Genomic DNA, 56,230 nt, shown 5'->3' on the forward strand with positions numbered 1-56,230 from the left:
ACCAAGGTCAAGACCGTCACCGCCCGCTGGCCCGAAGGCGAGGTCGAGGATTCGGCCTTCGTCATTCCCACCATGAAGTAGGAGAGGCGGCGGCGATGCGTGGACCGGTTCTAGCCTTCGCCGCCGGCCTGATGGGGCTGATCCTGACCGCGACGTCGCCCGCCTTTGCCCAGACCCTGGACGCCGCCGAGATGGCGGCCGTCGGCCAGTACGGCGACAAGGCCGCGCCCCTGACGGTGTTCGAACGCGACGGCGTCCTGCGCCTGGACGGCCAGGGCCGCAAGGACGCGGCGCTGACGCCTCTGGGCCGTGGCCGCTACGGCGTCACGGGCGGCGGCGAATTGATGCTGGAACCGGTCGCCGTGCGCCTGGACGGAATGCGCCTGCCGCGCCACGACTTCGGGGCCGAGGTCGAGGCCAAGATCCGCGCGGCGGTGCGGGCCGATCCAGCCGCCCTGCGCGCCCGGGCCCTGGCCGCCACGCCGCCGGTCGAGACCGCCGAGCACAAGCCCGCCGACCTCGTCGACCTGACCACCCTGGACCCGGCCATCCGCCTGGACATCCGCTATGCCGGCCACGACAACTTCATGGGCCTGGCGCTCTACGAGCGCACGGCGGCCTATCTCCAGCGCCCCGCCGCCCAGGCCCTGGCCCGCGCCGCCAAGACCCTGGAGGCCCAGGGTTACGGCCTCCTGATCCACGACGCTTACCGCCCTTGGTTCGTGACCTGGATGTTCTGGGAGGCGACCCCGCCCGAGGACCACATGTTCGTCGCCGACCCCGCCAAGGGCTCGCGACACAATCGCGGCTGCGCGGTGGACCTGACCCTCTACGACCTGAAGACCGGCAAGCCCGTCGAGATGCCCAGCCGCTACGACGAGATGTCGGGCCGCTCCTATGCCGACTTCATCGGCGGCACGACGAAGCAGCGGGCGCTGCGGGCCATCCTGCGCGAGGCCATGGTCTCCCAGGGCTTCGAGGTCTATCCCGAGGAATGGTGGCACTTCGACTACGGCGATTGGCGCGCCTACGGCATCGGGACCAAGACCTTCACCGAGCTGGCGCGGTGAGGCCGATCAGCGCCAGGGCGTCGGTGGTGGCCGCGCCGAACTTGGTGTTGTCGAACACGCACCAGGTCTCCGCCCGGTGAGCCTCCTCCGCCAGCCGCGTCGCCAGATTGGCGATCGCCGCCGGCGGGTAGGCGCTTTCATAGATCACCGGCGAGCCATGCAGGCGACGATAGACCAGGCCCGGCCAACCGCCGGGCTTCGCCGCCTCCGGGACCACGGCCGGATCGGCGGCGACCCGAGCGATTTGGAAGGCGTCCAGCATGGCGTCGGCTTGCGGCGTGAACCAGGTCGCATGGCGCGGCTCCAGCACGCTGGCCGCCGATGTCGCCTGTCGCCATCCGGCCAGGAAGCGCTCCACCACGCCGGCGTCGAACCTCAGGCTGGGCGGCAGCTGGATCAGCAGCGGCCCCAGTTTCCCGCTCAGCCCGCCGCATTCGTGGAGGAACCGCGCCAACGGTTCGGCCACCTCGCTCAGCCGCCGCTCGTGGGTGATCGTCCGGGGAGCCTTCACCGCGAACCGGAAGCCCGCCGGCGTCGAGGCCGCCCAGCGCTCGTAGGTCTTGCGCTGATGCGGCCGGTAGAAGGACGAGTTGATCTCGACACAGTCGAACACCGCCGCGTAGCGCTCCAGGCCCGAACCCTCGGCGGGGAAGTCGGTCAGGGTGCGCGGAAAGCTCCAGCCGGCCGTGCCGATGCGGATGTCATGAGCCATGGAGCAGGAGCGCTCGAACGCTCCGGCGGTTCAGCTTCGAGGCCGCCACGCCAGGATGTCGGCGCTGCGCTCGACGCCCACCCGGCCGCAGGAGTCCTTCAGGGCGCAGGCCCCGCAGCGCGGCGCATGATGGCTGCACAGGAGCTGGCCCAGGCCCTTCATCAGCCAGTGCAGCTCGTACAGGTCCTCGGCCGTCCAGCTGTCGGGGACCAGGTCCATCAGGGCGCGATAGGCGTGGGCGGTGTCGTAGCTCGCCGGGATCAGGCCGTAGCGGGCGGCGACGCGGTGGACATGGGTGTCGACCACCAGGGCCCGCATGTTCAGCGGGCTGAAGTTCAGCACCGAGGCGGCGACCTTGACGCCGACGCCCGGCAGGCCCTGCAGCCACCAGCGGGCGCTGTCCAGCTCCAGCTCGGCCAGGTGGTCCAGCGACAGCGTCCAGCCGCTGCGCACCTGGATCAGCCGCAGGGCGTGGGGCAGATGGCGGGCCTTGTCCTCGGGGAAGGTGACTTCCTTGATCAGTTCCAGCACCTCGGCGTCCGGCGTTTCGGCCAGTTCTTCCCAGGTGGCGAAGCGTTCCTTCAGGCGGTGGTAGACGGCCCAGGACACCGCGTCCTTGGTCCGCCCGCTGATCGCCGACTTCACCAGTTGCGACACCGGGTCCAGCCGCTTGGTCGGCCGTTGGGGGCCAAACGTCTTGAGCAGGCCGTCGCGCAGGGCTTCCAGCGGCGAGGTCGAAAGATCGAGGGAGAGCTGCATGGCGATTCTCGCTGCGAACAGAACGAGAACATAGTGAACGCGAAGGGGCTTGTCGAGTTATCCCCAGCTTGTTTCGAAACGATGGTTTCCGGTCAGCGCCGGGCGCGGCCCCACAGCGCCGTGACCCGACGGCGCAAGCGGTCGAAGGCCACGCGCATCGGCGTCGGGGCTGGAGCGGGGGCGGGGCGCTCCTCGGCGGGCAGCTCGACGCGGGCGAAGCGGGCGATCAGGTCGCGCAGCTCCGGCTCCTGCACGGCCAGGGCCGCCTCGACCGGGCTCATCCATTGCAGGGTGCGCTGGCCCTTCTCGGGCCAGGTGGCGTGCTCGCCGGTGACTTCCAGCGGATAGACGTCGACCACCACGGGCTTGGCCGCGCCGCTCTTGAGCCGCTTGAGATAGGGGTATTCGCCGATGGGCGTGTCGACGATGCGGCCGTCGAGGCCGGCCTCCTCATAGGCTTCCTGGGCGGCGGCCTGATGGTCCAGCTTGCCTTTCATCTGCCAGCCCTTGGGGATCACCCAGCGGCGGGTCTCGCGCGACGAGACCAGCAGGATTTCCAGGACGCGATCAGGACCGGCCGAGCGCCAGGGCAGGGCGGCGACCTGGCGTCGCCGCTCGTTGGACTTTCGTCCCCCCTGCTTGCCCTCCGACTTGTCGGTCACTTCATCCAGAACCCGAGATAGTAGAACGCCGCCCCGACCAGACCGGCCGCGGGCAGGGTGACGATCCAGGCGGTCACGATGCTCTTGGCCACGCCCCAACGGACGGCCGAAACCCGGCGCGAGGCGCCGACGCCGACAATAGCGCCCGTGATCGTGTGAGTCGTCGAGACCGGAATGCCCAGATGGGTGAAGAAGAACAAAGTGATCGCCCCGCCCGTCTCCGCGCAGAAGCCCTGCATCGGGGTGAGGCGGGTGATCTTGCTGCCCATGGTGTGAACGATGCGCCAGCCGCCGAACAGCGTGCCCAGCGCCATGGCCGTCTGGCACGAGATCACCACCCAGAAGGGGATGTGGCCGGGTTGGCCGCTCAGGCCATGGGCGAACAGCAGGGCGGCGATGATGCCCATGGTCTTCTGGGCGTCGTTGCCGCCGTGGCCCAGCGAATAGGCGGCGGCCGAGACGAACTGCAGCTTGCGGAAGATCCGGTCGGCGAAGAACGGCGAGGACTTCAGGAAGGTCCACGAGACGATCAGCACCAGCAGCAGGGCCAGCAGGAAACCCAGGGTGGGCGAGACCACGATGGCCGCGGCCGTCTTGCCCAGGCCCGTCCACTGCACCGCGCCGAAGCCGCCGACCTTGGCGGCGCTGGCGCCGACCAGGCCGCCGATCAGGGCGTGCGAGCTGGACGAGGGGATGCCCGCCCACCAGGTGATCACGTTCCAGCTGATGGCCCCCATCAGGGCGCCGAAGATCAGGCGGTCGGTGATGACGTGCGGGTCGATGATCCCCGCGCCCACCATCTTGGCCACGCTGGTGCCGAAGAAGATGAAGGCGATGAAGTTGAAGAACGCCGCCCACAGCACCGCCCACTTGGCCGACAGCACCCGCGTGGAGACGATGGTGGCGATCGAGTTGGCCGCGTCGTGCAGGCCGTTCAGGAAGTCGAACGCCAGGGCGACGACGACCAGAAAGCCCAGGATGAGAAGCGTCGGGTCCACTAGACCTGCTCGACCACGATGCCGCTGATGCGGTTGGCGACGTCCTCGAAGCGGTCGACCACCTTTTCCAGGTGGCTGTAGATGTCGACGCCGACGATGAAGGTCATCGGGTCGCCATCGCGGTTGGCCAGGAACAGCGCCTTGCGGCCCTGGTCGTACATCTGGTCGGCCTGTTCCTCGATCTGGGTCACCTTGACGGCCAGCTCGGTCAGGCGGTGGGCGTTCTTGCGCATGTCGGGCAGCAGGGCCACGGCCTGCACCGTCAGCTCGGCGGCCTGGACGATGATCGCGGCCATCTCGCGCATCTGCGGCTCGAAGGTCTTGACCTCGAACAGGCTGACCACCTTGGCGGTCTTGCGCATCTGGTCGATGGCGTCGTCCAGCGAGGTGGTCAGGTCCTGGATGTCGCTGCGGTCGAACGGGGTGATGAAGCTGCGGCGCACGGCGCCCATCACCTGGCGGGTGATCTCGTCGGCCTCTTCCTCGTGCTGGTAGACGCGGGCGCTGGCGGCCTCGACGCCGTCGCCGCCTTCCATCAGGTCTTGCAGCGCCTTGGCGCCGGCCACCAGGGTGGCGGCATGCTGCGCGAACAGCTCGAAGAAGCGGTCTTCCTTGGGCATGACGGCCCGGAACAAGCCCAGCATGGTCGCTTCATCCTCTGTTCGAAGCGGTGGAGATCCCGCGCGCCCTCCGTATACGGAGACAACGCCGGCGAGGGCGGACCGGAACCATGGAAGCCGTCCGGCTTCAAGTCTTATGTGACAGTTTTATAACGACGCAGGGCCTCTGGCCGGGTCCTCCCGGGTTTGGCACTCTATCGCCAAGGCGATGCGCGGGGTGGTGCGATGGCGGTCAGGCTGACGGTGAACGGGCAGGTCCACACGGTGGACGTCGAGACCGACACGCCTCTGCTCTGGGTGCTGCGCGACGTGCTGGGCCTGGTCGGGACCAAGTACGGCTGCGGCGTGGCCCAGTGCGGGGCCTGCACCGTGCATCTGGACGGCGTGCCGGTGCGCTCGTGCGTCACCTCCCTGGCCCGCGTGGGCGCCAAGGCCGTGACCACGATCGAGGGGATCGCCGCCAATCCGGTCGGGGCCAAGGTGCAGGAAGCCTGGACGGCCATCGATGTGCCGCAGTGCGGCTACTGTCAGGCGGGTCAGATCATGTCGGCCACGGCGCTGCTGACCGCCGAGCCCAAGCCGTCGGACGACGAGATCGACGCGGCCATGAACGGCAACCTCTGCCGCTGCGCGACCTACATCCGCATCCGCAAGGCCATCAAGGCCGCCTCCGGCCAACTGGGGGCGTCGGCATGAACGCGATCCTGCCCATCGCGCCGTCGCGACGGCTGTTTCTCAAGACCGGCGCGGCGGCCGGCGGGGGCCTGCTGCTGTCGTTCGAGCTGCCGGGCCAAGGCCGCGCCCAGACGGCCGGCGTGCTCAGCGCCTATGTCCGCATCGCGCCGGACGGGACGGTGACCATCGCCGCCAAGGTTCCGGAGGTGGGGCAGGGGATCAAGACCGCGCTGCCGATGATCATCGCCGAGGAGCTGGACGTCGACTGGACGTCGGTGCGGATCGAGCAGGCCATCGCCGACAGCAAGACCTACGGCCGCCAGGTGGCCGGCGGCAGCCAGGCGATGAACCTGGAATGGGAGCCGATGCGCCGGGTGGGGGCGACCGGGCGGGCGATGCTGATCGCCGCCGCCGCCGCCCGCTGGAACCTTCCGTCCACGGATCTGGAGACCGAGCCGGGCTTCGTGGTCCACAAGGCCTCCAACCGCCGGCTGGCCTATGGCGAGCTGGCCGGAGCGGCGGCCGCCCTGACCGCGCCCGATCCGGCGAGCCTGACGCTGAAGGATCCCAAGGCCTTCCGGATCATCGGCAAGCCCCTGACGTCCTACGACACCCCGGCTATCGTCTCGGGCCAGCCGCTGTTCGGCATCGACATGCGCCTGCCGGGGATGCTGTACGCCACCTTCCTGAAGGCGCCGGTGTTCACAGCCAAGGTGGCCCAGGTCGACCTCGCGCCGGCCAAGGCGGTCAAGGGCGTGCGCGACGCCTTCGTGGTCGAGGGCGGGACAGCCTTCAACGGCCTGGTTTCGGGCGTGGCGGTGGTGGGCGACACCTGGTGGGCGGCGCGCAAGGGGCGCAACGCCCTGGAGGTCACCTGGGCCGAGCACCCGACCAGCGGCCAGGGCAGCGAGGGCTTCGCGGCCAAGGCCGCCGAACTGGCCAAGCAGCCGCCGCATCGCAACCTGCGCACCGACGGCGACGTGGCCGGGGCGCTGAAGGGCGCGGCCAAGGTGGTCAGGGCGTCCTACGCCTATCCGTTCATCGCCCACGCCCCGCTGGAGCCGCAGAACTGCACGGCCTCCTTCAAGGACGGCAAGGTCGAGATCTGGGCGCCGACCCAGAACCCCGAAGGCGGCCGGGGGCTGGTCGCCGCCGCCCTGGGCATTCCCGCCGAGGCCGTGACCATCCATCTGGTGCGCTGCGGCGGCGGTTTCGGCCGCCGGCTGATGAACGACTACATGGTCGAGGCCGCCTGGATCTCGAAGACCGTGGGCGCGCCGGTCAAGCTGCTGTGGACCCGCGAAGACGACATGCAGCACGACTTCTATCGGCCGGCGGGCTTCCACAACTTCACCGCCGGGCTGGACGCCAAGGGTGACCTGGTGGCCTGGCGCGACCACTTCGTGACCTTCGGCCAGGGCGAGACCTTCGCCGGCAGTTCGGGGATGAACGCCACCCAGTTCCCGTGCCGCGCCGTGGCCAACTATGCGCTCGACGTCTCGGTCATGCCGCTGGGCGTGCCCACCGGCCCGCTGCGGGCGCCGGGCAACAACGCCTTCGGCTTCGTGATCCAGGGCTTCATCGACGAGTTGGCGCAGGCCGGCGGACAGGATCCGGTGGCGTTCCGCCGCCGTCTGCTGGGCGAGCCGCGCCTGCTGGGCGAACCGGGCCAGGGCGACAGCTTCGACACCGGCCGGATGCGCGGGGTGCTCGACCTCGTGGCCGAGAAGTCCGGCTGGGGCCGCAAGACGCCCAAGGGCGTGGGGCTGGGTGTGGCCTGCCACTACAGCCACCTGGGCTATGTGGCGGTGGTCATGGAGGTCGAGGTCGCGCGGGGTAAGGTCAAGGTCCGCAAGGCCTGGGCGGCGGTCGATGTCGGCCGCCAGATCGTCAATCCCAACGGCGCCGAGCAGCAGGTCCAGGGCTCGATCCTGGACGCCATTGGCAGCACCATGGGCCAGGCGATCACCATCGAGAACGGCGCGGCGGTGCAGAGCAATTTCGGCGACTTTCCGCTGCTGCGCTTCGCCGACGCGCCCGATGTCGAGGTGCATTTCCGCATCACCGACAACAAGCCCACGGGCCTGGGCGAGCCGGCCCTGCCGCCGGCGCCGGCGGCCCTGGTCAACGCGATCTTCGCCGCCACCGGCAAGCGCATCCGAACCCTGCCGGTGGGCGATCAATTGGCCTAAGCTGAGCAAGCGCGGCAAAGCGTCCCAGCGACGATCTTCAGGCTCGGTTCACCACGTCCGGCGGGGTGAATTTAACCTTGTCGGACCATGGTGGTTTCCGAACGGGGACCAGCGTCATGGGACAGCACGTCGAAACCTTGGTGATCGGGGCCGGGCCGGCCGGTCTGAGCGCCGCCTACGCCCTGGCCAAGGCCGGCCGCGAGGTCGCCGTGCTGGAGACGGATCCCGACCAGGTCGGCGGCTCCAGCCGCACCATCGATCACAACGGCTTCAAGATCGAGACGAACGGCGGCGCCTATGTCTCGACCTCGTCCCAGGTGCTGGACCTGTGGGCCGAGCTGGCGCCCGACGGCTTCGTCGACCAGCCGAGCGCGGCGCGCATCTATCACCGCGACCGCTTCTACGCCTATCCGCTGAAGTCTCTGGAGACCTTCGCGCATCTGGGTCTGCGCGGCGGCGCCGCGGCCTTGGTCTCGCGAGGCCTGGCCAAGCTGGCGCCGATCAAGTCGCCCCGCACCTTCGCCGACGAGATCCGCAACCGCTTCGGCGCCCAGCTGTCGGCGCGGCTGTTCAAGCCGTTCGTCGAGAAGGTGTCGGGCCTGATCAGCGACCAGACCCCGGCCGGACGCGGCGCGGCCAGGCCGTCGGCCAGCCTGCGCTATCCGCGCCAAGGCGCCGGCGCCCTGTGGCGGACCTGCGCCGACCGCATCGTCGCCCTGGGCGGCGAGGTCAGCCTGGGTCGTCGCGTGGAAACCCTGAAGTTCGACGCCGCCGCCAAGCTGTGGACGGTGACGGTGCTGCGCGCCGACGGCGCCCACGAGGTCCGCACCGCCGACCACGTGGTCTCGACCGCGCCGCTGCGCGATCTGGTCGGCATGCTCAAGCCCACTCCGATCAGCCTGTTTCACGCCGGCGAGCTGATGTATCGCGACCAGATCACGGTCGCCCTGGTCGGCCAGGCCCGCAAGCCGCTGCGCGAGGCCAGCATCGATGTCCACGACACTGACCTGCAGGTCGGCCGCGTGCAGAACTACCGCGCCCGCTCTTCGGCCCTGGCGCCCGAGGGCGCCGACTGCCTGGGGCTGGAATATTTCTGCTTCGAGGGCGACGGCCTGTGGTCGGCCAGCGACGCCGACCTGGTGGCCCTGGCCTGGCGCGAGGCCGCCGTCATGGGGCTGATGGACCCCACCGCCCTGCGCGACGCCCGGGTCGTTCGCCAGCGCAAGGTGCTGCCGATCATCGACGAGGACTGCGCCGAGCACTTGGCGATGATCCGCTTGGACCTGAAGATGCAGTTCCCGAGCCTGCACCTGGCCGGCCGCAACGGCCTGCACCGCGACGGCGAGCGCGACCACGCTCCGCTCAGCGGCCTGCTGACCGCCGAGAACATCTTGGCCGGCGAAGCCGCCCACGACGTCTGGGGCGTCCAGGCGACCCGCAAGGCGGCTTAAGCCGCCAGACGTCCGCGTCGCGAGGCCTCGGCCGACGGACTGGCCGCGCGAAGGGCCCGCGGCTCCTTCAGCGACCGCGCCGTCCGGCACAGCAGGTGCGTGAAAGCGTCCGCCAGACCGATGACGGCGATCACCGTCACCAGGCTCGACATCAGCAGTATGGCGATCGTCGGCGTCATGGGCTTCCCATCCGCGAGGATTTGTCCGAGTTTTCGGCTTAACCGTCGAATCGTGCGACCGGTTCCCCCGTAACGGAAATGGGCGGACCCGGAGCGGCGGGCGTGGGCGGTTTTCGCCTCCGAGCTTGACAACGTTGTCACCGTTGGGGTGGATGTCGCGTCCCGCAACGTCGGACAGGGGAGTAACGAACATGGCAGGTATGGGTGCGGCGCAGGCTCCGAATTCCGGAGCGGCGTCCAAGTCGGGGCAGGGTCTGGCCTTGGCCGTCGTCTACGTCACGGCGCTGTTTTTCATCTGGGCTCTGGTCACCAACCTCCTGGATCCGCTGCTGAAGACCATGAAGACGGTCTTCACGCTGACGCCGGTGGAAGCCAACCTGACGGGCTTCGCCTTCTTCATCGCCTATTTCGTGATGTCGATGCCCTCGGCGGCGTTCCTCTCGAAATTCGGCTACGCCAAGTCGGTGATGGTCGGCCTGGGCGGCATCGTCGCCGGCTGTTTCATCGCCATCGCCGCGGCCAAGCTGCACACCTTCGCCCTGGTGCTGACCGCCCTGTTCGTGATGGCCTCGGGCATTACCCTGCTGCAGGTCGCCGCCAACCCGCTGATCGCCTCGATGGGTAAGCCCGAGGACAGCTCGTTCCGGTTGAACCTGTCCCAGGCCTTCAACTCGCTGGGCGCGGCCTGCGGCCTGTGGTTCGGCGCCAACTTCCTGCTCAAGGGCGACATCTTCAAGAAGGACGTCGTGGTCACCGACGCCCTGCGCGAACAGGCCCTGGGCTTCGTCTCCAACGTCTATCTGGCCATCGGGATCGGCCTGGCCCTGTTCATCCTGGCCATCTTCCTGGTGCGCAAGAAGATCACCGCCGCCTCGCCGGCGACGGGCGCCCTGGTCAACCCGTTCTCGGCCCTGGCCTCCAAGTGGGCCAATCTCGGCGCCATCGGCATCTTCCTCTATGTCGGCGCCGAGGTGGCGATCTCGCTGAACCTGCTGCTGTTCATCGAGCAGACCCACATCCTGAACATCCCCGCCGAGCAGGCCGGCAAGCTGACCACCTTCTACATGGTGTTCGCCATGATCGGCCGTTTCGCCGGTTCGGCCCTGCTGAAGGCGGTGAAGGACTACTTCCTGCTGACCGGCGTGGCGGTGGGCGCGATCATCCTGTGCCTGGTGGTGATCTTCACCAAGGACATGACCCCCACGGCCCACACCGGCACGCTGAACCTGATCCTGGCCCAGGCCCCGCTGACCAGCGGCCTGATCCCGGCCTTCGCGGCGCTGCTGATCGGCCTGTTCAACTCGATCATGTTCCCGACCATCTTCACCCTGACCCTGCAGCGCTCGTCGGCCCCGGCCTCGGCGACGTCGGGCCTGCTGTGCCTGGCCATCGCCGGCGGCGCGATCCTGCCGCTGATCTTCGCCACGATCGAGCAGGCGACCGGCTCCAAGTCGCTGGGCTTCATCGCCCCGCTGGTCTGCTACCTCTACGTCCTGTGGTTCTCGTTCTCGGCCCGCAAGGCTCCGGTGCACGAGATCCAGGAAGGCGCGGTGGCCGGCGGCCACTAGACCCGATCCTTCCGAAAAACGGGAAAGGCCCGGGCGTTCGCGCCCGGGCCTTTTTCATGTCCGCTCTTCAGGTGAGATCGACTCGCGAATACTGTTTGTCGGGAATCCGACTTATTCTGGAGTACTTGAGAAGGGAGTCGAGTTGTGAGGAACGCTCCTCGAACTGAAGTGTTTGTGATCCGCCGACTTCGGCGACCAAGCATTCAGGGAGAGACACCATGGCGACCTCCGCCAAGAGCCCGTCCAAGGCCCCGTCTAAAGCAAAGTCCGCCAAGCCTCGTCGCACGCGCCGCACCGGCCGCCGCGACCCGCTGGCCATCAGCTTGCTCAAGAAGGACCATCGCGAGGTCGAGGGCCTGTTCGACGAGTACGAACAGCTGGAGGGCGACGCCGACAAGCTGGCGCTGTTCAACAAGATCGCCCTGGCCCTGAAGGTCCACACCCAGATCGAGGAGGAGATCCTCTATCCGGAGGAACGCGGCGAGGTCGAGGACGACCTGCTGGACGAGGCCTATGTCGAGCACGACGGGGCCAAGAAGCTGATCGCCGAGATCGAGGCGATGCGGCCGGGCGACGAATATTACGACGCCAAGGTCAAGGTGCTGGGCGAGTACATCAAGCACCACGTCAAGGAAGAGGAACAGCCGGGCGGCATTTTCGCCCAGGCCAAGAAGGGCGACGAGGACCTCGACGCCATGGGCGAGCGCCTGAAGATCCGCAAGGACGAACTGATGGCCGAACTGGGCGGCGCGCAGCCGAACTGACTGAAACTGGCGGGAGGCGCCGAGCCTCCCCCTTTTCCGGAGGATCCATGGCGGAGGCGCTAGATCCGATCCTGCCGTCGGACGTCGACGACCTGGCCCGGGCGGTCCTGGAGATCGCCTGCGCGCGCGAGATGAGCCTGGCCACGGCGGAGAGCTGCACCGGCGGCCTGCTGGCCTCGCTGCTGACCGATATACCCGGCTGCTCGCACATCTTCGACCGGGCCTTCGTGGCCTATACCGACCAGGCCAAGATCGACATGCTGGGCGTGCCGCCGGCGTTCCTGGCGAACGGCGGGGCGGTGTCGCAGCCGACCGCGATCGCCATGGCCGACGGCGCCATCCAGCGTTCGGCAGCGGACGTGGCGGTGGCGATCACGGGCTGGACCGAAGAGGTCGGCGACCCGACCCGGCCCGGCGGCCTCGTCCATTTCGCCTGCGCCCGGCGCGGCGGCTACACCCATCATCGCCAAGTGCGGTTCAACGATATCGGCCGTGGCCCGCTGCGCATCGAATGCCTGCGCGTGGCGCTGAAGATGTTCCACCAGGCCCTCAAGCTCTGACCAAGAAAAAGCGCCTCCGGCTGGGCCGAAGGCGCTGTTTCGTACGGCCTGTGGCCGAGCGTCAGAGCGCTCGGCGACCGGTGAAGGCGTGGTAGATCGCCAGCACCACCACGGCGCCGATCACGGCAACCAGAAGGCTGTAGAGGTTCAGTCCCGAGACGCCCGCGGCGCCGAACTGGTTGAACAGGAAGCCGCCGACCACGGCGCCGACGATCCCGAGCACCAGGTCCACCACCAGGCTGCCGCCGCTGCGGCTGACGAGTTTGCTGGCGATGAAGCCAGCCACGAGGCCGAGCACGACCCACGCAAGAATAGACATGTACGCCTCCTTGGCATCAAAAGGCGTGCAAGCCGCGCGCCGATGCCAATAAAGGCCGTCGCCAAGACTTTCGTTCCGACACGCTTGCGTGTTCGTCGAAGTCCCGCGCGCCAAGACTTTCAAGGGTCTGAAGCGTTGCTTTCGGGCGAGCCTAGCGCGGCTTTCCGATGCGCGCCTGGACGGCGTCCACCAGCTTCTGGGCCGGGCCGCGACCCAGCAGGATGAAGACGCCCGAGCCGATGACGGCGCCGATGAGGAAGGACAGGCTCATGGGGAATCCCGGATACTGAAAGCTGAGGGGGCGAGCCTCTTCTTACGGCCTCCGGGAGGGCGTTGACCATGTGACACGCCGACGCCGGGCACGGTCTTTTCGCGTCCGGCCGTTTCGCGCGCAGCGGGAGGTGGTCGGTGGCGCCGGTCAGGGCGCCTTGGCCGCGGGCGGCGGCGGGGCGGTGGTCGAGGCCACGCGCCAGACGACGTTGCCGACATCGTCGGCCACCAGCAGGGCGCCGGACTTGTCGACCGTCACGCCCACCGGCCGACCCAGGGCCTGGCCCTTGGGATCGAGGAAGCCGGTCAGGAACGGCTCGGCCGGACCGGACGGCATGCCATTGGCGAAGGGCACGAAGGCCACGCGGTAGCCGTTGACGGGCTTCCTGTTCCACGACCCGTGCTGACCCACGAAGGCTCCGCCCCGGTAGCGGGCAGGGAAGGCGGCGGCGTCGTAGAAGGTCAGGCCCAGCGAAGCGGTGTGGGCGCCCAGGGCGTAGTCGGGCTTGATGGCCTTGGCCACCAGGTCGGGGCGCTGGGGCTTCACCCGCGTGTCGATGGTCTGGCCGTAATAGCTGTAGGGCCAGCCGTAGAAGCCGCCGTCCTTGACCGAGGTCATGTAGTCGGGGACCAGGTCGTTGCCGATCTCGTCGCGTTCGTTGACGCTGGTCCACAGCGCGCCGCTCTGAGGCTGCCAGCCCATGCCGTTGGGATTGCGCAGGCCCGAGGCGAAGACGCGGCTGGCGCCGGTGGCCGGATCGATTTCCAGGATCGCCGCGCGCCGCTCCTCGGCGGCCATGCCGTTCTCGCCGACATTGCTGTTGGAGCCGACGGTCACATAGAGCTTCGAGCCGTCCGGACTGGCGATGACGTTCTTGGTCCAGTGGTGGTTGATCGGCCCCGCCGGCAGGTCGGCGATCTTGCGCGGGGCGGCGGTGATCTTGGTCTGGCCCGTCTGGTAGGGGAAGGCCAGCAGGGCGTCGCTGTCGGCCACGTAGAGGGTGTCGCCGACCAGGGCCATGCCGAACGGCGAGTTCAGGCCCGACAGGAAGACGCTGCGCGCCTCCAGCGTCCCGTCGTTGTCGGCGTCGCGCACCAGGGTGATGCGGTTGGCCGAGGGAACGGTCGCGCCGGCCCGGCCCATGATGATCTTCTCGACGAAGCCCTTGAAGCCCTTGCTGTCGTCCGGCTTGGGCGGGGCGTTGGTCTCGGCGATCAGCACGTCGCCGTTGGGCAGGACGTAGAGCCAGCGCGGATGGTCCAGGCCCCGGACCAAGGCGGTGGCCACGAAGCCCGGCGCGGCGTCCGGCGTCTGGCCGTCGGCCCAGCCCACGGCGGGCGCGATCTTGATGACCGGCAGAGCCTGCTTCTTCGCGGCGGGCAGGGCGGGATCGGTTCCGTAGCCCTGTTCTGGCGGCAGGGCGGGCCCCGCGCCGCAGGCCGACAGCAGCAGGGCGGCGGGCCCGAGAAGCGTCAGGGCGTGATGGGCTTTGGGCATGGCGGGCGTCCGTCCCTCTGTCGTGTCGAGGCTTAACGCGAGACTGCCCCTTCAGGTCCGGCGACGCCAGGGTTCAGCGTGCGGGGGCGTGCTCGTCCAGCCAGCGGCGGAAGAAGCCGGGATCGGGCAGGCCGGCCTGGTTGGCGACGACCTTGCCGTCCTTGAACAGGAACAGGGCCGGAATGCCGCGCACGCCGTAGGTTTGGGCCAGGGCGGGTTCGGCGTCGACATCGATCTTCACGAAGCGGGCGCGGGGCTCCAGTTCGGCGGCCGCGCGGGCATAGATAGGGGCGATGGCCTTGCAGGGGCCGCACCAGGCCGCCCAGAAGTCGGCGACGACCGGGATCTGGCTGTTGGCGGCGTGCTTGCGGAAGCGCGGCGTGGTCAGGTCCACGGGCTGGCCCGTGAACAGGGGCTGGCCGCAGCGCCCGCACTTGGCCGCCTTGGCGTCGCGCTCGGCCGGCAGGCGGTTGGTGGCGTCGCAGTGCGGGCAGACGATGTTCACGGTTTCGGTCATGGCCTGATCTCAACGGCGCGGCGGGGCTTCGGTTCTATCGCGCGGCGACCTCGGACGCGGCTAGAAGGAAAGCGCCCACACCGTACAGCTGGGTGTCGTCGGCCTCGACGTGGTCGGGCGCGTAGCCGATCTGCTGCACCCAGCCCAGCTTGCCGTCCGGTTTGACCGCGCCGGCCAGGGCGGACCAGCCCTTGGCGACGGCCGTCTCGTACGTCTGTCCCTTCAGGAGGTCGTGGTTGAGGCCCCAGGCCAGGCCGTAGACGAAGAAGCCCGTGCCGCTGGTCTCGGGCGGGGCGTGTTCGGGCGCCAGCAGGGAAGGGGCCCAGCAGCCGTCGGGCTTCTGCAGCGCAACCAGCCTGTCGGACATCCGGCGGAACAGGGCCTCGTAGCGCGGGCGCGACGGATGATCGGCGGGCAGGGTCCTCAGGATGTCGACGATCCCGGCATAGACCCAGCCGTTGCCGCGGCTCCAGAAGATCTTGCGGCCCTGGTCGTCGCGACGGTCGAAATAGCGGCTGTCGCGGTAGAAGAGGCCTTCCTGCTGGTCGAACAGATAGTCGGTCGTCGCCCAGAACTCCTTGTCGCCATAGGCGGCGTAGCGGGGATCGCCGGTGGCGCGGCTGAGGCCCGTCCAGGTCGCCGGACCCATGAACAGGGCGTCGCTCCAGCACCAGCGGGCCTGGCAGGGCTGGTCCTCGGCGCCGTCGATGAAGGTCATGTCGGCGTGGGGCGGATCGGCCAGTATGGCGTCGAAGCGGGCCTTCAGGGGCGCGATCTGGGCCGGGTCGTGGTCCTTGCCGTAGAGCCACAGCCAGGTCTGGCCCACCACGTGGTCGTCGGCGTGCAGCGGGCGGGCGCCCAGGTTCCAGCCTTCCTTGACGCCGTGGGCGCGGGCGGCCTGGACCAGGTCGGCGTCGCCGGTCCGGTCGGCGAAGGCGGCCAGGCCGACGAACAGCGCGCCCTGCACCCAGCCGCGCGGATCGGCGGTCTTGGGATGGGCGTGGACGTAGTCGAACCTGTCCATATGGGCAAACTGCCAGGCCGCGACCCGGCGGCCCAGCGTCACGGCCTGGGCGGCGGCGGGCGTGGCCACGACCGGGGCGGGAGGGTCGGGGCGGGCCTCGGTTCCCTCTCCGGCGGCCAGGGTCAGCACGGCAAGGGCGATGAACAGGCTGGCGCGCATGGCTACGACTCCCCGGAGTGCGCGACTGTGCCGCCACGTCATCGGGCAGTGCTAGGTCGGTTTGCCGGCTGGTCAAGCCACTAGATGAATGTGTAGCGGTATCAGGATGATAGGTCTGGCCAAAATTATCTTTTGTACGATTTATGGTCAGGCCAATTTGCTTGCGTCGAGGTGGAACGGCGCTATGGTGAGGTCCGACGAACCTCGTCGGCCTACGCGGTGAACTTGTCCTTCAACCGCACCTCCTCCCGGGGCCGGCCGGCGACGGGCGGCTGGAGCCTTCCCTCCAGCCGCCCATCCAAATTCCCGAATCGCTAGATGAGCGAGCGGCGCGCCAGTTCGCTGCGGCGGGCGGCGACTTCGCTGCGGGCCTGCTGCATGGCGTCGATCTCGGTGGCGGTCAGCAGGTTGTCGATCACCCGGCCCAGGTGCTCGCGCATGGCGTTGCGGGCTTCCTTGGGGTCGCGGGCCTTGAGGGCGCTGAGGATTTCCTGGTGGTCGTCGATCAGCGGGCGCACGCCCACCTGGCGGCCGCGCTCCAGCATGGCGCGGCACAGGGGCGACTTGTAGCGCAGGTCCCACAGGTTCTCGATCACGGAGACGAGGGCGGCGTTGCGGGTGGCGCGAGCGATGGTGACATGGAACCGGCGGTCGGCCAGGTCGCCGCGCACGTCGTGTTCGTTCTCCGCGACCATGTCGTCGAGGATCTTTTCCAGGTCGATCAGTTCCTGGTCGGTGATGGTGGTGGCGGCCAGGGCGCAGGACTCGCCCTCGATCAGCCGGCGAGCCTCGGTCAGCTCGAAGGCGCCGATGTCGAGCTCGGGGGCGGGGGCCTCGGCCGGCGCGGCCTCGGTGACATACACGCCCGAACCGTGGCGGGCCTCGACCAGGCCGCGAATTTCCAGGGCGATCATCGCCTCGCGCACGGTGGGGCGGCTGACCTTGTAGTCCTCGGCCAGGTCGCGCTCGGACGGCAGGCGGTGGCCAGGCTGGTAGGCGCCGTCGCGAATGGATTGAGCGATCGCGTTGGCGACCTGCTGGTAGAGCTTGCGAGTTTCTGCGGTCGACGTGGTCATGCGACTTTCCCGCCCGGCGCGCGTGCCGGGCCCGCGCCAGCCTAGAGCAAGGCCGCGAAAGACGCCACGCCGGTTCGCTCTGGCGCAATTGTAATATCTTGTCTATGGATTGGTCAGGCCACTTAAGAGATTCAGGTAGACCAGATTTCCATGCTCAAGATTGTCGACGCCAAGGTGATCGTCACCTGCCCGGGGCGCAACTTCGTCACCCTGAAGATCACCACCTCGGACGGCGTCACCGGGGTGGGCGACGCCACGCTGAATGGCCGCGAGTTGGCGGTGGTCAGCTATCTGCGCGACCACATGATCCCCTGCCTGATCGGCCGCGACGCTCATCGCATCGAGGACATCTGGCAGTTCTTCTATCGCGGCTCGTACTGGCGCGGCGGCCCGGTGGGCATGAGCGCCCTGGCGGCCGTCGACATGGCGCTGTGGGACATCAAGGGCAAGGTCGCGGGCCTGCCGGTCTACCAGCTGCTGGGCGGCGCCTGCCGCGAGGGCGTCACCGTCTACGGTCACGCCAACGGCGAGACCATCGCCGACACCATCGCCGAGGCCCAGAAGTACAAGGCCCTGGGCTACAAGGCCATCCGCCTGCAGACCGGCGTGCCGGGCCTGGCCAGCACCTACGGGGTGTCGGGCGACAAGATGTTCTACGAGCCGGCCGATGCGGATCTTCCCACCGAGAACGTCTGGTCGACGGCCAAGTACCTCAAGCACGCGCCCAAGCTGTTCGAGGCCGCGCGCGAGGCCCTGGGCGACGACGTCCATCTGCTGCACGACGTCCACCATCGCCTGACGCCCATCGAGGCCGCGCGCCTGGGCAAGGATCTGGAGCCCTACCGCCTGTTCTGGCTGGAGGACGCCGTACCCGCCGAGAACCAGGCCGGCTTCCGCCTGATCCGCCAGCACACCACCACGCCCCTGGCCGTGGGCGAGATCTTCAGCCACGTCTGGGACGCCAACATCCTGATCCAGGAACAGCTGATCGACTATCTGCGGGCCACGGTGCTGCACGCCGGCGGGATCACCAACCTGAAGAAGATCGCCGCCTTCGCCGACCTGCACCATGTGCGCACCGGCTGCCACGGGGCTACCGACCTGTCGCCGGTGACCATGGCCGCGGCCCTGCACTTCGACCTGTCGATCCCGAACTTCGGCCTGCAGGAATATATGCGCCACACGCCGGAGACCGACGCGGTGTTCCCGCACGCCTACAGCTTCGGCGACGGCATGCTGCATCCGGGCGAGGCGCCGGGGCTGGGCGTCGACATCGACGAGACCCTGGCCGAGCAATATCCCTACAAGCGCGCCTACCTGCCGGTGAACCGGCTGGAGGACGGGACGATGTACAACTGGTGATCCGGGACGTTCGGCCACCTTCACATTGACATGACCAATATGTAGATTGGCTTGACAATATTGGTGGCGTCGCTAGCAGGTGGTCGAACCAATAACGATCGCCGCGCGTTTCGGCGGCGACGGGCGGGGAAACCATGTCGTCCAAGTCCATGCCGCGTCGCGCCGGCGCCTTCGTCCTGGCGGCCGCCCTGTTGGCCGCCGCCGCCCCGGCTCCCGCCGCCCAGCCTGACCCCGGCGGGCGCGGGCGGCTCTACCGCACGGTCGCGCCGATGAACCGGACGGTCGAGACCCGCCTGCTGCCGCAGATGGCTGTGCTGCTCGACAAGCTGATGGTCGAGAAGCGCGACATGACCCTGGACGGGGTGCGGGTGTTCGACGCCGACGACAAGTTCCTGCCCGGCAAGGTGGCCATCGGCCTGGCCTATCTGCTGGTCGACACGCCGCGCGACGATCCCAGGTTCCAGACCTATCTGGCGGGCTATCGGCAGATCGCCGACATGACGGTCGACGACACCAACAACACCTGGGGCATCTACTACTACTGCCAGGCCCTGCACATGCTGCAGGAGGCTGGCCTGCTGGAGCAGGCGGTCTCGCCCCAGACCCTGGTCAAGCTGCGGGCCAAGCTCGATTGGCGAAAGTTCGTCCGCGCCGACGACCTGACCCTGATCGACCTGCCCAACAACTATTACGGTGTGGCCTTCAGCGTGGCGCGGCTGCGCTACCAGCTGGGCTGGGAGGACGCCTCGGCCAGCGAGGCGCTGCTGGAGCGCACGCTGGACCACTATCGCAAGTATTCGGGCGAGTACGGTTTCGCCGACGAAACCGACGGCGACGGGCGGTTCGACCGCTACAGCGTGCTGCTGATCGGCGAGATCAGCCACCGCCTGATCGAGGCCGACATGCCCGCCACGCCGGAGGTGAGAGGCTGGCTGCGCAAGTCCGTCGACCTGATGCTGCCGCGCCTGAACCTGCGCGGCGAAGGCTTCGAATACGGCCGCAGCATCGGAACCTACGGCGAGACGGCGTTCCTGGAAGTGCTGACGGCGGCGGCCAAGCTGGACGTGCTGACGCCCGAGGAAAAGAGAATGGCCTACGCCTTCTCCTCGCGCGTCACCGCCCGCTACATGGACTTCTGGTTCGACCCGAAGATGGGATCAGTGAACCTGTGGGAGGGCGGCCGGCGCACCGACGCCTATCGCGGCAAGCACCGGATCCTGGGCGAGAACCTCAGCCTGGCCCGCCAGCACATCTATACCAGCGCGATCTGGAACGAGCTCGGCTTCAAGGACAAGGCGCCCGACCCCGGCTACGCGGCCTGGCTGGGCAAGCTGCCCAAACGGCGGACGACCTGGTTCGCGCGGGGTGAAAACGACCGGCTTGTGGTGACACTTCGGGACAAGGGGCGCGTGATCGGCCTGCCGATCATCAACGGCGGCAAGAGCCAGCACGAGAACACGCCCTACTATCCGATCCCGTTCTCGCCCGGGATGCTGGCGGGCGTGGCCGACGGCGAGTTCCCGCAACTGCTGCCGCGCGTCACCCTGGCCGACGGATCGAAACTGACGCCGCTGGCCTATGCCCGCAACGTCAAGGTGACCGAGCAGGGCGCCCTGACCATCGTCACCTACGAACAGGACCGGCTCGACAGGCTGGGAACCGACGCCCCGATCGCGGACGACCGCCTGAGTGTTAAGACGACCTACGTCCTGGAACCCGGCAAAATCAGCCGCACGGACGTCTTCATGCCCAAGACGGGGCAAGAGCTGAAGGCTATAGACCTGTCGTTCGCCTCGTTTTCGGCCGGGCCGGCCACCAAGGGCGGGGCCACCACCTACCGCCAGGGCGACGTAACGGGCTTCAAGGTGAGCGGGTTGGACTGCAAGTCACGTCCGCTGGACGACGAGAAAGCCTATCGGACGCCGACCGGCGCGTTCCAGAGTCTGGTGGAGTGCGCTGGCGGCGCGCGGACATTGTCGGAACCGCTGACGGTGAGCTGGACGCTGAGCTACCGCTAGACCTACTTCACCCGCGTCAGGATCAGGGTCTGGTCCGGCGGTCCGGGCTTGCCGTCGATGTCCTGCTCGACCAGCAGGGTGTCGGGATCGGTGCGGGTCACCTTCATCGACTGGTGGCGCGAGCCGCCGTCGCCGTGGGTGGTGACGGTCACCGCGCTCTGGCCGACGCGTTGAACGCTGATGTTCACCAGGTTCAGATTGACCACGGCCTGGGTCGGCTGGCCGTCCAGCACGGCGTGGGCGAACTGCAGGGCCGCGACGCCGGCTTCGTCCACCTCGACCAGGGTCCAGGCCAGGGTCTTGCCGTCGTCGATGGTGACGTCCAGCTCGCCGCTCAGCGGCGGCGGGCCGGTCAGGGCCTCGTTGAACTTGGAGCGCGGCAGGTCGATGGCCCAGCGGCCGGAAACGCCCATGGGGCCGCTGAACGTCTGGGCGTTCGCGGCCAGGGGCAGGGCGGTCGTCAGCACGGCGGCGCCGACCAGGGCGGTGAGGGCGCGAGCGGTCTTGCTCATGAGGTCGGCTCCGGGAACGGGCCCGGAAAGCCGGGCGGACGCAGGGTAACTTGGTCCCGCACGTCCGCCCGATCAAGGAGTCGGCCCAGGCGCTTGCGCGCCAAGCCCTTAGAACGGCGAGAATTTCTCGACCAGCGCCTGGCCGCCCGGGGTCTTCTGGACGCGGCTGATGTCGCCGCGGCCGCCGTAGCTGATGCGGGCTTCGGCGATCTGGGTGTGCTTGATGGTGTTGGCCGAGGAGATGTCCTCGGGGCGCACCATGCCGGCCACGGTCAGCTGGCGCACTTCGTTGTTGGTTTTCACTTCCTGGGTGCCCTGAATGATCAGGTTACCGTTGGGCAGCACACCCGCGACGATGGCGGCGATGGTCAGGCTGATCTTTTCCGAGCGGTTCACCGAACCGGCGCCGGCGTTGGACGTGCCCGACTTGGTGTTGATCATGTTGGACGGATCGAAGCCGCCCGGCAGAACTTTTCCGAGGCTGGATTCCAGGCCCAGGAAGTTGGGCACGCCCAGCGAGCTGTTCGAGGCGCGCGACGTGGCCGTCTGATCCTTGGTCGTGGCGCTGTCGTCGATGTCGATCATCACGGTCAGGATGTCGCCGACCTTGCTGGCGCGCTGGTCGTTGAAGAAGGTGCGCGCGCCCGTCCGCCACAGCGAGTTGGCCGAGGCGGCCTGGGGCTGGGGCGCGAATTGCTGGGTCATCGGCGCCAGTTGGGCGGGATAGCCGACGGGGGCCAGTTGCGGCCCCTTCACGGCTTCCGAAACGGTCGAGCAGGCGGCGAGCGGGGCGAGCAGCAGGAGGGCGGCGAGGGCGGGGCGCATGATGTGTGACCTTCTCAGCGAGCGGCGTAGCGCAGGGTGTTACGGCTGGCCTTCAGGCGCATCGCCTGCGGGCCGACGGCGGTCGAGCCGGGTCCGGTGACCACGGTCTCGATGATCTTCTTGCTGGCGGTGTTCTGGACCATCAGGCTTTCACCGATGGCCGCCGCCGACATGGCCTTGCCCTGCAAGGTGAGGGCCACGCCGTCGTCCTCGTAGGTGACTGCGACGATATCGCCCGCCTTGATGACCTGCGGGGTCGAGACGTCGCGCAGGCTGGCGGCCGCGCCTTGGCGCAGCGGGCGTTTGACGGTCATGCCGATCACGTCGTCGGCGTCGCGCGGGGCGTCCGAGGGGGCGGCGGCCATCTTCACCCAGACCAGATCTTCCGGCTGGACCATCTCGCCGGTCGACAGGCTGCGGGCGTAGGCAAGAACTTCCACGTTGCCGCGCGGGGCGCCGGCCAGGGCCGGGCCGGAGCCCGCGCCCTGGCGCACGATGATGCGGCGAACGCCCATGGCGTTGTCCCAGTCCAGGCCCGCGCGACGGGCGGCGATCTGCACCGCGCCGGCGTCGAGCACGGCCGAGGGACCCACGCGGGTGGCGATCACCATGTCCGAGGCCGCGCCGGCTCCGTCGAACAGCTCGCCCAGGGTGATCTTGCCGTCGGCGTCGGTGGTGTCGGCGCGCAGCGATACGGCCTGTCCGGCCAGGGCCGGGGTGGCGATCAGCAGGGCGGCGATGGAGACAGCGAACAGTTTCATGAGCTTACGACCGCAGGTTCGAGGTGGCCTGGAGCATCTGGTCGGCCGTGGTGATGACCTTGGAGTTCATCTCGTAGGCGCGCTGGGCGACGATCAGGGCGGTGATTTCGCTGACCGAGTCCACGTTCGAGGCTTCGGTGTAGTTCTGCAGCAGGGTGCCGAAGCCAGGCTGGCCGGGGGCGGCGATGTTGGCCGCGCCCGAGGCCGCGGTTTCCATGAACATGTTGTCGCCGATGGCCTCGAGGCCGCCTTCGTTCATGAAGTTGGCCAGTTCCAGCTGACCCACGGTCTGGGGCGTGGGGTTGCCTTCCATCTTCACCTGCACCAGGCCGGTCTTGCTGATGGTGGTGGCGACGGCGTTCTGCGGGATCGTGATGCCCGGCTGGACGGTGTAGCCGTCCTCGGTGACGATCTGGCCCTGGTCGTTGGTCGAGAAGTTGCCGGCGCGGGTATAGGCCGTCTCGCCCGAGGGCAGCAGAATCTGCAGGAAGCCCTTGCCCTGGATGGCCACGTCGAACTCGTTGTTCGTCATGGTGGGCGTGCCCTGCTCGTGGATGCGGTAGACCGAGCCGGCCTTCACACCGCCGCCGATCTGCACGCCGGTCGGGACCACGTTGCCGTCGCCCGACGACTGCGAGCCGGCCCGTTCGATCGTCTGATAGATCAGGTCCTGGAACTCGGCCCGTTGGCGCTTGAAGCCCACGGTGTTCATGTTGGCGATGTTGTTCGAGATGACTTCGACGTTCAGCTGTTGAGCCGACATGCCGGTCGCGGCGGTGCGGAGCGCTTGCATCGTGGGTTATCCTTACTGCGGCTTGCCCAGGCGCTCGACGGCGCTCCGGGACAGTTCCGAGGTTTGATCCATCATCTTGGCCACGCTCTCGTAGGCGCGGTTGACCTCGATCAGCTTGGTGATCTGGGTGATCGACTGGACGTTGGAGGCTTCCAGCATGCCCTGATGGACCTTGGCGTCCGGGGCGGCCTGGGGCGTGTCGTTGGTGGTGTTGCGATAGAGGTTGTCGCCGTCCTTGCGGAAGGCGGCCAGGTCGGTGGGGCGCACCACGCCGATCTTGCCGGCGCGCTCGGCGCCCTGGCTGACCGTGCCGTCCTTGGCGATGGTGACCGGGCCCTTCAGCGGGTCCAGCAGGATCTCGCCGCCGCCGTCGTCCAGCACGGGCTGGCCGTTCTGGGTGACCAGCTTGCCGTCCGGGCTCATGGTGAAGCGGCCGTCGCGGGTGTAGCGCTCGCCGCCGGCCGTCGAGACCTTGAAGAAGCCCTGGCCTTCCAGGGCCACGTCGAAGTCGCCGCCGGTCTGGGTCAGGGCGCCTTGGCCGAAGTCGCGGGCCACGCCGTCGTCCAGCACGAACTTGACGGGGTTCGTGCCACCGGCGGTGCGGGCCGGCTTGGCCGGTTCCGTGCGGACCATCAGCTCCTCGACCTTGAAACCGGTCGTGTTGGCGTTGGCGATGTTGTTCGCGACGATGTCGAGTTCGCGGCGCAGGGTCATCTGCCGCGAAAGTCCGACGTAAAGTGCGTTGTCCATGACCGGTTACCGAGACGGCTGGCGCGACAAATGCGCCGCATCCCTGCAAGCAACCCTCGTGCCAACTTAAAAAGTTCAGCAATTTCAACAAAAAGGAAGGTTAACGCGCCCTCGGCGGCGGAGTCTGCCGGGCAGATTCAGCCTGCGGCGAAATGGCCTCTAAAAGACATCGTTAACCATGCTCCCCGCATGAGTAGATCCATAGATTCCAAGGAACCGCGCGCGTGGCCAAGAAACCTGCCCAGGAAGCTCCCGCCCCCGAAGGCGAAGAGGGCGCTGCCGAGGGCGAAGCTCCCGCCAAGAAGAAGCCGCCGATGATGATCATCATCGCGGCGGCCGCCGCCGTCGTGCTGGTCGGCGGCGGTGTGACCGCGTTCCTGCTTCTGAAGCCCAAGCCCGACGCTCATGCCGAGGCGGGCCACGAAAAGCCGAAGAAGGAAAAGAAAAAGGAAAAGAAGGAAGAGAAGGGCGGTCATGGCGGTGGCGGCGAGGGCGCGGCTCCCGCGGCCGGCGCGCCGGTGATCAAGGAAGGCCCCGACGGCGTGGTGTTCTACACCCTGCCCGACATCGTGGTGAACATGCAGGCCGCCGACGGCCGTTCCACCTTCCTGAAGCTGAAGCTCACCTTCGAGCTGCCCGACGAGGAGACGGCCGACACCCTGACGCCGAACCTCCCGCGTCTGCAGGATATGTTCCAGACCTTCCTGCGCGAACTGCGTCCGGAAGACCTCAACGGCAGCCAGGGCAGCTATCAGCTGCGCGCCGAGCTGCTGCGCCGCGTTAATCTGGTCGCCGCGCCTTCCCACGTGAACGCGGTGCTGATCGAGGAGATGCTGATCAACTAGCTTCGGCTGGTTGAGGCGAACCATCATGGCGGACGAAATCGACGATCAGGCCGCGATGGCCCAATGGGCCTCGGAGAACCCGCCGAACGACTTCGGCGGCGACGCCGGCGGCGGCAACGAGTTCGGCGACTTCAGCGGCGGCATGGGCGGCTGGGACGACGGCGGCGGCGACGGCATGGGCGCCGAGCGCATCCTGAACCAGGACGAGATCGACAGCCTGCTGGGCTTCGACATGTCCGGCGACGGCAACGACGACCGCACCGGCATCCGCGCCATCATCAACTCGGCCCTGGTCTCGTACGAGCGCCTGCCGATGCTGGAAATCGTCTTCGACCGCCTGGTGCGGTTGATGACGACGTCGCTGCGGAACTTCACGTCCGACAACGTCGAGGTCAGCCTCGATAACATCAGCTCGATCCGCTTCGGCGACTATCTGAACTCGATCCCGCTGCCGGCCATCCTGGCGGTGTTCCGGGCCGAGGAGCTGGACAACTACGGCCTGCTGACGGTCGACTCCAACCTGATCTATTCGATCGTCGACGTGCTGCTGGGCGGCCGTCGCGGCACCGCGGCCATGCGCATCGAGGGCCGTCCCTACACCACCATCGAGCGGGTGCTGGTGCAGCGGATGGTCGAGGTGGTGCTGCACGACGCCAAGGCCGCCTTCGAGCCCCTGCATCCGGTGTCGTTCAGCCTGGACCGCCTGGAGACCAATCCGCGCTTCGCCGCGATCGCCCGGCCGGCCAACGCCGCGATTCTTGTGAAGCTTCGGATCGACATGGAAGACCGCGGCGGCAGAATCGAGCTTCTGCTGCCCTATGCGACCCTTGAGCCCATCCGGAAGATGCTGCTGCAGCAGTTCATGGGCGAGAAGTTCGGCCGCGACAACATCTGGGAAGGCCACTTGGCCACCGAACTCTGGACCACCCAGATGGAGGTGCGCGCCGTGCTCGACGAGCAGCAACTGCCGTTGAGCCGTGTGCTGAACCTCCAGGTCGGCGACACCCTGATGCTGAACGCCACCACCGACAGCCTGGTCGAACTGCGCGCGGGTTCGATCCCGCTGACGCGCGGCCGCATGGGCCGTCGCAACCACTCGATCGCCGTGCGGGCCGAGGCCCCCCTGACCTCGGCGGCCAAGAAGGCGGTTCAGAAGCTGAAATGAGCGTGACGGCCATCGCCCTCAACGGTTTCCTGGCGGTGCTGCTCCTGGTGGCGCTGGGGGTCGGCTGGCGCCTGGAGCGCCGGCTGAAGGCCTTGCGCGACAGCCACGAGGGCTTCGCCAAGGCCGTGGGCGACCTGGACCGCGCCGCCATGCGCGCCGAACAGGGCCTGGCCGACCTGCGCGCCGCCACCGACGAGGCCGCCGACACCCTGGCCGACCGCATCGCCCAGGCGAAGGCCCTGGCCGCCCAGCTGGACGAGCGCCTGAACCGTCCGATCGTGACGCCTCCGCCCGTCTCGCAAGGTCGGGCCGCTGTCGAGCAGCGCCTGGCCGCCGAGCCGCGCCCGGCTCCGGAGCCGCGTCCGATCCGCGCACCCGAGCCGGAGCTTCCGCCCGAAACCCCGCGCCGCCTGCGGGCCGAGGACTTCGAGAAGCTGCTGGAGCGCGAATCCCGCATCCCCCGCGACGCCCCGCCGCCTTCCGCCGCGCGGCCTTCCGCGTCAAAGGAAACCGCGCGTTCACGAGCGCGGATTGATGATGACCTGTTCGAGGGCCCGGAAGATCCGCCGCGCCCCGGCTCGACCTTTAGAGGCCGTCGATGAAAAACGTTCCGCGCATCCTGCCGCTGGTGGGTGTCGCCGTGGTCGGCGTGCTCGCCGTCAACGCCCTGGCCGGCGCGAAATCCGTTCCGAACATGCTGAGCGGCGCCAAGGCCTTCGCCGAGGGCGTGGCCAAGCCTGACGCGAAGGACGGCGCCAAGGACGGCGAGAAGGCTCCCTCGGCCGCCGACGCCGGCAAGGACGCCGCCAGCAACGCCGCGCCGTCGCGCATCTGCGCGCCCTCGGCCACCGATCTGGCCAAGGAAGCCGGCCTGTCGCCGGCCGAGCTGCGCGTGCTGCAGAGCCTGGGCCAGCGTCGCGGCCAGTTGGACCAGCGCGAGCAGGACATCGACGTCCAGCTGCAGCTGCTGGCCGCCGCCGAGGCCAAGCTCGACGCCAAGATGAAGGCCCTGAACGGCATGAAGGGCGAGATCCAGGGCCTGCTGGGGCAGGCCGACGCCCAGAAGCAGGCCGAGACCGACCGCCTGGTCCTGGTCTATTCGGCCATGAAGCCCAAGGACGCCGCCGCCCGCATGAGCATGCTGGACGACAGCGTGCGCCTGCCGATCGCCGCCAAGATGAAGGAGCGCACGCTCTCGATGGTGCTGGCCAACATGTCCCCCACCGACGCCAAGATCCTGACCGAGCGCCTGGCCAACCGCACCTCGGCCGAGGCCATCGCCAAGGGCAAGGCCGCCCTGGCCGCTACCGATCCGGCCGCCGCCGGCGCCGCCGCGCCCAACGCTCAAGCCGCCGCCGCCGCCACGCCGCTGGCCGGCGCGGGCGCCAAGCCCGCCGCCAAGAAGGCCGGCTAGGACAGGAGACGGGCAGGGGGCATGAAACGGGGGGAGACTCTGAGATCGGCCATCGCGGCGATCTGCATCCTCGGGGTCGCGACCCCGTCGGCAGCGATCTCGGCTGCGCCGCATCACGCCTCCAAGCCTGCCCACAAGCCCGCGCCGCGCAAGGCCGCGCCCGCCGCCGCCCGTCCAGCCGCTCCGGGCGGACTGCAGATCCGCGTCGCCCAGGCCCCCGACTTCACCCGGCTTGAATTCCCTGGCTCGCGCGGCATGCAGGCGCGCCGCGAGGGCAACGCCGTGGTCCTGCGCTTCACGCGCGACGCCAATCCCAATCTCTCTGGCCTGAACGTCGGTCCGCCGCGCCTGGTCAAGGGCGCCCAGGCCCGCCACGTCGGCGGCGTTCTGGAGCTGGTGGTGGCGCTGACCGACGACGCCGACTTCCGGGCCGGCAACGCCGACGGCGACGACTTCGTCAACCTGTTCGTCCGCCAGCAGCCGACGACGGCCCCGGCTCCGGTGGCCATGGTCGCGCCCCAGCGGCCCAATCCGATGCCCGCCGGCGGCGTGGTGCCGGTCAAGTATTCCAAGGTTTCGGGCCAGATCCAGCTGAGCTTCGACTGGGCCAATCCGGCTGGCGCGGCCGTGTTCCGGCGCGGCGAGGCGGTGTGGGTGGTGTTCGACACCCCCGCGCGCCTCGACATCGGCAAGCTGCCGCCCAGCACCCAGCAGTACCGCAACATCCAGGCCTTCAAGGGCCCAGACTACACCGCCCTGCGGATCAGCACGCCCCAGGGCGCGCCGTTCTACGCGGACGGGGTGGGCTCCAACTGGACCATCGCCCTGGGGGCGGGGAACCAGGACTCGCCGGACCTGATCCGCGTCGCCCGCGACGACAACGCCAGCCCCGCCACCCTGACCGCCACCGTGGCCGGCACGACCAAGACCATTTGGGTGGCCGACCCGGCGGTGGGCGACCGCATGGCCGTGGCCACGGCCTTGGCGCCGTCCAAGGGCCTGCCGTCGCGCCGCGACTATGTCGAGATGGCGCTGCTGCAGTCGGCCACGGGCCTGGCGGCGGAGAGCTATTCGGGCGACCTGCAGATGAGCGCCGCCGGCGACATCGTCCGCATCGGTCGGCCCAAGGGCTTGATGCTGTCGTCGGCCTCAAGCGGGCAGGGGCAGGCCGATGTCGCCGGCGCGCCCCAGGCCATGGCCATGCCGGCCCTGATCGATCCCGCCAACTGGTCCAAGACCGGCACCGGCGGCTTCATGGCCCGCTACGACGCCCTGCTGGGCGCCATCCCCGCCGCCGCCGGCCCCGACGGCAAGGGCGACGATACGGCCGCCCGCATGGCCCTGGCCCGTTTCCTGGTCGGCTCCAACCTGTCCTATGAAGCCATCGGCGTGCTCAACGCCGCCGGCCGCGCTCACCAGACCCTGATGGGCAACGGTGAGTTCCGTGGCCTGCGGGGCGTGGCCAAGGTGCTGGCCCATCGCTACGCCGAGGCCGAGACCGACTTCGCCTCGCCGGTGCTGGCCGACGATCCCTCGGCCGCCCTGTGGCGCGGCTACGTGGCCGCCAAGACCGGCCAGTGGACCGACGCCAACCAGCACTTCGCCGACGGCCAGCGCGCTCTGAACATGTTCCCGGCCCTGTGGCAGGCCCGCTTCCTGGGCGCCCAGGCCGAGGCCTCGGTCGGCGTCGGCGCGCCCGAGACCGCCATCCGCCTGATCAACCAGGCGCTCAAGCTGCCCAACATTCCGGTCGAGGACCAGCTGGAGCTGCGCCTGACCCTGGCCAAGGCTTTCGAAGCCAAGGGCGACAGCCGCGCCCTGCCGGTGTTCCAGGCCATCGCCCGCTGCGGCATCGACCGCCTGGCCGCCCCGGCGACCCTGCACGCCATCCAGATCCGCCTGGCCAAGAACCAGATCACGCCCGACGTCGCCGCCAAGGGCCTGGATCAGCTGCGCTACCGCTGGCGCGGCGACAGCGTCGAGCTGGACACCATCCGGGCCCTGGGCCAGCTGCAGATCAGGCAGGGCCGCTATCGCGAGGCGCTGGAGGTGCTGCACTCGGCCGGCAACGTCCAGTCGGGCACGCCCCAGGCCGTGGCCCTGCGCAACGACCTCAACACCGCCTTCCGCACCCTGTTCCTGGACGGCCTGGCCGATGGCATGCAGCCGATCCAGGCGGTGGGCCTGTTCTACGACTTCCAGGACCTGACCCCCATCGGCGCCGACGGCGACCAGATGGTCCGCAACCTGGTGCGCCGCCTGGTCGACGTCGACCTGCTGGACGAGGCCGCCAAGCTGCTGAAATACCAGGTCGACAACCGCCTGAACGGCGTGCCCAAGGCCCAGGTCGCCACGGACCTGGCCTGGATCTACCTGATGGACCGCAAGCCCGAGAGCGCGCTGGACACCATCAACGACACCCGCACCACCATCCTGCCGCCGGCCCTGAACGCCGAGCGCCGCCTGGCCACCGCCCGCGCCCTGATGGGTCTGGGCCGCTACGACGCCGCCCTGGAAGTGATCGAGAGCGACAAGGGCCGCGACGCCGAGGACATCCGCGCCGAGATCGCCTGGAAGCAGCACACCTGGCCGCTGGCCGGCACGATGTACGAGCGCTCGCTGGCCGACCGCTGGAAGACGCCGGGCGTGCTGAGCCCTGCCGACGAGTCCAAGCTGCTGCGCTCGGCCGTGGCCTACAGCCTGGCCGACGACGACGCTTCGCTGGCCCGTCTGCGCCAGCGGTTCGGCGGCTTCATCGACGGCGCCCGCAATCCCGACGGCCTGCGCGTGGCCCTGGCCGGCGCCGACCCTGGCAGCCTGTCCAGCAGCGACTTCAGCAAGGTCACCGCCGACAACGAGGCCTTCAACGGCTGGGTGGCCAAGATGAAGGACCGCTTCCGGGCCCAGGCGAGCAACTAGGGCTCGGTGATTCTCGCCCGCGGGGGCGATTTTTCCTTCCAGACCTGCCTAAGCGGTCGCCATTGGCTTGGCGGCCGCGTTTTGCGTGTCCAGCCGGTGAACCTTCGCCCGGGAAAAGCGATTGGTCTTATGGCGGCCCAGCCCCAAACGCCTTAGTTAGACGCCGCGCGCGCGGTCCGGTCGGGACGTCGACAAGAGGCGCCTGACGGGCCCGCTTGCATTGCTCCGACGGGCGTGTCATGACAACGTTGTCATAGGGTGGATACATTGGCCAAAGAGACAAACACCGATCAAGCGGGTCGGGAAGTGCTGGTCCTGCTGGGTGGCGCGGGCGACCTGGCCCTGCGTATGTTGTTGCCTTCCTTGTATTTTCTCGAGGTCGACCGCCTGCTGCCGCACGATCTGCGGATCATCGGCCTGGCCCGTCACGACCACGACGCCGACAGCTACCGCAAGCTGGTCCGCGAGCAGCTGGGCAAGCGCGCCACCGTCGAGGAGGCGGCCTGGAATCGCCTGGCCGCGCGCCTGGATTACCTGTCGGTCGACATCACCCAGGAGGCCGGCGCCAAGGCCCTGGCCGACAAGATCGGCAAGTACGGCGACCTGGTGGTCTATTTCGCCCTGTCGCCCAGCCTCTACGGCTCGGTCTGCGGCGCCCTGCAGGCCGCCGGCCTGACCGGTCCTCGCACGCGCCTCGTGCTGGAAAAGCCGATCGGCAAGGACTTCCAGAGCTCGTGCGTGATCAACGGCGCCGTGGGCGCGGTGGTCGACGAGAGCCAGATTTTCCGCATCGACCACTATCTGGGCAAGGAAACGGTCCAGAACCTGACCGCCCTGCGCTTCGGCAACGTGCTGTTCGAGCCCCTGTGGGACAACAAGCACATCGACCACGTGCAGATCACCATCGCCGAGACCGAGAAGGTCGGCGAGCGCTGGCCCTATTACGACGAGTACGGCGCCCTGCGCGACATGCTGCAGAACCACCTGCTGCAGCTGCTGTGCCTGGTCGCCATGGAGGCTCCGTCGGGCTTCGATCCGGACGCGGTGCGCGACGAGAAGGTCAAGGTGCTGCGGTCGCTGCGCCCCTTCACCAAGGCCAATGTCGCCCACGACACCGTGCGCGGCCAGTACGTGGCCGGCGTGGTCGAGGGCACGGCCCGCGAAGGCTATCTGGAAGAGGTCGGCAAGGGCTCCAAGACCGAGACCTTCGTGGCCATGAAGGTCGATATCGACAACTGGCGCTGGGCCGGCGTGCCGTTCTTCCTGCGCACCGGCAAGAACCTGCCCGACCGCCGCACCCAGATCGTCGTGCAGTTCAAGCCCGTGCCGCACAACATCTTCGGTCCCGCCGCCCAGGCCGAGACCAAGTCCAATCGCCTGGTCATCGACCTGCAACCGGACGAGGACATCTCGCTGACCGTGATGACCAAGCGTCCGGGCCTGTCGGAGGAGGGGATGCGCCTGCAGTCCCTGCCGCTGTCCCTGGCCATGAGCGCCCCGGGCAGCCGTCGCCGCATCGCCTACGAAAAGCTACTGTTGGACGTGTTCCGCGGCGACCGCACCCTGTTCGTGCGTCGCGATGAGGTCGAGCACGCCTGGCGGTTCGTGGACGGCGTCTCGGCCGCCTGGGCCGAGGCCCAGATCGAGCCGGCGCCCTATGCCGCCGGCACCTGGGGGCCGCACGGCTCCAGCGCCCTGATCGCGCCGCAGGGCCGGGCCTGGAACGAGTAGCTTGACCGCCATGACCCTCCCCAAGATCGAAGCCTTCCCGACGCGCGAGGCGCTCTACGACGCCGCCGCCTCGGTGCTGGCTTCGGCCCTGATCGACGGCGTGGCCAAGCGCGGCCAGGCCGGCTTCGCGGCGACCGGCGGCTCCACCCCGGCCCCGGTCTACGACCGCCTGGCGACCATGACCGTGCCCTGGGACAGGGTCGTGGTCACCCTGACCGACGAGCGGTTCGTGCCGCCGACCGATCCCAGCAGCAACGAGGGCTTGGTCCGTCGTCACCTGCTGGTCGGCGGAGCTGCGAAGGCGACGTTCGCGCCGCTCTATTTCGAGGGCGTGGGCCAGGACGAAGTCGCGGCCAAGGCCGAGCCGGGCGTCGCCCAGGCCCTGCCGTTCGGCGTGGTGGTGCTGGGCGTGGGTCCGGACGGCCACTTCGCCTCGCTGTTCCCGGGCAATCCTAAGCTGGCCGAGGGCTTGGACCCCGCCAGCCCACGCACGGTGATCGCCGTGCCGCCGGGCCAGCCGGCCCCGGACCTGCCCCGGATCAGCCTGACCTTCCAGGCGTTGATTCAATCGTCGCTGATCGTCCTGCTGGTCACCGGCGCGGCGAAGAAGGCCCTGCTGGAAGGTCCGGTCGATCCGAGCCTGCCCGTCGCGGCCATCCTGAACCAGGACCGCGCCCCGGTCCGCATCCTGTGGGCGGAGTAGCCTTATGGCCTTGAACCCTGTCATCGCCGAGGTCACCGCCCGGATCGTCGAACGCAGCCGCGACACGCGCTCGGCCTATCTGGCCAATCTGGACGCCGCCGCAGCCGCCCAGCCGGGCCGCGCCAAGCTTTCCTGCGCCAACTGGGCCCACGCCTTCGCCGCCTCGCCGGCGGTCGACAAGGTCCGCGCGCTCGACCCGAACGCCCCCAACCTGGGCATCGTCTCGGCCTATAACGACATGCTGTCGGCCCACCAGCCGTTGGAAGAGTATCCGGCGATCATCAAGGAAGCCGCGCGCGAGGTCGGGGCCACGGCCCAGTTCGCCGGCGGCGTGCCCGCCATGTGCGACGGCGTCACCCAGGGCCGTCCGGGCATGGAGCTGTCGCTGTTCTCGCGCGACGTGATCGCCATGGCCACGGGCATCGCCCTGACTCACGACGCCTTCGACGGCGCGCTCTATCTGGGCGTCTGCGACAAGATCGTGCCGGGCCTGGTGATCGGCGCCCTGACCTTCAGCCACCTGCCGGCGATGTTCGTGCCGGCGGGCCCGATGACCTCGGGCCTGCCCAATTCGGAAAAGGCCCGCATCCGCGCCCTCTACGCCGAGGGCAAGGTCGGCCGCGAGGAACTGCTGGCCGCCGAGAGCGCCAGCTATCACGGCCCGGGCACCTGCACCTTCTACGGCACGGCCAACACCAACCAGATGCTGATGGAGCTGATGGGCCTGCACCTGCCGGGCTCGGCCTTCGTGCATCCCAACACCCCGCTGCGCACGGCCCTGGTCAAGGAAGCCGCCAAGCGCGTGGCCGCCATCACCCACAAGGGCAACGACTGGATCCCGGTCGGGCGGATGATCGACGAGAAGGCCGTGGTCAACGGCGTGGTCGGCCTGATGGCCACCGGCGGTTCGACCAACCTGGCCCTGCACATCGTGGCCATGGCCCACGCGGCCGGCATCATCCTGACCCTGGAAGACCTGGACGACATTTCCAAGGCCACCCCGCTGCTGGCCAAGGTCTATCCGAACGGCTCGGCCGACGTGAACCAGTTCCACGCCGCCGGCGGCATCCACTTCGTGGTCAAGGAACTGCTGAAGGCGGGCCTGGCGCACGAGGACGTGCTGACCGTCGTCGGCCACGGCCTGTCGCGCTACACTCAGGAGCCGATCCTGGTCGATGGCGAGCTGGCCTGGCGCGAAGGCGCCGACGAGTCGCTGAACCTGGACATCCTGCGCCCGGCTTCGAGCCCCTTCAGCCAGGAAGGCGGCCTGCGCCTGCTGACCGGCAACCTGGGTCGCGGCGTGATCAAGATCTCGGCCGTGAAGCCCGAGCACCAGGTCATCACGGCCCCGGCCGCGGTGTTCCAGGAACAGGAAGATTTCATCGCCGCCTTCAAGCGCGGCGAGCTGGATCGTGACGTCGTGGTGGTGGTGCGCTTCCAGGGCCCGTCGGCCAACGGCATGCCCGAACTGCACAACCTGTCGCCGTCGATCTCGGTGCTGCTGGATCGCGGCCACAAGGTGGCCCTGGTCACCGACGGCCGGATGTCCGGCGCCTCGGGCAAGACGCCGGCGGCCATCCACCTGACGCCGGAGGCGGCCAAGGGCGGCCCGCTGGCCTATGTCCAGGACGGCGACGTCATCTCCTTGAACGCCCAGACGGGCGAACTGAAAATCCTGGTGGACGAGGCGACCCTGCGCGCCCGCACGCCGGCACAAGTCCCGGCGTCCAAGCCGGGCTTCGGACGGGAACTCTTCGGTCTGATGCGTGCGGGAGTCGGCGCGTCCGACCACGGCGCCTCGGTGCTGTTTGCTTAGGAAGTGATGGAAATGAGCGGCTTGAACTCCATCGGGCTTGGCCTGGTCGGCGACATCGGCGGAACCAACGCGCGGTTCGCCCTGGTCGATTTCGACGGGTCCGATCCCCAACTGATCGAGCCGACCTCGTACAAGGGCGAGGACTACGGTCAGGCCGAGGACGCCATCGAGGCCTATCTGAGCAAGATGGGCCTCAAGCACCCCGACCAGGCGGTGGTGGCCGTGGCCGGCCCGATCGAGCACGGCGCCGTGCACTTCACCAACAGCGACTGGAAGCTGTCGGAGGACAGCCTGCGCCGGGCTGGCGGCTTCCGCTCGGCCAAGCTGATCAACGACTTCACCGCCCAGGCCCTGGCCGCGCCGCGTCTGGCGCCCAAGGACCTGCGCCAGATCGGTCCGCTGCAGACCTCGGGCGAGGGCGACCTGGCGATCATCGGCCCCGGCACGGGCTTCGGTGCGGCGGGCATGGTGCGCCGGCACGGCGTCGAGACCCCGCTGACCACCGAAGGCGGCCATATCGCCTTCGCGCCGTTCGACGACACCGAGATCGAGATCCTGCGCATTCTGGCCAAGAAGTACGGCCGCTGCTCGATCGAGCGCATCCTGTCGGGTCCTGGCATGGAAGACCTGCACGTGGCGCTGGCCGAGATCGAAGGCCGTCCGGCCGAGGAACTGACCGCCAAGCAGATCACCGAGCACGGCGTGGCCGGCGACGGCTGCTGCAAGGTCACGATCGACCGCTTCTGCGCCATCCTCGGCTCGGCGGCCGGCGACCTGGCCATGGCCCTGGGCGCGCGGGGCGGGGTGTTCATCGCCGGCGGCATCGCGCCCCGGATCATCGACCTGCTGGAGCAGGGCGAGTTCCGCAGCCGATTCGAATCCAAGGGCCGCCTCAGCGACTACACCAAGGCCATCCCCACCCACGTGGTGATGAACCCCCACACGGCCCTGATCGGCGCCGCCGTGGCGATGACGCCGGACGGTCGCGCGGCGATTTCCTAGGACTACAAGGCTTTCCGAAGCTCCGGCCGCCTCGGGGCGAGCGCCACGCGCAAAAGTGGGCTCGCCTTGACAAGGTTGTCATGGCTCTATTGCGTCGCTTGTCGATTTTCCGACGCTTCGCGAGGCCGTCTTGAGTTCCAAGGTTACGATCCACGAGGTCGCCCGCATGTCGGGCGTATCGATCAAGACCGTGTCGCGGGTGCTGAACCGCGAGCCGAACGTCAAGAGCGACACCCGCACCAAGGTGCAGGAAGCCGTGGCGGCCCTGAACTATCGGCCTAACATCTCGGCCCGCAGCCTAGCCGGGTCGAAGGCCTATCTGATCGGCGTCTTCTTCGACAACCCCAGCCCCGCCTATGTCACCGACGTGCAGCTGGGCGCCATCGCCCGCTGCCGGGAAGAGGGCTACCACCTGATCGTCGAGCCGCTGGACTCCGAGGGCGACGTCGCCGCCCAGGTCCAGCCGATGCTGGCCACCCTGCGGATGGACGGGGTGATCCTGACCCCGCCGGTCTGCGACAACGTCGCGGTGCTGGACGTTCTGGAAGCCGAGGGCGTGCCCTATGTGCGTCTGTCGCCCGACCAGGACCTGGACCGCTCGGCCCATGTGCGCATGGACGACACACGCGCCGCCTACGAGATGACCGCCCACCTGATCGGCCTGGGCCACACCGACATCGGCTTCATCAAGGGCCACCCCGACCACGGCGCCTCGCACCTGCGCTACGAGGGCTATGCTCAGGCCATGAAGGACCACGGTCACGCCGTGCGCGAGGACCATGTGGAGCAGGGCTGGTTCTCGTTCCGCTCGGGTTTCGAGGCGGCCGAGCGGCTGCTGGCCCGCGCCGATCGCCCCACGGCGATCTTCGCGTCCAACGACGACATGGCCCTGGGCGTGATGGCGGTGGCCAATCGCCTGCGCCTGGAAGTGCCTCAGACCCTGTCGGTGGCCGGCTTCGACGACACGCCCGGCGCCAAGGTGGTGTGGCCGCAGCTGACCACCGTGCGCCAGCCGATCCAGGCCATGGCGGCGGCCGCGGCCGACCTGCTGCTGGACGGCGCCAAGGTCGGGGAGGGCGATACGCCCCCCTCGCGTCTGCTCGACTTCCAACTGGTGGTGCGCGAGTCCACCGGGCCGATCGGTATCGTCTCCCTCCCGCGACCGGAATCCGTTCCAGGCGTTTAGGTCGGGCGTCCCGTAGGGCGCGCCCACCGGTGTCATTTTTCCTTTCGCGGTGGAAAGGCTTTCAAGTTGACGCTAAGTCAGCGGTGGCGAATCCGGCCTCCCACCGCTAGACAACGTTGTCAGGTGCGAAATTCGAGAATGACGTTCGCCCAAAGCAAATCCTTTCCGCTTTGCGGCATTCCTTGCCGCATTGCAGCATTTTCCAGCCTCTCCGGAGCAGGTTCATGATCCGCGCGCGCCGCTCCCGCATCGTCGCCACCATCGGCCCGGCCAGCAGTTCGCCGGAGATGATCGTCACCCTGGCCAAGGCCGGGGCGGACGTCTTCCGCCTGAACTTCAGCCACGGCAGCCACGAGGTGCACCAGGCCTCGTACAACGCCATCCGCGCGGCGGAGAAGACGGTCGGACGCCCGCTGGGCATCCTGGCCGACCTGCAGGGTCCCAAGCTGCGCGTGGGCAAGTTCGCCGACGGTCCGGTGACGCTGAAGGCCGGCCAGGCCTTCCGCTTCGACAGCGATCCGACCCCGGGCGACGAGACCCGGGTCTACCTGCCGCATCCCGAGATCCTGGTGGCCATGCGCCCCGGCGCGACGCTGCTGCTGGACGACGGTAAGCTGCGCATGACCGTCACCGACGCGGGCCCCGGCTACGCCAACACCAAGGTGGTCAACGGCGGCAAGCTGTCGGAGCGCAAGGGCGTGGCCGTGCCGGACGTCGTGATCCCGATGTCGCCCCTGACGCCGAAGGACCGCGAAGACCTGGCCTTCGCCCTGCGCCTGGGCGTGGACTGGATCGCCCTGTCGTTCGTCCAGGCGCCCGAGGACATGGCGGAACTGCGCCGCATCGTCGAGGGTCGTGCGGCCGTCCTGGCCAAGATCGAAAAGCCCCAGGCCCTGGAGGTGCTGGGTCCGATCCTCGACCTCTGCGACGGCGTCATGGTGGCCCGCGGCGACCTCGGCGTCGAGATGGCGCCCGAGGAGGTGCCGGTGGCCCAGAAGGTCATCCTGCGCGCCGCCCGCGAGCGCGGCATCCCGGTGATCGTCGCCACCCAGATGCTGGAGTCCATGACCAGCTCGCCGACCCCCACCCGCGCCGAGGCCTCCGACGTGGCCAACGCCGTCTACGAGGGCGCCGACGCGGTGATGCTGTCGGCCGAGAGCGCGGCCGGCGACTATCCCGAAGAGTCGGTGGCCATGATGAGCCGCATCATCGAGCGAGTGGAGCGCGATCCGCGCTGGCCCGAACTGATGCAGGCCGAGCAGCCGCACGACGACGAGGACGCCGACGTCTTGGTGGTGGCCGCGGCCCAGGCTGCCAAGGCCGGTTCGACCAAGTGCCTGGTGGCCTTCACCACCACCGGCGCCACCGCCCGCCGCCTGTCGCGCGAGCGGCCGCTGCAGCCCGTGCTGGCCCTGTCGCCGCGCATCGATGCCGTGCGCCGCATGTGCCTGGTCTGGGGCGTGGAGGCGCGGGTCTCGGCCCAGCCCGACAGCCTGGAGGTGGTCACCACCGACGCCGTCGCCAAGGCCGGCGAGCTGGGGCTGGTCGGTCCAGGCGAGCGCGTGCTGATCGTGGCGGGCACCCCGTTCGGCGCCCCCGGCGCGGCCAACCTGCTGCGCCTGGCTCACGCGCCGTTCCCGACGCGCAAGCGGTAGGGAAGGGGCTTCCGCTTACCCGAACGGAAGTGGAAGCAGACGCTCGTAGCCGCGCCGGACGGCGGCGTAGCATTCGCAGGTCAGGGCCTCGAGCCCCGCGCGGTCCAGGATATCGACCACGCCGCGGCGATAGCGGATGATCCCCTTGGCCTGCAGGGCGCCGGCCACGGCCGTGACCGTGGTGCGCTGGACGCCCAGCATGTCGGCCAGGAATTCCTGGGTCAGGTTGATGGTGTCGCTGTCGATGCGATCGCGGCACGACAGCAGCCAGCGGCAGAAGCGCGCCTCCACCCCGTGCAGGGCGTTGCAGGCCACCGACTGGATCGCGTGACCGAACAGGGCCTCGTTGTGACGATCGACGAGGCCGCGCAGGGTGGCGCTGCGCAGCCAGGCGTCGTGCAGGGCCGTGGCGCTGATCCGCGTCGCCGTTCCCGGCGCCTGGACGATGGCGCGCACCAGCGACTGGCGCGGCGCCACGGCGGCCATCAGGCCCAGCGCGCCCTCGCGCCCGACCGGCGCGGACTCGATCGCCGCGCCGTTCTCCATCAGCGTCATCAGCGAGATGACGCAGTCGTGCGGGAAGTAGACGACGTCGACCGGATCGCCGGGCTCGTACAGGTGACGGCCCTTCTCGAGCTCCTGCTGCGAGATGTGCGCCGACAGGAGCGCGAAATCCTCGGGGGGCAAGGCGGCGAGCAGACGATTTTTCAAAGGTGCGGCAGCCCTGTCGAGCGATTCGCTCGCCGCTTATGCGGCAAGGGTTGCAAGCTATAGGTTGGAAGAACGCGGTGCGCTGTCGAGTAGTCGACATATTGCAATCTTGGGCGTTTCTGGCTGTCGAAAACTTTTCATTATGTCGGCGGGTCGACATTAAAGTTCCCGGGGCCAAGTGAGGCGGTCGGCGGTATCCCGTGCCGGGGCGATATCTTTGAGAGGCGCGGGCGAGGGGGCTTGGACACTTCGATTTTCGTGTCGAACGCGGTTCGGCGCGGCCTCGAAGGGGCGCTGTCTGTGCAACCTTGGGTGCGACGGAACGTCGCGATCTTTACCGAAAATTACCCTGAGGCTGTAAATTCCGAGGCGAGAACCGCGTCTCGGCCCTTGGTAAATCGATGCGAAAGCGCCTCAATTCGATAGACCTGATCCGTGGGTTCTGCCTGGCGAACATATTCGTCAACCATATGACGTCGGGCTTTATCCATCAGGTCTCGCCATCGAACTTCGGTTTTTCTGACAGCGCCGAGATCTTCGTCTTCCTGGCGGGGGTATCCACCTATCTAGCCTATGGAAGACTGAACTTCCGCGCCGCCTGCGCAACGCTATGGAAGCGGGCCGGAAAGCTCTACAAATACAATCTTGGGATCATCGCCGCGTCCCTGCTGGGTCTGCTGGTCCTGGCGCGGCTGGTCGGTTCCGAGACCATGCTGGACGCGCTGTTTCTCAAGACCATCGCCCACGAGCATCCCGCCACCTTGGCCTGGCATGTCCTGACGCTTCGGCAGTCGGTCGGCTATTCGATGGTGCTTAGGCTTTACATCGCCCTGATGCTGATGGCGCCGGTGTTCCTCTGGCTGGCGTCGAAGCGGTGGTGGTGGGCGCTGCCGCCGGCGGTGGTGATTTGGGCCGTGTCCGGACATTTCCACCTGGTGGCCCGGGACAGCCTCACCGGCGTGTCGCTGACCATGACCATCTTGCCCTGGACCCTGATCTTCACCTGCGGCGTGGCCCTGGGCGCGGGCATGGCCCAAGGCGTGCGGATGCCGCGCTCGCCCTATCTCCTGGGGGCGGCCGTGGCGATGGTGCTGAGCTATTTCGTCCTGCTGTACGTGCTGCCCCATTGGCCGGCGGGCCAGGCCTGGTCGGTCGCGCGGGACCAGCATTTCTGGCTGGGCTCCAGCAAGACCTACGAGTCGCCCCTGCGCCTGCTGCACGTCCTGGCGCTGGTCTACATCTTTACGGCCTATTCGGACGCGCCGGTGCTGCGGCTGATCCACAAGGCGGGGCGCAACGCTTTCCTGGCGCGGCTGGGACGCCGCTCGCTGCCGGTCTTCACCTTCGGCGCGATCTACGCCCTGCTGGCCAACGAGGTGCTCAATCTGGTCGAGCGCGCGGCGGGCCGGACCTCTCCGATCGCGATCGGGTTCGAGTTCAGCGTCATCCTGCTGGGCCTGATGATCATGGGTCTGATCACCGAGCGGCGGCGCTGGCCACTGCGCCTGCCGCCGGAGCGGCTGTCCGCCGCCCCGGTCCCGGTGAAGAGCGCGGCCTAGAAGCCCGACAGGGTCGCGTAGCGGTCGCGATGGAACGAGGCCGAGCCGAACAGGGCCTCGGCCACGCGGGCGCGCTTCATGTAGAGGCCCGCGTCGTGGGCGTCGGTCATGCCGATGCCGCCGTGCATCTGGACCATCTCGTTGGAGGCCAGGTGCAGCACCTCCGACGCCTTGGCCTTGGCCAGCGAGGCCAGCAGGCGGGTGTCGCCGCCGGCGTCAGCGGCTTCGAGGGCGGCCTCGACGCAGGAGCGGGTGGTCTCCAGGTCCGTGAACAGCTTGGCGGCGCGATGCTGCAGGGCCTGGAACGTGCCGATCACCTGGCCGAACTGCGTGCGGGTCTTGATGTAGTCGAGCGTGATCTCGAAGGCGGCGGTGGCGCTGCCCAGCATCTCGGCGGCCAGGCCCGCATAGGCGCGGTCCAGCACCGGCTCCAGGATCGACCAGCCCTTGCCGACCTCGCCCAGCACCGCGTCGGCGCCGACCTCGACGTCGTTGAAGACGATCTGGGCCGCGCCCCGGCTGTCGGCCAGGGCCAGGTGGGTGCGGGTCACGCCCTGGGCGTCGGCGGGGACCAGGAACAGGGTGATCCCGTCGCTGTCGCCCGCGACGCCCGAGGTGCGGGCGGCGACGATCAGCAGGTCGGCGGCGTCGCCGTCGATGACGAAGGTCTTGGCGCCGTTCAGTTTGAAGCCGCTGCCGCTCTGGCCGCCCTCGAGGCGGATATTGGTCGGCGCGTGGTGCGAGCCTTCGTCCACGGCCAGGGCGGCGACGATCTCGCCGGCGGCGATCTTCGGCAGCCAGGCGGCCTTCTGGGCGTCCGAGCCGCCCAGCACCAGGGCGCTGGCCGAGACCAGGGCGGTGGAAAGCAGGGGCGAGGCCACCAGGTTGCGGCCGGTCTCCTCCAGGATCAGGCCCAGGCCCAGATAGCCGAAGGCCGAGCCGTCGAAGTCCTCGGGCACGATCACCCCGGCCCAGCCCATGGCGCCCATCTCGCTCCAGGCGGCCGGGTCGAAGCTCTGCTTGGAGCCGCCGTCGCGCAGCTTGCGCAGGGCGCCGACGGGGGCGCTGTCCTGCGTCCAGCCTTTGGCGGCGTCGCGCAGCATGGTCTGTTCTTCGGTCAGGACGGCCATGTCAGGCTTGCTCCAGATTTTGATGACGGACGGCCCATTCCAGGGCCTGTTCGAGACGGTCATTGCCCCAGAAGAGCTCGCCGTCGGCGGTGACGAAAGAGGGCGCGCCGAACAGGCCGCGCTCCTGGGCCTGGCGGACGTGGTCCTTCAGGCGGGTCTTGATGGTGTCGCTCGCGGCGGCGGCCAGGACCGCGTCCGGACCGGCCCCCACCGAGGCGATCAGCGGCGCCAGCACCTCGGCCTTGGAGATGTCCTGGTCGTCGACGAAATTGGCCTGGTAGACCGCGCGGCTGAAGGCGGGCGTCCAGCCGTCCTCCAGTCCGACGGTCGCCACGCGGGCGGCCAGCAGGCTGTTGCGCGGAAACTGGCTGGGATGGACCAGGGCCAGGCCCTCGCCGTCGCACACCCGTTGCAGGTCGCGCCACATGTAGTCGCCCTTCACCGGGAAGGTGTTGAACGGGCTGTCGTTCAGCCCCTGCTGGTCGTGGAACAGTGGCCCCAGCAGGAACGGCCGCCACGCCACCGCCACGCCCGCGCGCTCGGCCATCGCCTCCACGCGCATGGCGGCGGGGTAGGAGTAGGTCGAGGCGAAGTCGTACCAGAACTCGATCATCCAGCGACACCCCTGGCGAGATCCGCGTCCGTCGCATATCCCTGGCTCAAGCGCAGCGTTCCCCGTCGAGAGGGCCCATCCCGATGTTTCTGACCATGGTCATCGTGGGTCTGGCGGTCCAAGCCGCCGCGCCGACCGCCAGTCAGGTGCTGGACGCCGAGGTCTATGACCATCAAGCGTTGCTGGACGCCTTGCGCGACCATCCTAGTGGACGTTTCCGTCCTGCGGTTCGGGCCATCAGATGCCAGCCGCCGGCGGAGGATGTCGTGACCTGCACCTTTCTTTGGCGCTACGATCGGCGCGAGGCCTTCGCGCCACGCACGCAAAACTATGTGCGCAGGCCAGAAGGCTGGCGTGTCTATCCGACCCGCTTGCAGCTGAAAGACCAGCCGCCGCTGCCAGAACCGGCCACGCCGAAACAGTGATTGCCGAGGCCGGGCCATCTTCTACTGGTGGTCCAACAGGCCCAGGACGCGCTTGGCGACGACGTTGAGGTTCACCTCGCTGGTGCCGCCCTCGATCGAATTGCCCTTGGCGCGCAGCATGGCGCGCGGCGCGGCCAGCTCGTCCTTGGTGAAGCCTTCGCCTTCCCAGCCCAGGCCCTGCAGGCCCAGGGCCTCGACCAGGAGTTCGGTGCGGTCCTGGTTCATCTTGGCGGCGGCGTACTTGATGATCGAGACGGCGGCGCTGGGGCCCGAGCCCTGCTTGGACTCCGCCTCGGCGCGGCGCACGGTCAGCATGAAGGCGTGGGCGTCCATGCGGTGATGACTGATCCGGGCCCGCAGGTCGCCGTCGGCCAGCTTGCCCGACGCATCGACCCCGATCTCCTTCTTGGCGGATTCGGCCACGTCCAGCCCGCCGCCGCCCCCGAAGCCCGAGGCGCTGATGTTCTGGCGCTCGTACTGGAGCAGGCGCTTGGCGATGTCCCAGCCGCCGTTGACCTTGCCCACCAGCTGTTCCTTGGGAACCTTCACATTGTCGAAGAAGGTCTCGCAGAACGGCGAGGAGCCGCTGATCAGCTTGATCGGCCGGGCCTCGACGCCGGGCGAGGTCATGTCGAACAGCACGAACGAGATGCCCTCGTGCTTCTTGGTAGTGTCGGTGCGCACAAGGCAGAAGATCCAGTCGGCCTGGTCGGCATAGCTGGTCCACACCTTCTGGCCGTTGATCAGCCAGTGATCGCCCCCAATGGGATCTTTAATGTCCTCGCACTTGGTCTGCAGGGCGGCCAGGTCCGAGCCTGCGCCCGGCTCGCTGTAGCCCTGGCACCAGCGGGTCTCGCCGCGCACGATCTCCGGCAGGAAGCGCTTCTTCTGCTCCTCGGTGGCGTATTCCAGCAGCACCGGGCCCAGCATCCAGACGCCGAAGCTCATCAGGGCGGGGCGGGCTTTGATGCGGCGCAACTCCTGCTCCAGCACCTTGTTCTGGGCCTTGGACAGGCCGCCGCCGCCGTATTCCTTGGGCCACATCGGCGCGGTCCAGCCGCGCTCGGCCATGCGGTCCAGCCACAGCTTGGCGTCGGGGTTCTTCCAGACGAACTTCTTGCCGCCCCAGGGCGCGTCGTCCTCGGTCATCGGGGCGTTCAGCGAGGCGGGATAGTTGGCCTCCAGCCAGGCCCGCGTCTCGGCGCGAAACGCATCCAGTTCGCCGCCGCCGAAATCCGCCATGGCCGTTCTCCCTTGTCTCGTTCGCGACGCTTTCCTCGCGTCGTCGGCGGGCAGACTACGCCATGACGCGTCGGGGGCAAGTCGATTCAAACATCCGTTCGTCACGCGATGGGCGACCATCCGGCGCGAGCCGCGCTATAGAGAGTCTCGATGACGTGTCCCGCCGGGATTCGCCGATCAGGGGTCCTGATGTCCGCGCCACAACTGAGGCCTGCGTTTCTCGCGATCGCCCCGACCGTGGCGGCGATCATGGCGGCCGGCGCGGGGATTCTGCTGCTGGCCTCGGGCGCGACGCCGTCCGAGCCGACCCGCTTCGCGATCTGGGTGGCGGTCGCCCCCGGACCGCTGATCGAGATCAGCCACTTCATCTCCTCGATCATCGGCCTGATCCTGGTGCTGCTGGCCTTCGGCCTGCGCTCGCGCCTGGACGCGGCCTGGTGGGCGGCGCTGTTCGCCCTGGCCGGCGGCGCGATCCTGGCCCTGTTCAAGGGGCTGAACTGGGAAGAGACGCTGATCCTGACGGCCATCATGCTGGCCATCCTGCCGTTCCACGAGGCCTTCCCCCGCAAGGCGGCGCTGTTCCGGATGGAGATCACCCCCGGCTGGCTGCTGTCGGCCGCCGCCGCCCTGGGCGGGGTGGCGCTGTGCGGCTGGTGGACGTTCCGCCACACCGAATATGCCGACCAGTCGGTGATGAAGATGATCGGCGACAAGGACGTGGCACGGGCCATCCGCTCGTCGGCCGCCGCCGCCATCACCCTGATGGCCATCGGCGTCTGGCGCCTGATCGCCACCCCGGCCACCCCGCCGGTCGTCGACGACACCGATCCCGACTTCGACCGGGTGCGCGCCATCCTGGCCAAGGCCGAGGCCGCCGAGCCGCCCTCGAACCTGGCCCTGCTGGGCGACAAGCGCTTCCTGTTCTCGGCCTCGGGCGAGAGCTTCCTGATGTTCGGCGTGCGCGGCCGCTCGTGGATCGCCATGGGTCCGCCGGTCGGGCGTGAGGACGAGCGCATGGAGCTGTTCTGGCGGTTCCGCGAACTGGCCGACGCCCATGCCGCCCGCGCCGGCTTCTATGCCTTGGGTCCCGCCGACCTGCCCGACAGCGTGGACCTGGGGCTGGCCATCCAGAAGACCGGCGAGAGCGCCGCGGTGCCGCTGGAGGCGTTTTCGCTGGCCGGCCGCCGCCGCGAGGTCCTGCGCCGCAACTGGCGCAAGGCCGGGGAGGGCGGGGCGAACTTCGAGGTGATCCCCGCCGACCAGGTCCACACGGTGATGGACGACCTCAAGCGCATCTCCGACGCCTGGCTGGGCCACCATGCCGGCGGCGAGAAGGGCTTCTCCATGGGCGGCTTCGAGGAGCGCTACGTGGCCGAGTTCCCGGTGGCCCTGGTGCGGGTCGAGGGCCGGATCGTCGCCTTCGCCACCCTGTGGACCACGGCGGGCAAGGTCTCGTTCTCGATGGATCTGATGCGCTATTCCGACGACGCGCCCAAGAACGTGATGGACTACCTGTTCGTCGAGCTGCTGGGCTGGGGCAAGGAGCAGGGCTACCAGGCGTTCGAGTTCGGCGTCGCGCCCCTAGCCGGCCTGGAGGATCGCCCCCTGGCCCCGATCATGTCGCGGGTGGGGCGTCTGCTCTATGAGCGCGGCGAGGAGATCTACAATTTCCAGGGCGTTCGGCGGTACAAGGACAAGTACGATCCGGTCTGGCAGCCGCGCTACATTGCCGCGCCGCACAAGTGGGCCATACCCTTTCTGCTTGCAGATATCGGTCTGCTCTCGTCTGGCGGCGTCTCCGGCCTGACGAAACGGCCGCGACCTAGTAGCGCGGGTCGCCCGTCTTCAGCCCCAGCAGATTGAGGACATGGGCCGCCATCAAGAGGGTCACCACGGCGCCGGCCACCATCAGCGGCCGCCACGGGATCATGCGCGGACCCTTTAAAACATTGATCGGACGCGCGCCGCGCCAGCCGCAGAACACGGAAAACAGCAGGGCGGCGACAGCGACGGCGAGGGTGGTCGTAAGGTCCATGGGCCTCTCATGGACTGCGACAATCGGCCTTGCAAATCGTTAACGAGCGTTAACCACAAGGAGCCGAATCTTAGGTACACACGTTAGGAAGGTGTGCCTGTTAACCATCCACAGTTAATCTTGACCATCGCTATATGTAGCGGTTTTGGTCGCGTTTACACGCTAGGAATCGGTGACTAGCGTTGGTTCCCAGGTGCATAGGGAACGATTCGGATGACGGCCGCAGCGCCATGGAGCGTTAAGGGGATAGACCCCAAGGCACGGGAGGTCGCGAAAGACCTCGCGCGTCGCTCCGGCATGACGCTCGGCGAGTGGCTCAATCGCATGATCATCGAGGGCGAGGTTGACCCCGCGTCCTTGGAAGCCTTCGGCGAGCCCAGCCGTCCCTCCCTGGCGGTCAACAATGACCGCGCCGGCGCCACCGCCTATTTCGAGACCGCCCGCGGCGGCGCGCCCTCGCGCATCGAGGCGCAGGAGCATCCCGCCGACGAGGTGGGCCGCGTCGCCATCGCCCTGGACCGCCTGACCGACCGCATCGAGGCGGCCGAGAAGCGCTCGGCCCAGGCCATCTCCGGCATCGACGAGTCCGTGCGCGGCGCCTTGCAGCGCCTGGCCGCCGCCGAGCGCGAGCAGATCGCCGTGGCCGCCCGTTTCGAAGGCGCGGTCGACGAGGTCAAGACCGACCAGGTCCGCGCCGCCGAGCGCCTGCGCCGCATCGAGGCCGAAGCCGCTGGTCCGCGTTCGGCCGAGGCCCTGCGCGCCCTGGAAGGCGCGCTCGGCAAGGTCGCCGGCCATCTCTACGAGGGCGAGGCCCGCACCCGCGAGACCATCGCCCACCTGGAAGAGCGCCTGGACAATCAAGCCGGCGCCGGAGCCGGCGATCCGTCGGCCCTGGTCGAAGAGGTCGTGGCCCGTTTGGGTCAGCGCCTCGAAGCCGCCGAGACCCGCACCGCCGAGGCCCTGCAGGCCCTGACGACCTCGTTCACCGCCCTGGACGGCCGCTTGCGCACCGTCGAGACCAGCAATCCCGGCGAGGGCGTGCAGAAGCGCCTGGACGAGCTGTCCAACGGCCTGACCCAGCGCATGGAAGCCGCGCGCCTGGAAATGGCCGCCAAGCTGCGCGAGAGCGCCGACGGCCGCTTCGACCGCATGGAGCGCAAGCTGGGCGAGATGACCGCCCACGTGCAGGCCGCCGAGCAACGTTCGGCCCAGGCCATCGAGCGCATGGGCCGCGAGGTCGTCGGCATGGCCGACGCCCTGAACCGCCGCGTCCAGACCTCTGAAGCCCGCAACGCCGCCGCTCTGGAGCAGGTGGCCGCCAGCATCGACCAGAAGCTGAACCGCGCCGACAGCGTCCAGGCCCAGGCCCTGGAGAAGCTGGGCACCGAGATCGCCCGCATCACCGAGAAGCTGGCCGAGCGCATCAGCAACGCCGAGCGCCGCAACGCCCTGGCCATCGACGACGTCGGCGACCAGGTGAGCCGCGTCACCGACCGCCTGAACCAACGTCACGAGCGCAGCTCGCAAGAACTGGTCGACCGCATCCGCCAGAGCGAGGAGCGCACTGCGCGCATGCTCGAAGAGGCGCGCGAGAAGATCGACGCCCGTCTGGGCGAGGCTCAGCGCAAGCTGGCCGAACAGGCCGCCGCTCCGCCGCCGCCGGCCGCGCGTCCCGCCCCGTCGCCGTTCGACGGCGACCGCTATTCGTTCGGTGGCGAGGCCGTCCCCGAGGACGTCTTCAACCAGCCGGCCGCCTTTATTCCGCCGCCCGCGCCTTCGGCTTCGACGCCGGCCCGCACCGCGCCGCCGCCCGTCGCCTACGAAGACCAGGCGTTCGACGCCCCGGCCTTCCCGGCCAGCGAACCGGCCGCGCCCGAGTTCGGCGAGGAAGACTTCGAGGCGGCAGACGGCTTCGTCGGCGCTCCCGAGCCGGAATCGGCGTTCGAGCCGGAGCCCGACTACGACAGCGACTTCGCCGCGCCTGAGTTCACCACCTCGGAGTTCTCAGCCACCGAGGAGCCCGTCGCGCCGTCGCGTCCGCTGTCGACGCGCGAAGTGATCGAGCAGGCCCGCGCCGCCGCCCGTGCGGCCGCCACGACCGGCGATGCCAAGGGCAAGGAAAAGCAGCCCAAGGCCGTCAAGAAGGGCGGGACTTCGCTGTTCGCCGGCTTCGGCGCCAAGGGTTCCGAGAAGAAGGCCAAGAAGGGCGCGATGAAGACCGCCCTGATGGTCTCGGCCACCGCCGCCTGCATGGGCGTGGCCTCGGCCGGCGTCATCATGAGCATGGCCCAAGGCAAGGGCCCGCTGCCCGAGCGCGTGGCCGAAGGCACGGCCAACAAGGCCACCGGCGAAATCCGCTCGGCCGAGGTCGACACCAGCCCCGTCGGCGCCCGCGCCGCCGTCCTGACCACCCAGCCGACCCTCGACGCCGCGCCGGTCGAGGCCGCGCCCCCGCCGCCGTCCGAGAACGCCCAGGCCCTGTATGACGAGGGCGTGCGCCGCATCGAGGCCAAGGACCGCACTGGTCTGGAAGCCCTGCGCAAGTCCGCCAATCTGGGCCTGCCGCGCGCCCAGTTCTACCTGGCCAAGCTGTATGAGGCGGGCGAGGGCGGTACGAAGAAGGACCTCGTCGAGGCCCGCCGCTGGACCGAGCGCGCCGCCAATGCCGGCGAGCCGGGCGCCATGCACAACCTGGCCCTCTACTACTACAAGGGCGACGGCGGCGAGCGGAACTCGACCAAGGCCGCCAGCTGGTTCCGGCGCGCCGCCGACCTGGGCCTGGTCGACAGCCAGTTCAACCTGGCCCAGCTCTACGAATTCGGCCGCGGCGTCGATCAGAACGTCGCCGAGTCCTACAAGTGGTACCTGATCGCCGCCCGTAACGGCGACGGCACCGCCCGCGCCCGCGCCACCGCCCTGCGGCCCCAGCTGACCCCCGAGGGCCAGCGGATCGCCGAGCGTTCGGCCAGCGGCTTCCGCTCGCAGGCCTCGGCCGCGCCGGTCCAGACCGCCGCCCTGAGCGCCGCCGCCCCCAGCGCCGGCCTCGCCACCGCCCAGCGCGCCCTGTCGAAGCTCGGCTATTACCAAGGTCCCCAGGACGGCGTCTCTTCGCCGGCCCTGCGCATGGCCATCGCCGCCTACCAGCGCGACCAGAGCCTCTCGACCTCGGGTTCTCTGGACGGCGAGACCCTGAGCCGCCTGTCAGCCTTCGCCCGCTAAGTCTCGGCCCAAGCTCGACTATTTCGAAATTTGCAACGCCAGGTGGGAATCCGCGCGATTTTGTCGCCGATCCCGCATCCCAAGGTCGTGTCCTGTGGTCAAAGATCATCCGTGGACCTATGGCCAGTCCTCGGTAATAGTCGGTCCCTTCCGGGGGGATAGGACACGTGCCGGAGCCCGTGTCCGAAGGGAGTAGAGATGGCGTTCGAAGCAGCAGCAGCCGATCACACGCACGACCGTGTGCCGGTCCCACCGGCCGTATGGGTCTGCGGCCTGGCCACTCTGGTTCCCTTCGTCATCTGCTCAGCGTTGTTCTGCTACGGCCCGATCGACATGCGCCAGGTCGCGCTGATCAGCCTGCTGGCCTATTCCACCGCCATCATGTCGTATCTGGGCGGGGTGCGTTGCGGCCTGGAGATCGAACGACCCAGCCCGCGCTGGATCACCCTGGGCCTGTCGCTGCTGTTCCCCCTGGCCGGCTTCGGCCTACTGCTGGGCGGCCTGAAGTTCGAGCCGGCCTGGCAGCTTTCAGGCTTCCTTCTGGTCTTCATCCTGCAATGGCTGTGGGATGTGACCAACCACGAGGGCCCCGCCTGGCGTCCGCGCCTGCGCACCCTCCTGACCTCGGGCGCGGCCATCTCGCTGGCCTTCGCCCTCGAGCAAGCCCTGCACCTCTAGACGCTACTGCGTCGTCGCCACCGTCGCCGACGACTCCACGACCGTACCAGTCGCAGCTTCCGTGGCCGCCGGCGCCGCCGCGATCACCGGCGGCGGGGTCGACACCACCACCTTCCGCTCGATCGCCGGCGCGTTGATCAGCGGCGTCTCCTCGTTCAGCGGGTCGGACACGCAGGCGGCGGCCACCTCCTTGCTCAGTTTGTCCTCCTTGCCGTTGGCCTTCATGCCCAGGGCGGCGTTGGCCACCGTGCCGGCGAACGGCACGACGGCGTTGCCCCCCATGCCGATGGCCTTGGTCATCAGGCCGCCGGGTTCCTTGTAGTCGATGGCCTTGGCGCGCGCGGCCTTGCACGGCTCGCTGTCGTATTTCGGATCCTTGGCGTCGAGCTTGGCCACGGTGCGCACCGGCTCCTCGGCCAGGGCCAGCGACGCCGCCGACACGGCGATGATCGCGCCGATCACTATCGGTCGCATGACAGGTCTCCTCGGATCGTCCCGGGAGCAGAACGCCCGGACGCGACCTGTGATCCGTTTCAGTCCGGCCGCAGCGACTTCCACCCCACCGCGTGCACGCGCCGAGGCCCCAGGGCCGCCGCCAGGGCGGGGCCGCCGAACAGCGGGGCGAAGGCCGGGTCCAGCACGTTCAAACCGCCGGTGAAGGCCCCGAAGGCAGGCAGGACCAGGCGGGCGCCATCGGTGACGAAGCAGCGACGCCGGGTCGTGGCCCGGCCGCTGGTGATCTTGGCCGCGGGGTGCAGGTGGCCGGCCACCTCCCCGGGCTGGGCGCCAGGCAGGGGCTCGTGGCGGAAGGTCAGGCCCGCCAGAGCCGCCTCGTCCACGACGTCGCCGGGCAGGGCGCGCGGACCGTCGGCGTCGTGGTTGCCCACGGCCCAGACCAGGGTGCGGCCCAGGGCCAGGGCAGCGATGCGGGCGTGGTCGTCGGCGGGCAGGCGATCCTCGCCCGCGCCGTCGTGGAAGCTGTCGCCCAGGAAGATCAGGGTGGCCGGCGACAGGGCCGTCAGTTCACGCTCCAGCCGGTCCAGGGTCTCGCGGGTGTCGTAGGGAGGCAGCATCTGGCCGAACCGCGCGGCGTAGCTGGAGCCCTTTTCGAAGTGCAGGTCGGCCACCACCAGGGTCCGCTCGGCCTCCAGCCACAGGGCGCCGGAGTGGCGCAGCACCGCGCTCGTTCTCGCGATCTCGACCCGCAGGCCGCCGCAGTCGTTGGTCTGGAACGCCAGGCTCGTCACGCTTCACTCACTCTCATCACGCCATCGCTTCCGCGATCAGGTCTTCCTCGGCCTCGGCCAGGATCATTTCGCCCGCCGCGTCGCCCGGGGCGCGTTCGCGGCCGATCTCCAGCATGATCGGCACGGCGAAGGGCGAGACGTGGTCCAGGGCCGCGTGACGGATCCGCCCGCCGCCGATCCGCGCCAGCAGCTCGCCCAGCCGCGCCACGTCCAGGGCGTTGGTGGCCGCGTCGGCCCGGGCGCAGCGCAGCAGCAGGTGGTCGGGCTGGTGACGGCGCAGGACGTCGTAGATCAGGTCGGTCGAGAAGGTCACCTGCCGGCCCGACTTCTCCGCGCCCGGATGGCGACGCTCGATCAGGCCCGAGATCAAGGCGCAGGCCTTGAAGGCGCGCTTCATCAGGAAGCTCTCGTCCAGCCACGCCTCCAGGTCGTCGCCCAGCATGTCCTGGGCGAACAGCTCGTCGAGATCCAGCTGATCCATCGGCTTCAGCGCCCAGATGGCCACGGCGTAGTCGTTGGCCACGAAGCCCAGCGGCCCCACGCCCAGCCGGTCCAACCGCCGGGTCAGCAGCATGGCCAGGGTGGTGTGGGCCAGGCGCCCCTCGAACGGATAGCAGACCAGGTGGAAGCGCTTGCCGTGCGGATAGGTCTCCAGCAGCATCTCGTCGCGCTCGGGGATGATCGAGCGGACCTTCTGGTAGTTCAGCCACTCCTGGACGTCCGGCGGCAGGGCGGGCCACTCGGCCTCGTCGTGCATCATCTCGCGCACGCGCCCGGCCAGATAGGTCGACAGCGGGAACTTCGAGCCGCCCCAGCTGGGCATCTTCGGGTCCTTGTCCGGGGCGGGGGTCACGAAGGCGTCGGCCCCGACCAGGCTGTTGAACCGCCAGACCTGACCGGCGAACACGAAGGTGTCGCCCGGCGCCATGGCTTCGAAGAAGCCTTCCTCGGCCTCTCCCACCTTGCGGCCGCCCATCGGGCGTTTTCCGCCGCCGATCCGCACATTGATCATGGCCGGCGAGACGATGGCCCCGACGTTCATTCGGTGGGCCAGCACCGCCTGGGCGTTGCGCGCCCGCCAGAGGCCGTCCTGGCCTGGCACGATGCGGCGGAACTTGTCGTAGGTGCGCAGGGCGTAGCCGCCGGTCGAGACGAAGTCGACGACGGTCTCGAAGTCCTCCCACGACAGGTCGGCATAGGGACCGGCCGTGCGGACCTCGTCATAGAGCTCGGTCAGGGCGAAGGGCTCGGAGCACGCGCAGCCCATGATGTGCTGGGCCAGGGTGTCCAGCGTGCCGGCGCGGGCCGGCTCGCCGTCGAGGTGTCCGCCCACGATGGCGTCGGCGGCGGCGCGGCACTCCAGATATTCGAAGCGGTTGGCCGGGGCCAGGATGGCGCGCGAGGGCTCGTCCAGGCGGTGGTTGGCGCGGCCGATCCGCTGGACCATCCGCGAGGCGCCCTTGGGCGCGGCCAGTTGGATGACGAGATCCACGTCGCCCCAGTCGATGCCCATGTCCAGCGTCGAGGTGCAGACCACGGCCCGGATCTCGCCGCGCGCCATGGCCGCCTCGACCTTGCGCCGCTGCTCGGCCGCCAAGCTGCCGTGATGCAGGGCGATGGCCAGGCCGTCGTCGTTCAGCTTCCACAGTTCCTGGAACGCGAACTCCGCCTGGAAGCGCGTGTTGACGAAGACCAGGGCGGTCTTGGCGCCTTTGATGATCTCGTAGATCTCGGCCATGGCGTGCTCGGCCGTGTGGCCGGCCCAGGGGACGCGACCGCCGGAGACCAGGACTTCGACGATGGGTTGAGCGCCGCCTTGGCCGAGGACGAGGTCGACGGAGTGCAGATCCTCCCCCTGTGGGGGAGGGTCTAGATCGGTCGGACTGCCGTTGTAGCCCAGCCACCGTCGCACCAGATCCGGATCGTCCACCGTCGCCGACAGTCCCACCCGCCGCATGTTCGGCGCGAACTGCTGCAGCCGCGCCAGGCCCAGCGACAGCAGGTCGCCGCGCTTGGAGGGCCAGATGGCGTGGGCCTCGTCGATGATCACGCAGGAGAGGTCTTCGAAATAGGTCCGCGCGCCCTCCCAGGCGCAGAACAGCGCCAGCTGTTCGGGCGTGGTCAGCAGGATGTCGGGCGGTCGCAGGCGCTGGCGCTGCTTGCGGGCCTCGCCGGTGTCGCCGGTGCGGCTTTCGGCCACGATGGAAAGCCCCATCTCGCGGATCGGCGTGGCCAGGTTGCGCTCGATATCGACGGCCAGGGCCTTGAGCGGCGAGATGTAGAGGGTGTGGACGCCCGCCGGGGTGTTGCGCGGCGCGCGTTCGGACAGCTCGATCAGCGAGGGCAGGAAGCCCGCCAGAGTCTTGCCGCCGCCGGTCGGGGCGATCAGCAGGGCGTCGCGGCCCTGGCGGCCCTTTTCGACCATGGCCAGCTGGTGCGGCCTGGGCGCCCAGCCGCGCGAGGCGAACCATTGTTCAAAGCGTGCAGGAAGGGCGGTCGCCGCGAGCATTGCCCACGCCTATAGCATGTTCTCGTTCCGTTTCCATGCGGCTACCTGCCGCTTTCCGGTGTTTGAAAAGGGATGGCATATCAAGGGTCTGTTGCGTGAGGGGCGTGGAACATGGGACTCATGGCGAAGTCTGGCCTGGCGGGCCTGATCCTGGCGGCCGCTCTGGCGACCGGCGCTCCGGCCTTCGCGGCCCCCGGCGCTCATCTGCCCTCCGCGAGAGCCGAACTACTGCGCCGCGCCCAGGCGGGCGACGTCTCGGCCTATGACGAACTGGCCAACGACTATCTCACCGCCAAGGGCGATCTGCGCGACGTGGAGGCGGCGATCCGCTGGCTGAAGGCGGGGGTCAAGGCCGGCGACACCACCTGCATGATCGACCTGGGCAACCTCTATTTCGAGGGCGAGGCCCTGGACAAGGACGCGAACAAGGCTCTCTCGCTCTACACGGCCGCCGCCGCCAAGGGCGACGCCCTGGGCGCCTACAACGCCGGCCTCGTCTACGAGACCAACGCCGAGGACATCGCCCAGGCCGTGGGGTGGTATCGCGTGGCCGCCGCCGGCGGCGACGAGGGCGGCATGTACAAGCTGGCCCTGGCCTATCAGATGGGGCAGGGCGTGGGCGAAGACGAGGCCCTGTCCATGGCCTGGATGAGCAAGGCCGCCGAGGCCGGCTCGGTCGACGCGATCAACGACCTTGGGACCTATTTCCTGCAGGGCTACGGCGTGGCGGTCGACAAGGCCGCGGCGCTGAAGTTGTACCAGACGGCGGCCGACCAGGGCCTGGCCGTGGCCATGGCCAATGTGGCGCTGATCTATCACGACGGCGAGGGCGTGGCGGTCGATCTGGAACAGGCCCTGACCTGGTACGCTCGCTCGGCCAAGAGCGGCAACCTGTCGGCCTATTACCACCTGGGCCAGATGTACGAGGACGGCGAGGGCGTGAAGGCCAGCCGGTTCAAGGCCGCCCAGCTCTATCGCGTGGCCTCCGAGAGCGACGACAACGACGTGGCCGAGGCGGCGGAAGACGCCGTCGAGCGTCTGGAAGGCGGCTCGTCGGAAACCCCGATCGCCTAGGGCGGATCGTTCCCGTTCCGTTTCGGTCGACGATCCGCTAAAAGGACGCGTGACCGCACAGATTCCTGCCCTCGATCTCGCGCCCGCCCTGGTGGTGCTGCCCGGCCCGCGCGCCGGCGTGGCCGACGGTTCGGGCGAGGGGCGGGTGCTGCGCACGCCCGACGCCCGCGACCTGTTCGAATACGGTCCGGTGCTGGTCGCCCACGCCTCGATGACCGCCAAGCGCTTGAACATCCATGCCCCGGCCCGCGGGCGCGGCGTGTTCGACGTGCTGGAGCTCTATGTCTTCACCCGGCCCGCGACCTTCTGCGCGCCGTCGGCGGTGGGCCTGGCCACGGCCCTGGGCCTGCCCGAGCCCAAGGGCGCGTCCGCCCAGGCCCAGACCCTGCGCGACGCCGCCGCCGCCCTGCTGCACGAGCTGTCGCTGACGCCTCGGCCGTCGCGGGAAGAGGCCCTGGCCGTGGCCGAGACCCTGGCCCGGGCCGGCTGGTCGTGGGGACCGGCGGTGGTCGGCGCCCTGCGCTCGGCCCCGGTGGGCAACCAGTTCCGCAGCTCGGGCCTGGACGTCTGGGCCCGGGCCACCGAGTGGGAGGATCAAGCCCCGGTCGGCGAGCCCGGCAGCCGTCCCGTCGATCCTGAGCGCGCCAGCGAACGTCTGAAGGAGCTGCTGCATCGCTCGGGCCTGGACGAGGTGCGCGAGGCCCAGGACACCTTCGCCCGCGAAGCCGCCTTCGCCTTCGCCCCGCGCGAGCGGGAGGGCGAGCCTCACATGATGCTGGCCGAGGCCGGCACGGGGGTCGGCAAGACCCTGGGCTATCTGGCCCCGGCCTCGGTGTGGGCCGAGATGAACGGTCCGGCGGTGTGGGTCAGCACCTACACCCGCGCGCTGCAGCGCCAGATCGAGCGCGAGAGCCACTCGATTTATCCCGATCCGCTGGTTCGCGCCCGCAAGGCGGTGGTCCGCAAAGGGCGCGAGAACTACATCTGCCTGCTGAACTTCCAGGAGCAGGTCAACACCGCCCAGCTGGGCAACGGCGACTTGATCGGCCTGGGCCTGGCCGCTCGCTGGGCGCGGGCCACTCGTGACGGCGACATGACCGGCGGCGACTTCCCGGCCTGGCTGCCGACCCTGTTCGCCATCCCGCCCTCGGCCCAGGCCGGCCCCGCCAACCTGGTCGACCGGCGCGGCGAGTGCATCCACGCCGGCTGCCAGCACTATCGCGTCTGTTTCATCGAAAAGGCCGTGCGGGCCTCCAAG

General features: G+C 69.0%; 52 protein-coding genes (1 of these 52 cut by a window edge). 28 read left to right on the top strand and 24 right to left on the bottom strand.

Going from position 1 to position 56,230, the window contains the following annotated elements; translation table 11 throughout:
• Positions 1-81: hypothetical protein (locus AC07OA_RS23325; RefSeq protein WP_494666322.1), on the top strand; the 81-nt coding region annotated here is incomplete at its 5' end.
• 14 nt (positions 82-95) lie between these two features.
• The gene (locus AC07OA_RS23330) at positions 96-1,070 is read left to right on the top strand and encodes a M15 family metallopeptidase (protein ID WP_494666220.1); all 975 of its coding nucleotides are present in this window, start codon (positions 96-98) and stop codon (positions 1,068-1,070) included.
• Here the strand turns inward: AC07OA_RS23330 and AC07OA_RS23335 are convergent.
• The 5 genes from AC07OA_RS23335 to AC07OA_RS23355 all read right to left on the bottom strand — a co-directional run bounded on the left by AC07OA_RS23335 (position 1,051) and on the right by AC07OA_RS23355 (position 4,845).
• On the bottom strand, positions 1,051-1,782 hold the full coding sequence (locus tag AC07OA_RS23335) for a DUF72 domain-containing protein (protein WP_494666221.1): 732 nt from the start codon (positions 1,780-1,782) through the stop codon (positions 1,051-1,053). The two genes, AC07OA_RS23330 and AC07OA_RS23335, sit on opposite strands and share 20 nt — an antisense overlap.
• A gap of 30 nt (positions 1,783-1,812) precedes the next feature.
• Positions 1,813-2,541 carry an endonuclease III domain-containing protein gene (locus tag AC07OA_RS23340; protein ID WP_494666222.1) on the bottom strand — a complete coding sequence of 243 codons (729 nt, stop codon included), beginning with the start codon at positions 2,539-2,541 and terminating at the stop codon, positions 1,813-1,815.
• 92 nt (positions 2,542-2,633) lie between these two features.
• The gene (locus AC07OA_RS23345; RefSeq protein ID WP_494666223.1) at positions 2,634-3,203 is read right to left on the bottom strand and encodes an NUDIX hydrolase; all 570 of its coding nucleotides are present in this window, start codon (positions 3,201-3,203) and stop codon (positions 2,634-2,636) included.
• Positions 3,200-4,201 (bottom strand): inorganic phosphate transporter, encoded by a 1,002-nt coding sequence (locus tag AC07OA_RS23350; protein WP_494666224.1) that lies wholly within the window; start codon positions 4,199-4,201, stop codon positions 3,200-3,202. The genes AC07OA_RS23345 and AC07OA_RS23350 overlap by 4 nt, the downstream gene beginning before the upstream one ends.
• Positions 4,201-4,845, bottom strand: a complete 645-nt coding sequence (locus tag AC07OA_RS23355) for a DUF47 domain-containing protein (protein WP_494666225.1) — start codon at positions 4,843-4,845, stop codon at positions 4,201-4,203. Before AC07OA_RS23355 ends, AC07OA_RS23350 begins: the two co-directional genes overlap by 1 nt.
• Positions 4,846-5,046: 201 nt before the next feature.
• Here AC07OA_RS23355 and AC07OA_RS23360 point away from each other — a divergent pair, with 201 nt between their 5' ends.
• The 3 genes from AC07OA_RS23360 to AC07OA_RS23370 all read left to right on the top strand — a co-directional run bounded on the left by AC07OA_RS23360 (position 5,047) and on the right by AC07OA_RS23370 (position 9,139).
• On the top strand, positions 5,047-5,517 hold the full coding sequence (locus tag AC07OA_RS23360; protein WP_494666226.1) for a (2Fe-2S)-binding protein: 471 nt from the start codon (positions 5,047-5,049) through the stop codon (positions 5,515-5,517).
• Complete coding sequence (locus tag AC07OA_RS23365) at positions 5,514-7,688, top strand: xanthine dehydrogenase family protein molybdopterin-binding subunit (protein ID WP_494666227.1); 2,175 nt, start codon at positions 5,514-5,516, stop codon at positions 7,686-7,688. The genes AC07OA_RS23360 and AC07OA_RS23365 overlap by 4 nt, the downstream gene beginning before the upstream one ends.
• A 116-nt stretch (positions 7,689-7,804) precedes the next feature.
• Positions 7,805-9,139, top strand: a complete 1,335-nt coding sequence (locus AC07OA_RS23370) for an FAD-dependent oxidoreductase (RefSeq protein ID WP_494666228.1) — start codon at positions 7,805-7,807, stop codon at positions 9,137-9,139.
• On the opposite strand, the gene AC07OA_RS23375 is transcribed toward AC07OA_RS23370, so the two are convergent.
• Positions 9,136-9,318: a hypothetical protein gene (locus AC07OA_RS23375; protein ID WP_494666229.1), complete on the bottom strand. Its 183-nt coding sequence runs from the start codon at positions 9,316-9,318 to the stop codon at positions 9,136-9,138. The two genes, AC07OA_RS23370 and AC07OA_RS23375, sit on opposite strands and share 4 nt — an antisense overlap.
• 200 nt (positions 9,319-9,518) lie before the next feature.
• Between AC07OA_RS23375 and AC07OA_RS23380 the strand changes: the two genes are divergently transcribed.
• The 3 genes from AC07OA_RS23380 (at position 9,519) to AC07OA_RS23390 (ending at position 12,210) form a co-directional block, all read left to right on the top strand.
• The gene (locus AC07OA_RS23380; protein WP_494666323.1) at positions 9,519-10,886 is read left to right on the top strand and encodes a sugar MFS transporter; all 1,368 of its coding nucleotides are present in this window, start codon (positions 9,519-9,521) and stop codon (positions 10,884-10,886) included.
• Positions 10,887-11,104: 218 nt separating this feature from the next.
• A complete protein-coding gene (locus AC07OA_RS23385; RefSeq protein ID WP_494666230.1) occupies positions 11,105-11,650 on the top strand; it encodes a hemerythrin domain-containing protein in 546 nt (181 codons plus the stop codon).
• Positions 11,651-11,697: 47 nt separating this feature from the next.
• The gene (locus AC07OA_RS23390) at positions 11,698-12,210 is read left to right on the top strand and encodes a CinA family protein (protein WP_494666231.1); all 513 of its coding nucleotides are present in this window, start codon (positions 11,698-11,700) and stop codon (positions 12,208-12,210) included.
• A gap of 61 nt (positions 12,211-12,271) precedes the next feature.
• Here the strand turns inward: AC07OA_RS23390 and AC07OA_RS23395 are convergent, their stop codons facing one another.
• The 5 genes from AC07OA_RS23395 to AC07OA_RS23415 all read right to left on the bottom strand — a co-directional run bounded on the left by AC07OA_RS23395 (position 12,272) and on the right by AC07OA_RS23415 (position 17,073).
• Entirely contained in the window at positions 12,272-12,529 is a 258-nt protein-coding gene (locus tag AC07OA_RS23395; protein ID WP_494666232.1) for a GlsB/YeaQ/YmgE family stress response membrane protein, read from the bottom strand.
• Between the two features lie 418 nt (positions 12,530-12,947).
• The gene (locus AC07OA_RS23400; RefSeq protein WP_494666233.1) at positions 12,948-14,297 is read right to left on the bottom strand and encodes a PQQ-dependent sugar dehydrogenase; all 1,350 of its coding nucleotides are present in this window, start codon (positions 14,295-14,297) and stop codon (positions 12,948-12,950) included.
• 73 nt (positions 14,298-14,370) lie between these two features.
• Positions 14,371-14,814 carry a thioredoxin TrxC gene (gene trxC, locus AC07OA_RS23405; protein ID WP_494666234.1) on the bottom strand — a complete coding sequence of 148 codons (444 nt, stop codon included), beginning with the start codon at positions 14,812-14,814 and terminating at the stop codon, positions 14,371-14,373.
• Positions 14,815-14,848: 34 nt separating this feature from the next.
• Positions 14,849-15,997 carry a glycoside hydrolase family 88/105 protein gene (locus AC07OA_RS23410; RefSeq protein WP_494666235.1) on the bottom strand — a complete coding sequence of 383 codons (1,149 nt, stop codon included), beginning with the start codon at positions 15,995-15,997 and terminating at the stop codon, positions 14,849-14,851.
• 314 nt (positions 15,998-16,311) lie between these two features.
• Positions 16,312-17,073 carry a FadR/GntR family transcriptional regulator gene (locus tag AC07OA_RS23415; RefSeq protein WP_494666236.1) on the bottom strand — a complete coding sequence of 254 codons (762 nt, stop codon included), beginning with the start codon at positions 17,071-17,073 and terminating at the stop codon, positions 16,312-16,314.
• 150 nt (positions 17,074-17,223) lie between these two features.
• Here AC07OA_RS23415 and manD point away from each other — a divergent pair, with 150 nt between their 5' ends.
• Together manD and AC07OA_RS23425 are read left to right on the top strand one after the other, a co-directional pair.
• Positions 17,224-18,435, top strand: a complete 1,212-nt coding sequence (gene manD, locus AC07OA_RS23420) for a D-mannonate dehydratase ManD (RefSeq protein ID WP_494666237.1) — start codon at positions 17,224-17,226, stop codon at positions 18,433-18,435.
• A gap of 134 nt (positions 18,436-18,569) precedes the next feature.
• Positions 18,570-20,453, top strand: a complete 1,884-nt coding sequence (locus tag AC07OA_RS23425; protein ID WP_494666238.1) for a hypothetical protein — start codon at positions 18,570-18,572, stop codon at positions 20,451-20,453.
• Positions 20,454-20,455: 2 nt separating this feature from the next.
• On the opposite strand, the gene AC07OA_RS23430 is transcribed toward AC07OA_RS23425, so the two are convergent.
• The 5 genes from AC07OA_RS23430 to flgF all read right to left on the bottom strand — a co-directional run bounded on the left by AC07OA_RS23430 (position 20,456) and on the right by flgF (position 24,094).
• On the bottom strand, positions 20,456-20,965 hold the full coding sequence (locus AC07OA_RS23430; RefSeq protein WP_494666239.1) for a hypothetical protein: 510 nt from the start codon (positions 20,963-20,965) through the stop codon (positions 20,456-20,458).
• Positions 20,966-21,073: 108 nt separating this feature from the next.
• Entirely contained in the window at positions 21,074-21,793 is a 720-nt protein-coding gene (gene flgH, locus AC07OA_RS23435) for a flagellar basal body L-ring protein FlgH (protein WP_494666324.1), read from the bottom strand.
• A gap of 11 nt (positions 21,794-21,804) precedes the next feature.
• Complete coding sequence (flgA, locus tag AC07OA_RS23440; RefSeq protein ID WP_494666240.1) at positions 21,805-22,551, bottom strand: flagellar basal body P-ring formation chaperone FlgA; 747 nt, start codon at positions 22,549-22,551, stop codon at positions 21,805-21,807.
• Between the two features lie 4 nt (positions 22,552-22,555).
• Positions 22,556-23,344 carry a flagellar basal-body rod protein FlgG gene (flgG, locus tag AC07OA_RS23445; RefSeq protein WP_494666241.1) on the bottom strand — a complete coding sequence of 263 codons (789 nt, stop codon included), beginning with the start codon at positions 23,342-23,344 and terminating at the stop codon, positions 22,556-22,558.
• Between the two features lie 12 nt (positions 23,345-23,356).
• Entirely contained in the window at positions 23,357-24,094 is a 738-nt protein-coding gene (gene flgF / locus AC07OA_RS23450; RefSeq protein WP_494666242.1) for a flagellar basal-body rod protein FlgF, read from the bottom strand.
• 224 nt (positions 24,095-24,318) lie between these two features.
• Between flgF and fliL the strand changes: the two genes are divergently transcribed.
• From fliL to pyk, 11 genes are all read left to right on the top strand, one after another.
• Complete coding sequence (gene fliL / locus AC07OA_RS23455; RefSeq protein WP_494666243.1) at positions 24,319-24,939, top strand: flagellar basal body-associated protein FliL; 621 nt, start codon at positions 24,319-24,321, stop codon at positions 24,937-24,939.
• A gap of 25 nt (positions 24,940-24,964) precedes the next feature.
• Complete coding sequence (fliM, locus tag AC07OA_RS23460; RefSeq protein WP_494666244.1) at positions 24,965-26,104, top strand: flagellar motor switch protein FliM; 1,140 nt, start codon at positions 24,965-24,967, stop codon at positions 26,102-26,104.
• Positions 26,101-26,706, top strand: a complete 606-nt coding sequence (locus AC07OA_RS23465) for a DUF6468 domain-containing protein (protein WP_494666245.1) — start codon at positions 26,101-26,103, stop codon at positions 26,704-26,706. The genes fliM and AC07OA_RS23465 overlap by 4 nt, the downstream gene beginning before the upstream one ends.
• Positions 26,703-27,518 (top strand): MotE family protein, encoded by an 816-nt coding sequence (locus AC07OA_RS23470; RefSeq protein ID WP_494666246.1) that lies wholly within the window; start codon positions 26,703-26,705, stop codon positions 27,516-27,518. The genes AC07OA_RS23465 and AC07OA_RS23470 overlap by 4 nt, the downstream gene beginning before the upstream one ends.
• 21 nt (positions 27,519-27,539) lie before the next feature.
• Positions 27,540-30,437: a tetratricopeptide repeat protein gene (locus tag AC07OA_RS23475; protein ID WP_494666247.1), complete on the top strand. Its 2,898-nt coding sequence runs from the start codon at positions 27,540-27,542 to the stop codon at positions 30,435-30,437.
• Between the two features lie 267 nt (positions 30,438-30,704).
• Entirely contained in the window at positions 30,705-32,168 is a 1,464-nt protein-coding gene (gene zwf / locus AC07OA_RS23480) for a glucose-6-phosphate dehydrogenase (protein WP_494666248.1), read from the top strand.
• Between the two features lie 10 nt (positions 32,169-32,178).
• Complete coding sequence (gene pgl, locus AC07OA_RS23485) at positions 32,179-32,871, top strand: 6-phosphogluconolactonase (RefSeq protein ID WP_494666249.1); 693 nt, start codon at positions 32,179-32,181, stop codon at positions 32,869-32,871.
• Between the two features lie 4 nt (positions 32,872-32,875).
• The gene (edd, locus tag AC07OA_RS23490) at positions 32,876-34,687 is read left to right on the top strand and encodes a phosphogluconate dehydratase (protein WP_494666250.1); all 1,812 of its coding nucleotides are present in this window, start codon (positions 32,876-32,878) and stop codon (positions 34,685-34,687) included.
• 12 nt (positions 34,688-34,699) lie between these two features.
• A complete protein-coding gene (gene glk, locus AC07OA_RS23495; RefSeq protein WP_494666251.1) occupies positions 34,700-35,689 on the top strand; it encodes a glucokinase in 990 nt (329 codons plus the stop codon).
• 130 nt (positions 35,690-35,819) lie between these two features.
• Positions 35,820-36,875, top strand: a complete 1,056-nt coding sequence (locus AC07OA_RS23500; RefSeq protein ID WP_494666252.1) for a LacI family DNA-binding transcriptional regulator — start codon at positions 35,820-35,822, stop codon at positions 36,873-36,875.
• 224 nt (positions 36,876-37,099) lie between these two features.
• Positions 37,100-38,530: a pyruvate kinase gene (gene pyk / locus AC07OA_RS23505; RefSeq protein WP_494666253.1), complete on the top strand. Its 1,431-nt coding sequence runs from the start codon at positions 37,100-37,102 to the stop codon at positions 38,528-38,530.
• Positions 38,531-38,545: 15 nt separating this feature from the next.
• On the opposite strand, the gene AC07OA_RS23510 is transcribed toward pyk, so the two are convergent.
• Positions 38,546-39,241 carry a Crp/Fnr family transcriptional regulator gene (locus tag AC07OA_RS23510; protein ID WP_494666254.1) on the bottom strand — a complete coding sequence of 232 codons (696 nt, stop codon included), beginning with the start codon at positions 39,239-39,241 and terminating at the stop codon, positions 38,546-38,548.
• Between the two features lie 401 nt (positions 39,242-39,642).
• On the opposite strand from AC07OA_RS23510, the gene AC07OA_RS23515 reads away from it, so the two are divergent.
• A complete protein-coding gene (locus tag AC07OA_RS23515; protein WP_494666255.1) occupies positions 39,643-40,800 on the top strand; it encodes an OpgC family protein in 1,158 nt (385 codons plus the stop codon).
• On the opposite strand, the gene AC07OA_RS23520 is transcribed toward AC07OA_RS23515, so the two are convergent.
• Entirely contained in the window at positions 40,797-41,930 is a 1,134-nt protein-coding gene (locus AC07OA_RS23520; RefSeq protein WP_494666256.1) for an acyl-CoA dehydrogenase family protein, read from the bottom strand. The two genes, AC07OA_RS23515 and AC07OA_RS23520, sit on opposite strands and share 4 nt — an antisense overlap.
• A gap of 1 nt (position 41,931) precedes the next feature.
• A complete protein-coding gene (locus tag AC07OA_RS23525; RefSeq protein ID WP_494666257.1) occupies positions 41,932-42,543 on the bottom strand; it encodes a 2-hydroxychromene-2-carboxylate isomerase in 612 nt (203 codons plus the stop codon).
• A gap of 83 nt (positions 42,544-42,626) precedes the next feature.
• Here AC07OA_RS23525 and AC07OA_RS23530 point away from each other — a divergent pair, with 83 nt between their 5' ends.
• Positions 42,627-42,968 carry a hypothetical protein gene (locus AC07OA_RS23530; RefSeq protein ID WP_494666258.1) on the top strand — a complete coding sequence of 114 codons (342 nt, stop codon included), beginning with the start codon at positions 42,627-42,629 and terminating at the stop codon, positions 42,966-42,968.
• Positions 42,969-42,989: 21 nt separating this feature from the next.
• Here the strand turns inward: AC07OA_RS23530 and AC07OA_RS23535 are convergent, their stop codons facing one another.
• Positions 42,990-44,210, bottom strand: a complete 1,221-nt coding sequence (locus tag AC07OA_RS23535) for an acyl-CoA dehydrogenase family protein (protein WP_494666259.1) — start codon at positions 44,208-44,210, stop codon at positions 42,990-42,992.
• 189 nt (positions 44,211-44,399) lie between these two features.
• Between AC07OA_RS23535 and AC07OA_RS23540 the strand changes: the two genes are divergently transcribed.
• Positions 44,400-46,073, top strand: a complete 1,674-nt coding sequence (locus tag AC07OA_RS23540) for a phosphatidylglycerol lysyltransferase domain-containing protein (protein WP_494666260.1) — start codon at positions 44,400-44,402, stop codon at positions 46,071-46,073.
• Here the strand turns inward: AC07OA_RS23540 and AC07OA_RS23545 are convergent.
• A complete protein-coding gene (locus AC07OA_RS23545) occupies positions 46,033-46,245 on the bottom strand; it encodes a hypothetical protein (protein WP_494666261.1) in 213 nt (70 codons plus the stop codon). The two genes, AC07OA_RS23540 and AC07OA_RS23545, sit on opposite strands and share 41 nt — an antisense overlap.
• A 213-nt stretch (positions 46,246-46,458) precedes the next feature.
• Between AC07OA_RS23545 and AC07OA_RS23550 the strand changes: the two genes are divergently transcribed.
• Positions 46,459-49,464 carry an SEL1-like repeat protein gene (locus tag AC07OA_RS23550; protein ID WP_494666262.1) on the top strand — a complete coding sequence of 1,002 codons (3,006 nt, stop codon included), beginning with the start codon at positions 46,459-46,461 and terminating at the stop codon, positions 49,462-49,464.
• A gap of 198 nt (positions 49,465-49,662) precedes the next feature.
• Entirely contained in the window at positions 49,663-50,142 is a 480-nt protein-coding gene (locus AC07OA_RS23555) for a DUF3429 domain-containing protein (RefSeq protein ID WP_494666263.1), read from the top strand.
• A gap of 3 nt (positions 50,143-50,145) precedes the next feature.
• Here AC07OA_RS23555 and AC07OA_RS23560 read toward each other — a convergent pair whose 3' ends face one another.
• From AC07OA_RS23560 to AC07OA_RS23570, 3 genes are read right to left on the bottom strand one after another with little or no spacing between them, the layout of a single operon-like run.
• Positions 50,146-50,616, bottom strand: coding sequence for a hypothetical protein (locus AC07OA_RS23560; RefSeq protein WP_494666264.1), 471 nt, complete (start codon positions 50,614-50,616; stop codon positions 50,146-50,148).
• A gap of 59 nt (positions 50,617-50,675) precedes the next feature.
• Positions 50,676-51,380 (bottom strand): ligase-associated DNA damage response endonuclease PdeM, encoded by a 705-nt coding sequence (gene pdeM, locus AC07OA_RS23565; protein ID WP_494666325.1) that lies wholly within the window; start codon positions 51,378-51,380, stop codon positions 50,676-50,678.
• A gap of 25 nt (positions 51,381-51,405) precedes the next feature.
• The gene (locus tag AC07OA_RS23570; RefSeq protein WP_494666265.1) at positions 51,406-53,898 is read right to left on the bottom strand and encodes a ligase-associated DNA damage response DEXH box helicase; all 2,493 of its coding nucleotides are present in this window, start codon (positions 53,896-53,898) and stop codon (positions 51,406-51,408) included.
• 120 nt (positions 53,899-54,018) lie between these two features.
• Here AC07OA_RS23570 and AC07OA_RS23575 point away from each other — a divergent pair, with 120 nt between their 5' ends.
• Together AC07OA_RS23575 and AC07OA_RS23580 are read left to right on the top strand one after the other, a co-directional pair.
• Positions 54,019-54,972: a tetratricopeptide repeat protein gene (locus tag AC07OA_RS23575; RefSeq protein ID WP_494666266.1), complete on the top strand. Its 954-nt coding sequence runs from the start codon at positions 54,019-54,021 to the stop codon at positions 54,970-54,972.
• A gap of 49 nt (positions 54,973-55,021) precedes the next feature.
• Positions 55,022-56,230 carry the start of an ATP-dependent DNA helicase gene (locus AC07OA_RS23580; RefSeq protein WP_494666267.1) on the top strand. 1,608 nt of this gene lie beyond the right edge of the window, so 1,209 of the gene's 2,817 nt are visible here — the first part of the coding sequence; the start codon lies at positions 55,022-55,024; the stop codon falls past the right edge of the window.

Source organism: Caulobacter sp. GW821-FHT09B08 (genome assembly GCF_059418225.1).

Bases quoted from the DNA above. Each gene is read 5' to 3' on its own strand.
- AC07OA_RS23330 (WP_494666220.1), top strand. From the start codon at position 96: ATGCGTGGACCGGTTCTAGCCTTCGCCGCCGGCCTGATGGGGCTGATC.
- AC07OA_RS23335 (WP_494666221.1), bottom strand. From the start codon at position 1,782: ATGGCTCATGACATCCGCATCGGCACGGCCGGCTGGAGCTTTCCGCGC.
- AC07OA_RS23340 (WP_494666222.1), bottom strand. From the start codon at position 2,541: ATGCAGCTCTCCCTCGATCTTTCGACCTCGCCGCTGGAAGCCCTGCGC.
- AC07OA_RS23355 (WP_494666225.1), bottom strand. From the start codon at position 4,845: ATGCTGGGCTTGTTCCGGGCCGTCATGCCCAAGGAAGACCGCTTCTTC.
- AC07OA_RS23360 (WP_494666226.1), top strand. From the start codon at position 5,047: ATGGCGGTCAGGCTGACGGTGAACGGGCAGGTCCACACGGTGGACGTC.
- AC07OA_RS23365 (WP_494666227.1), top strand. From the start codon at position 5,514: ATGAACGCGATCCTGCCCATCGCGCCGTCGCGACGGCTGTTTCTCAAG.
- AC07OA_RS23370 (WP_494666228.1), top strand. From the start codon at position 7,805: ATGGGACAGCACGTCGAAACCTTGGTGATCGGGGCCGGGCCGGCCGGT.
- AC07OA_RS23375 (WP_494666229.1), bottom strand. From the start codon at position 9,318: ATGACGCCGACGATCGCCATACTGCTGATGTCGAGCCTGGTGACGGTG.
- AC07OA_RS23380 (WP_494666323.1), top strand. From the start codon at position 9,519: ATGGGTGCGGCGCAGGCTCCGAATTCCGGAGCGGCGTCCAAGTCGGGG.
- AC07OA_RS23385 (WP_494666230.1), top strand. From the start codon at position 11,105: ATGGCGACCTCCGCCAAGAGCCCGTCCAAGGCCCCGTCTAAAGCAAAG.
- AC07OA_RS23390 (WP_494666231.1), top strand. From the start codon at position 11,698: ATGGCGGAGGCGCTAGATCCGATCCTGCCGTCGGACGTCGACGACCTG.
- AC07OA_RS23395 (WP_494666232.1), bottom strand. From the start codon at position 12,529: ATGTCTATTCTTGCGTGGGTCGTGCTCGGCCTCGTGGCTGGCTTCATC.
- AC07OA_RS23400 (WP_494666233.1), bottom strand. From the start codon at position 14,297: ATGCCCAAAGCCCATCACGCCCTGACGCTTCTCGGGCCCGCCGCCCTG.
- trxC (WP_494666234.1), bottom strand. From the start codon at position 14,814: ATGACCGAAACCGTGAACATCGTCTGCCCGCACTGCGACGCCACCAAC.
- AC07OA_RS23410 (WP_494666235.1), bottom strand. From the start codon at position 15,997: ATGCGCGCCAGCCTGTTCATCGCCCTTGCCGTGCTGACCCTGGCCGCC.
- AC07OA_RS23415 (WP_494666236.1), bottom strand. From the start codon at position 17,073: ATGACCACGTCGACCGCAGAAACTCGCAAGCTCTACCAGCAGGTCGCC.
- manD (WP_494666237.1), top strand. From the start codon at position 17,224: ATGCTCAAGATTGTCGACGCCAAGGTGATCGTCACCTGCCCGGGGCGC.
- AC07OA_RS23425 (WP_494666238.1), top strand. From the start codon at position 18,570: ATGTCGTCCAAGTCCATGCCGCGTCGCGCCGGCGCCTTCGTCCTGGCG.
- AC07OA_RS23430 (WP_494666239.1), bottom strand. From the start codon at position 20,965: ATGAGCAAGACCGCTCGCGCCCTCACCGCCCTGGTCGGCGCCGCCGTG.
- flgA (WP_494666240.1), bottom strand. From the start codon at position 22,551: ATGAAACTGTTCGCTGTCTCCATCGCCGCCCTGCTGATCGCCACCCCG.
- flgG (WP_494666241.1), bottom strand. From the start codon at position 23,344: ATGCAAGCGCTCCGCACCGCCGCGACCGGCATGTCGGCTCAACAGCTG.
- flgF (WP_494666242.1), bottom strand. From the start codon at position 24,094: ATGGACAACGCACTTTACGTCGGACTTTCGCGGCAGATGACCCTGCGC.
- fliM (WP_494666244.1), top strand. From the start codon at position 24,965: ATGGCGGACGAAATCGACGATCAGGCCGCGATGGCCCAATGGGCCTCG.
- AC07OA_RS23465 (WP_494666245.1), top strand. From the start codon at position 26,101: ATGAGCGTGACGGCCATCGCCCTCAACGGTTTCCTGGCGGTGCTGCTC.
- AC07OA_RS23470 (WP_494666246.1), top strand. From the start codon at position 26,703: ATGAAAAACGTTCCGCGCATCCTGCCGCTGGTGGGTGTCGCCGTGGTC.
- AC07OA_RS23475 (WP_494666247.1), top strand. From the start codon at position 27,540: ATGAAACGGGGGGAGACTCTGAGATCGGCCATCGCGGCGATCTGCATC.
- pgl (WP_494666249.1), top strand. From the start codon at position 32,179: ATGACCCTCCCCAAGATCGAAGCCTTCCCGACGCGCGAGGCGCTCTAC.
- edd (WP_494666250.1), top strand. From the start codon at position 32,876: ATGGCCTTGAACCCTGTCATCGCCGAGGTCACCGCCCGGATCGTCGAA.
- glk (WP_494666251.1), top strand. From the start codon at position 34,700: ATGAGCGGCTTGAACTCCATCGGGCTTGGCCTGGTCGGCGACATCGGC.
- pyk (WP_494666253.1), top strand. From the start codon at position 37,100: ATGATCCGCGCGCGCCGCTCCCGCATCGTCGCCACCATCGGCCCGGCC.
- AC07OA_RS23515 (WP_494666255.1), top strand. From the start codon at position 39,643: ATGCGAAAGCGCCTCAATTCGATAGACCTGATCCGTGGGTTCTGCCTG.
- AC07OA_RS23520 (WP_494666256.1), bottom strand. From the start codon at position 41,930: ATGGCCGTCCTGACCGAAGAACAGACCATGCTGCGCGACGCCGCCAAA.
- AC07OA_RS23525 (WP_494666257.1), bottom strand. From the start codon at position 42,543: ATGATCGAGTTCTGGTACGACTTCGCCTCGACCTACTCCTACCCCGCC.
- AC07OA_RS23530 (WP_494666258.1), top strand. From the start codon at position 42,627: ATGTTTCTGACCATGGTCATCGTGGGTCTGGCGGTCCAAGCCGCCGCG.
- AC07OA_RS23535 (WP_494666259.1), bottom strand. From the start codon at position 44,210: ATGGCGGATTTCGGCGGCGGCGAACTGGATGCGTTTCGCGCCGAGACG.
- AC07OA_RS23540 (WP_494666260.1), top strand. From the start codon at position 44,400: ATGTCCGCGCCACAACTGAGGCCTGCGTTTCTCGCGATCGCCCCGACC.
- AC07OA_RS23545 (WP_494666261.1), bottom strand. From the start codon at position 46,245: ATGGACCTTACGACCACCCTCGCCGTCGCTGTCGCCGCCCTGCTGTTT.
- AC07OA_RS23550 (WP_494666262.1), top strand. From the start codon at position 46,459: ATGACGGCCGCAGCGCCATGGAGCGTTAAGGGGATAGACCCCAAGGCA.
- AC07OA_RS23555 (WP_494666263.1), top strand. From the start codon at position 49,663: ATGGCGTTCGAAGCAGCAGCAGCCGATCACACGCACGACCGTGTGCCG.
- AC07OA_RS23560 (WP_494666264.1), bottom strand. From the start codon at position 50,616: ATGCGACCGATAGTGATCGGCGCGATCATCGCCGTGTCGGCGGCGTCG.
- AC07OA_RS23570 (WP_494666265.1), bottom strand. From the start codon at position 53,898: ATGCTCGCGGCGACCGCCCTTCCTGCACGCTTTGAACAATGGTTCGCC.
- AC07OA_RS23575 (WP_494666266.1), top strand. From the start codon at position 54,019: ATGGCGAAGTCTGGCCTGGCGGGCCTGATCCTGGCGGCCGCTCTGGCG.